The 49,428-nt window shown below is 68.3% G+C and carries 44 protein-coding genes and 1 pseudogene (1 of these 45 cut by a window edge); 15 read left to right on the plus strand and 30 right to left on the minus strand.

Annotation, left to right across the window (positions count from 1 at the left end; translation table 11 throughout):
• The 7 genes from ACFPN9_RS00770 to ACFPN9_RS00800 form a co-directional block, all read right to left on the minus strand.
• On the minus strand, window positions 1-577 hold the 5' portion of the coding sequence (locus tag ACFPN9_RS00770) for a methyl-accepting chemotaxis protein (protein WP_066722091.1). 1,346 nt of this gene lie to the left of the window's left edge; 577 of the gene's 1,923 nt are visible here — the first part of the coding sequence; it begins with the start codon at window positions 575-577; its stop codon lies beyond the left edge, outside the window.
• Window positions 578-648: 71 nt separating this feature from the next.
• Entirely contained in the window at window positions 649-1,167 is a 519-nt protein-coding gene (locus ACFPN9_RS00775) for a chemotaxis protein CheW (protein ID WP_066722089.1), read from the minus strand.
• Window positions 1,164-3,452: a chemotaxis protein CheA gene (locus ACFPN9_RS00780; protein WP_066735058.1), complete on the minus strand. Its 2,289-nt coding sequence runs from the start codon at window positions 3,450-3,452 to the stop codon at window positions 1,164-1,166. Before ACFPN9_RS00780 ends, ACFPN9_RS00775 begins: the two co-directional genes overlap by 4 nt.
• A 9-nt stretch (window positions 3,453-3,461) precedes the next feature.
• The gene (locus ACFPN9_RS00785) at window positions 3,462-3,821 is read right to left on the minus strand and encodes a response regulator (protein ID WP_066722085.1); all 360 of its coding nucleotides are present in this window, start codon (window positions 3,819-3,821) and stop codon (window positions 3,462-3,464) included.
• A 5-nt stretch (window positions 3,822-3,826) separates the two neighbouring features.
• Entirely contained in the window at window positions 3,827-4,108 is a 282-nt protein-coding gene (locus tag ACFPN9_RS00790) for an STAS domain-containing protein (protein WP_066722083.1), read from the minus strand.
• Between the two features lie 161 nt (window positions 4,109-4,269).
• Window positions 4,270-4,737, minus strand: a complete 468-nt coding sequence (locus ACFPN9_RS00795) for a response regulator (RefSeq protein WP_066722081.1) — start codon at window positions 4,735-4,737, stop codon at window positions 4,270-4,272.
• 68 nt (window positions 4,738-4,805) lie between these two features.
• Window positions 4,806-6,260, minus strand: coding sequence for a methyl-accepting chemotaxis protein (locus tag ACFPN9_RS00800; protein WP_066722079.1), 1,455 nt, complete (start codon window positions 6,258-6,260; stop codon window positions 4,806-4,808).
• A gap of 242 nt (window positions 6,261-6,502) precedes the next feature.
• Between ACFPN9_RS00800 and ACFPN9_RS00805 the strand changes: the two genes are divergently transcribed.
• Together ACFPN9_RS00805 and mbfA are read left to right on the plus strand one after the other, a co-directional pair.
• A complete protein-coding gene (locus tag ACFPN9_RS00805) occupies window positions 6,503-7,249 on the plus strand; it encodes a superoxide dismutase (RefSeq protein WP_066722077.1) in 747 nt (248 codons plus the stop codon).
• A 144-nt stretch (window positions 7,250-7,393) separates the two neighbouring features.
• Window positions 7,394-8,386 (plus strand): iron exporter MbfA, encoded by a 993-nt coding sequence (gene mbfA / locus ACFPN9_RS00810; RefSeq protein WP_066722075.1) that lies wholly within the window; start codon window positions 7,394-7,396, stop codon window positions 8,384-8,386.
• Between the two features lie 105 nt (window positions 8,387-8,491).
• Here the strand turns inward: mbfA and ACFPN9_RS00815 are convergent, their stop codons facing one another.
• From ACFPN9_RS00815 to ACFPN9_RS00830, 4 genes are read right to left on the minus strand one after another with little or no spacing between them, the layout of a single operon-like run.
• Complete coding sequence (locus ACFPN9_RS00815) at window positions 8,492-9,886, minus strand: AtzE family amidohydrolase (RefSeq protein WP_066722073.1); 1,395 nt, start codon at window positions 9,884-9,886, stop codon at window positions 8,492-8,494.
• Window positions 9,883-10,107, minus strand: a complete 225-nt coding sequence (locus ACFPN9_RS00820) for a DUF4089 domain-containing protein (protein WP_066722071.1) — start codon at window positions 10,105-10,107, stop codon at window positions 9,883-9,885. Before ACFPN9_RS00820 ends, ACFPN9_RS00815 begins: the two co-directional genes overlap by 4 nt.
• On the minus strand, window positions 10,104-11,720 hold the full coding sequence (locus ACFPN9_RS00825) for a regulator (protein ID WP_066722069.1): 1,617 nt from the start codon (window positions 11,718-11,720) through the stop codon (window positions 10,104-10,106). The genes ACFPN9_RS00820 and ACFPN9_RS00825 overlap by 4 nt, the downstream gene beginning before the upstream one ends.
• Before the next feature lie 33 nt (window positions 11,721-11,753).
• Complete coding sequence (locus ACFPN9_RS00830) at window positions 11,754-12,392, minus strand: cysteine hydrolase family protein (protein WP_066722255.1); 639 nt, start codon at window positions 12,390-12,392, stop codon at window positions 11,754-11,756.
• A gap of 318 nt (window positions 12,393-12,710) precedes the next feature.
• Here ACFPN9_RS00830 and atzF point away from each other — a divergent pair, with 318 nt between their 5' ends.
• From atzF to ACFPN9_RS00845, 3 genes are all read left to right on the plus strand, one after another.
• Window positions 12,711-14,507 (plus strand): allophanate hydrolase, encoded by a 1,797-nt coding sequence (atzF, locus tag ACFPN9_RS00835; RefSeq protein WP_066722067.1) that lies wholly within the window; start codon window positions 12,711-12,713, stop codon window positions 14,505-14,507.
• Between the two features lie 70 nt (window positions 14,508-14,577).
• Window positions 14,578-14,820 carry a type II toxin-antitoxin system Phd/YefM family antitoxin gene (locus ACFPN9_RS00840; protein ID WP_066722065.1) on the plus strand — a complete coding sequence of 81 codons (243 nt, stop codon included), beginning with the start codon at window positions 14,578-14,580 and terminating at the stop codon, window positions 14,818-14,820.
• Window positions 14,820-15,254: a PIN domain-containing protein gene (locus tag ACFPN9_RS00845; protein ID WP_066722063.1), complete on the plus strand. Its 435-nt coding sequence runs from the start codon at window positions 14,820-14,822 to the stop codon at window positions 15,252-15,254. The genes ACFPN9_RS00840 and ACFPN9_RS00845 overlap by 1 nt, the downstream gene beginning before the upstream one ends.
• A gap of 9 nt (window positions 15,255-15,263) precedes the next feature.
• Here ACFPN9_RS00845 and ACFPN9_RS00850 read toward each other — a convergent pair whose 3' ends face one another.
• From ACFPN9_RS00850 to ACFPN9_RS00875, 6 genes are all read right to left on the minus strand, one after another.
• Entirely contained in the window at window positions 15,264-15,950 is a 687-nt protein-coding gene (locus tag ACFPN9_RS00850) for a GntR family transcriptional regulator (protein WP_066722061.1), read from the minus strand.
• A 70-nt stretch (window positions 15,951-16,020) separates the two neighbouring features.
• On the minus strand, window positions 16,021-16,401 hold the full coding sequence (gene hpxZ / locus ACFPN9_RS00855) for an oxalurate catabolism protein HpxZ (protein WP_066722059.1): 381 nt from the start codon (window positions 16,399-16,401) through the stop codon (window positions 16,021-16,023).
• Between the two features lie 112 nt (window positions 16,402-16,513).
• Window positions 16,514-18,217 (minus strand): dipeptide ABC transporter ATP-binding protein, encoded by a 1,704-nt coding sequence (locus tag ACFPN9_RS00860; protein ID WP_066722057.1) that lies wholly within the window; start codon window positions 18,215-18,217, stop codon window positions 16,514-16,516.
• Between the two features lie 112 nt (window positions 18,218-18,329).
• Window positions 18,330-19,229: an ABC transporter permease gene (locus tag ACFPN9_RS00865; RefSeq protein ID WP_066722253.1), complete on the minus strand. Its 900-nt coding sequence runs from the start codon at window positions 19,227-19,229 to the stop codon at window positions 18,330-18,332.
• A 13-nt stretch (window positions 19,230-19,242) separates the two neighbouring features.
• Entirely contained in the window at window positions 19,243-20,256 is a 1,014-nt protein-coding gene (locus ACFPN9_RS00870; RefSeq protein ID WP_066722055.1) for an ABC transporter permease, read from the minus strand.
• Window positions 20,257-20,384: 128 nt separating this feature from the next.
• On the minus strand, window positions 20,385-21,977 hold the full coding sequence (locus ACFPN9_RS00875; protein ID WP_377814955.1) for an ABC transporter substrate-binding protein: 1,593 nt from the start codon (window positions 21,975-21,977) through the stop codon (window positions 20,385-20,387).
• 321 nt (window positions 21,978-22,298) lie between these two features.
• Here ACFPN9_RS00875 and ACFPN9_RS00880 point away from each other — a divergent pair, with 321 nt between their 5' ends.
• From ACFPN9_RS00880 to ACFPN9_RS00890, 3 genes are all read left to right on the plus strand, one after another.
• On the plus strand, window positions 22,299-23,222 hold the full coding sequence (locus ACFPN9_RS00880; RefSeq protein ID WP_066722051.1) for a LysR family transcriptional regulator: 924 nt from the start codon (window positions 22,299-22,301) through the stop codon (window positions 23,220-23,222).
• 76 nt (window positions 23,223-23,298) lie between these two features.
• Window positions 23,299-25,350 (plus strand): hydantoinase/oxoprolinase family protein, encoded by a 2,052-nt coding sequence (locus ACFPN9_RS00885; protein WP_377814958.1) that lies wholly within the window; start codon window positions 23,299-23,301, stop codon window positions 25,348-25,350.
• A gap of 2 nt (window positions 25,351-25,352) precedes the next feature.
• Window positions 25,353-27,335: a hydantoinase B/oxoprolinase family protein gene (locus tag ACFPN9_RS00890; RefSeq protein ID WP_066722046.1), complete on the plus strand. Its 1,983-nt coding sequence runs from the start codon at window positions 25,353-25,355 to the stop codon at window positions 27,333-27,335.
• 135 nt (window positions 27,336-27,470) lie between these two features.
• Here the strand turns inward: ACFPN9_RS00890 and ACFPN9_RS00895 are convergent, their stop codons facing one another.
• The 4 genes from ACFPN9_RS00895 to ACFPN9_RS00910 all read right to left on the minus strand — a co-directional run bounded on the left by ACFPN9_RS00895 (window position 27,471) and on the right by ACFPN9_RS00910 (window position 31,773).
• Window positions 27,471-28,190: an MOSC domain-containing protein gene (locus tag ACFPN9_RS00895; protein WP_066722044.1), complete on the minus strand. Its 720-nt coding sequence runs from the start codon at window positions 28,188-28,190 to the stop codon at window positions 27,471-27,473.
• Window positions 28,191-28,195: 5 nt separating this feature from the next.
• Window positions 28,196-29,020, minus strand: coding sequence for an ABC transporter permease (locus ACFPN9_RS00900; RefSeq protein ID WP_066722251.1), 825 nt, complete (start codon window positions 29,018-29,020; stop codon window positions 28,196-28,198).
• 62 nt (window positions 29,021-29,082) lie between these two features.
• The gene (locus tag ACFPN9_RS00905) at window positions 29,083-30,039 is read right to left on the minus strand and encodes an ABC transporter permease (protein ID WP_066722043.1); all 957 of its coding nucleotides are present in this window, start codon (window positions 30,037-30,039) and stop codon (window positions 29,083-29,085) included.
• Window positions 30,040-30,090: 51 nt separating this feature from the next.
• On the minus strand, window positions 30,091-31,773 hold the full coding sequence (locus ACFPN9_RS00910; protein WP_066722040.1) for a peptide ABC transporter substrate-binding protein: 1,683 nt from the start codon (window positions 31,771-31,773) through the stop codon (window positions 30,091-30,093).
• A gap of 231 nt (window positions 31,774-32,004) precedes the next feature.
• Here ACFPN9_RS00910 and ACFPN9_RS00915 point away from each other — a divergent pair, with 231 nt between their 5' ends.
• The 5 genes from ACFPN9_RS00915 to ACFPN9_RS00935 all read left to right on the plus strand — a co-directional run bounded on the left by ACFPN9_RS00915 (window position 32,005) and on the right by ACFPN9_RS00935 (window position 38,581).
• Window positions 32,005-33,339 (plus strand): NAD(P)/FAD-dependent oxidoreductase, encoded by a 1,335-nt coding sequence (locus tag ACFPN9_RS00915; protein ID WP_066722038.1) that lies wholly within the window; start codon window positions 32,005-32,007, stop codon window positions 33,337-33,339.
• A 248-nt stretch (window positions 33,340-33,587) separates the two neighbouring features.
• Window positions 33,588-34,931, plus strand: a complete 1,344-nt coding sequence (locus tag ACFPN9_RS00920) for an amidase (RefSeq protein ID WP_066722036.1) — start codon at window positions 33,588-33,590, stop codon at window positions 34,929-34,931.
• Between the two features lie 71 nt (window positions 34,932-35,002).
• A complete protein-coding gene (locus ACFPN9_RS00925; protein ID WP_066722034.1) occupies window positions 35,003-36,325 on the plus strand; it encodes an NAD(P)/FAD-dependent oxidoreductase in 1,323 nt (440 codons plus the stop codon).
• A 158-nt stretch (window positions 36,326-36,483) separates the two neighbouring features.
• Window positions 36,484-37,152, plus strand: coding sequence for a haloacid dehalogenase type II (locus ACFPN9_RS00930; RefSeq protein ID WP_066722032.1), 669 nt, complete (start codon window positions 36,484-36,486; stop codon window positions 37,150-37,152).
• 4 nt (window positions 37,153-37,156) lie between these two features.
• Complete coding sequence (locus ACFPN9_RS00935; RefSeq protein ID WP_066722030.1) at window positions 37,157-38,581, plus strand: aldehyde dehydrogenase family protein; 1,425 nt, start codon at window positions 37,157-37,159, stop codon at window positions 38,579-38,581.
• Window positions 38,582-38,784: 203 nt separating this feature from the next.
• Here the strand turns inward: ACFPN9_RS00935 and ACFPN9_RS00940 are convergent, their stop codons facing one another.
• A complete protein-coding gene (locus ACFPN9_RS00940) occupies window positions 38,785-40,062 on the minus strand; it encodes an NAD(P)/FAD-dependent oxidoreductase (protein ID WP_066722028.1) in 1,278 nt (425 codons plus the stop codon).
• Window positions 40,063-40,300: 238 nt separating this feature from the next.
• Here ACFPN9_RS00940 and ACFPN9_RS00945 point away from each other — a divergent pair, with 238 nt between their 5' ends.
• Window positions 40,301-41,122, plus strand: a complete 822-nt coding sequence (locus ACFPN9_RS00945; RefSeq protein ID WP_066722027.1) for a GNAT family N-acetyltransferase — start codon at window positions 40,301-40,303, stop codon at window positions 41,120-41,122.
• 18 nt (window positions 41,123-41,140) lie between these two features.
• On the opposite strand, the gene ACFPN9_RS00950 is transcribed toward ACFPN9_RS00945, so the two are convergent.
• From ACFPN9_RS00950 to ACFPN9_RS00985, 8 genes are all read right to left on the minus strand, one after another.
• Window positions 41,141-41,617: an Lrp/AsnC family transcriptional regulator gene (locus ACFPN9_RS00950; RefSeq protein ID WP_197426652.1), complete on the minus strand. Its 477-nt coding sequence runs from the start codon at window positions 41,615-41,617 to the stop codon at window positions 41,141-41,143.
• A 118-nt stretch (window positions 41,618-41,735) separates the two neighbouring features.
• Window positions 41,736-43,130: an aminotransferase class III-fold pyridoxal phosphate-dependent enzyme gene (locus ACFPN9_RS00955; protein WP_066722025.1), complete on the minus strand. Its 1,395-nt coding sequence runs from the start codon at window positions 43,128-43,130 to the stop codon at window positions 41,736-41,738.
• 38 nt (window positions 43,131-43,168) lie between these two features.
• Window positions 43,169-43,603: a helix-turn-helix transcriptional regulator gene (locus tag ACFPN9_RS00960; RefSeq protein WP_082735188.1), complete on the minus strand. Its 435-nt coding sequence runs from the start codon at window positions 43,601-43,603 to the stop codon at window positions 43,169-43,171.
• 159 nt (window positions 43,604-43,762) lie between these two features.
• Window positions 43,763-44,689: a 2-hydroxyacid dehydrogenase gene (locus tag ACFPN9_RS00965; RefSeq protein ID WP_066722023.1), complete on the minus strand. Its 927-nt coding sequence runs from the start codon at window positions 44,687-44,689 to the stop codon at window positions 43,763-43,765.
• Window positions 44,690-44,699: 10 nt separating this feature from the next.
• On the minus strand, window positions 44,700-45,560 hold the full coding sequence (locus ACFPN9_RS00970) for a GNAT family N-acetyltransferase (protein WP_377814966.1): 861 nt from the start codon (window positions 45,558-45,560) through the stop codon (window positions 44,700-44,702).
• Window positions 45,560-46,279: a cupin domain-containing protein gene (locus ACFPN9_RS00975; protein WP_066722019.1), complete on the minus strand. Its 720-nt coding sequence runs from the start codon at window positions 46,277-46,279 to the stop codon at window positions 45,560-45,562. Before ACFPN9_RS00975 ends, ACFPN9_RS00970 begins: the two co-directional genes overlap by 1 nt.
• Window positions 46,280-46,370: 91 nt before the next feature.
• Window positions 46,371-47,720 carry an oxygen-independent coproporphyrinogen III oxidase gene (hemN, locus tag ACFPN9_RS00980; RefSeq protein WP_377814968.1) on the minus strand — a complete coding sequence of 450 codons (1,350 nt, stop codon included), beginning with the start codon at window positions 47,718-47,720 and terminating at the stop codon, window positions 46,371-46,373.
• A gap of 103 nt (window positions 47,721-47,823) precedes the next feature.
• Entirely contained in the window at window positions 47,824-48,579 is a 756-nt protein-coding gene (locus ACFPN9_RS00985; RefSeq protein ID WP_066722012.1) for an SDR family NAD(P)-dependent oxidoreductase, read from the minus strand.
• A 253-nt stretch (window positions 48,580-48,832) separates the two neighbouring features.
• Between ACFPN9_RS00985 and ACFPN9_RS00990 the strand changes: the two are divergent.
• Window positions 48,833-49,128 (plus strand): annotated as a pseudogene (locus ACFPN9_RS00990) (transposase); the annotation flags it as partial.
• Window positions 49,129-49,428 lie beyond the last annotated feature (300 nt).

Genomic DNA, 49,428 nt, shown 5'->3' on the forward strand with positions numbered 1-49,428 from the left:
GGATCGGCGGCTGCGTCCCGGTCTGGAATCCCGCGCGCGCCTGCACGCTCTCCATCACGCGGCCGAGCATGTCCTTCGCCGAACAGCCCGGAAAGGCGAGGCGGAAATCCTCCTGCGCCTCGCCGAAGAAGCGCAACAGCGCGGCGTTAACGTAGACGACGCGGCCTTCGCCATCGCAAACCATCATGCTGGTGCGGCAGCCGTCGAGCGCGGCGCGCAGACGGGCGGATTCATCTCCCGCATCCTGAAGCGCCTGCAGCTGGCGGGCGAGATCGCCGATGGCGTCGGCTCGGTCGAGATAGGGAGCTGGAACGTTTTCACCGGCGGCGCTGCGCAGAACGGCCTCGCGCAAGCTCCGGATCGGATGGTGTATACGACGGGAAACGGCCCAGCTGGACGCAACGATAGCGCCGAGCCCAGCAACGCCGAGCCCGATCAGCGAAACGGCGTCGAGATGGCCGAGGGCAGCCTGATAACCGAGACCCCCGGCCGCGCCGCCGGCCAGGAGCGCGGCGGCGGCGACGAGGAGCGGGGTCTCGAAACCCGTTCGCGTGGATGGACCGAGGGCGCTGCCCATTGATTCTGTCGTTTCTTGTTCGGCCCGCGCTTCCTGCAACGCCACTCCTCGGGCCCGTCTTTGCTTGAGGTTCAGCTTGCGCGGGCGACCTTCGCCACCTGCTGACCCTCGGCGCCACCGTCGCGGATCACCGCCGCGAGGTCGAGCAGCGCGACGATGTCGGTGTCGAGCAGCACGAGCCCTTCGATCAGGCCGTGCTCGTCACGCTCCAGATCCGGCGCCGGGCGAACCGCGCTGACCGGCACGTCGACGATATCCGACACCGAGTCGACCAGCAGGCCGGCGACCTTGTCCTCGACATCGACGACGACGATCACATGGGTCGCGGTGGCGTTGGTGGTGCCGAGGCCGATCGAGGTACGCAGGTCGTAGACCGCCAGGATCACGCCGCGCAGGTTCAGCACGCCGCGGACATGCGGAGCCGCATGCGGCAGCGGGGTCGTGGCCTGCCAGCCCTTGATCTCGCGGACCATTCCGACATCGATCCCGAAGGTGCGATCGCCGACCTTGAAGGTCACGATCCGGCGCGCCGCGGATTCCGGCTGCGCCGACGAGAAGTGCTTTTCGCCGAGTTGCAGGGTCATGGTCATCCAGCCAGTTTCAGTTCGGTTGCGGGGTTGCGCTCGCCGGAGGCGGCGAGGCGGAGCATGGAGTCGACGTCGAGGATGAGGGCGACGAGGCCGTCACCCAGGATGGTCGCGGCGGAAGCGCCGTGGACCGTGCCGTAATTGCCTTCGAGGCTCTTCACGACGACCTGCTGCTGGCCGACGATCTCGTCGACCGCGATGCCGACATTGTCGCCGCGTTCGGTCTCGGCGATGATGATGATGTTCTCGTTGCGCGTGCCGGACGAGCCCATCACGGCGCCGAGGCGGTGCAGCGGAGTGATCTCGCCGCGCCAGCGCAGCACCTCCTGGCCGAAGGTGAGATGCTCGATCGGCGTCGAGGCCAGGTGCTGCGTCTCGATCACGCTTGCGATCGGGATGACGTAGCGGTCCGAGCCGCAGCGGATGACCATGCCCTCGAGCACGGCCAGCGTCAGCGGCAGGGCGAGGGTGAACTTGCAGCCCCGACCCGGCTCGGAATCGACGCTGATGCGGCCACCGAGCGATTCCACGTTCCGGCGCACCACGTCCATGCCGACGCCGCGGCCCGAGACGTCGCTGATGACCTCGGCGGTGGAGAGGCCGGCGGCGAAGATCAGCTGGTCGATCTCCTCCGGCGCGAGCTTCTCGTCGGCACCGACCAGGCCACGCGAGCGGGCCTTGGCGAGCAGCTTGTCGCGGCCGATGCCGCGCCCGTCGTCGGTAACCGAGATGACGATGCGCCCGGCGCGATGCTCGGCGATCAGCTTGATCGTGCCTTCCGGGCTCTTGCCGGCGGCGATGCGGTCTTCCGGCGTCTCCAGCCCGTGATCCATCGAGTTGCGGATCATATGGGTCAGCGGATCAGCCAATTCCTCGATGATCGTCTTGTCGACCTCGGTGTTCTCGCCCTCGAGCACGAGGCGCACTTCCTTGCCGAGCGTCTGGGCCAGTTCGCGGACGAGGCGCGGCATGCGCTGGAACACGGCCTTAACCGGCTGCGCGCGCACCGCCATGACGTGGTCCTGCAGCTCGCGGGTCTGGCGCGAGAGCGTCAGGATGCCTTCGGCGGTCTTGGCGTAGACGTCGTAGGGCAGCGAACGGACGCATTCGACGAGCATGGACTGAGTGATGACGATCTCACCCACCAGGTTCATCAGCTTGTCGATGCGGTCGAGATCGACGCGGACGCTGACGGCCTGACGCTGGCGCGCGGCTGCGGCGTCGTTGGCAGGCGCGCGGGCCGCAGGCTTGGGCGCGGCCGGTGCTTCGGCGGCGGGCTTCGCAGCCGGCGCGGGCGCAGCCGGCTGGATGTCGGGCTGCGCGGCCGCGGCCGTGGCCGGGCCGAGCTTGGCAAGGATGGCCGAGAGATCGGCCGCAACCGAGCCGGGAACCTCGCCGCTGGGTGCGGCGGGGGCGGCCTCGGCGGCCGGGGCCGGAGCGGCGGCTGCGGCGGAGGCCTCCGACAGAATCTCGATCTGGAATTCTTCGGTCGCCAGCGTGAAGTCGAAGCGGCTCGCGATCTCCTCGACCGAGAGCTCCGTCCTCATCGTCACGACGAAGCGCATGAAGCAGTCTGAGACGTCGATCGTCTCCAGGGCCGGGACATGGCTCAGATCGCAGGCGATCGAAACGATGTCATCGGCGGGCAGGGAGGCGAAGACGACGCGGGGCTCGATGACGCGGCGGAACAGGTCCGCCTCCGGCGAGATGCGCAGCACGACATCGCGGCCGGGCTTCTGCGAAGCGGCGGGAGCGTCGTCCCAGCCGGAGTCGGCAGGGGCCGCGGTCTTGGCCTCGACCATGGCGAGCAAATTGCCGAGCGCCGCGACGCCGGGCGGATCATCGCTCGCCGCGGTCGGGGCCGCGGGCGCGGCGGGCGCCGGAGCGGCGGCCTTCGGCGCCTCGCCGGGAGCCTTGCCGACCTGCTCGAGCGCTTCCAGCAGATCGGGGCGCGGCCGGGCCGGCTCGTCGTTGCGGGCGGCGGAGACGAGGTCCGCGACGGCATCGGAGCAGCGCAGGAACAGCGTGAAGGGCGCGTCCTCGATGGCGACGCGGCCCGACCTCAGATGGTCGAGCGAGGCCTCGAAGACATGCGCGAAGGAGACCAGTTCGGTGCAGCCGAAGGCGCCCGCGCCGCCCTTGATCGAGTGAATGGCGCGGAAGGCGGCATTGACATCCTCAGGGTCCGTCGAGCCTTCGTCCAGCGCCTGCAGGCGCGATTCGAGCGCCCCCAGGAGCTCTTCGCACTCCTGGAAGAAAGTCTGCTTGAGTTCGGCCAACGGATCCATGGACAGGCCTCAGTTCTGGTAGCGGGCGACGAGGCCGAGCAGGGTGTTGGGCTCGAACGGCTTGACCATCCAGGCGCTGGCGCCGGCGCGACGACCCTCCGCCTTGATCTCGGCGCCGTTTTCCGTGGTCAGCACGATGATCGGCGTGTTCTGGCCGGCCGGGCGGGCGCGGCAGGCACGGGTGAACTCGATGCCGTCCATGAGCGGCATGTTGAGATCGGTGATCACCAGGTCGGGCTTGAACTGGTCGAACTTCACCAAGCCTTCCTCACCGTTCTCCGCCTCGGCCACCTCGTGGCCGGCATTGCGCAGAGTCAGGCTGAGCAGACTGAGCAGGGTCTTGGTGTCGTCGATGGCGAGGATGCGCATTCAAATCACTCCAGAACGAGAGCGCTGTGAGCGGGATCGAAACCGATCGCCCGCAGGGATTCGCGGCACTCCGCGGAAGCTGCCCTCAGCGAGACGGACAGCCCCCGCGCCTTCGCGCTGGTCGCGGCGGAATGCAGCAGCTGGATCCACAGGCTGGGCAGCGGCCCGGCCTCGGCACATTCCACGGCGATGCTTTCCTTCTGCTCCAGCGCGACGAGCAACTGGTTGCGGAAGGTGGCCGCTTCGGAGCGGCCGAGGAAGGCGGGGAGCGATACGGTGATGACCATGTGACACGACCCAGGATTGCGCCAATCAGCATCGCGGCAGACTGGTAAAAATTTCCCTAACCACACGACGTAGCGTCAACTTTTTGGGCAGGGGGGTGTCCGGAGTGCCACAGCAGGGCGTTTGACGCTGCGTCAAGGGCAAGGGAATACTGCCGAATTTGTCAGAAGATGGCGTTGCTGATGGCGCGCGGGACGAGCGTGATGCTGCCATTCGCCTCGCGGTACTTGCGCGGGATGTTGATGATGCCCGAGAGATGGAGCCAGAGGTTGTTGGGCGAGATCGGCTTGGTGATGATCTCGTGCGCGCCGAGCTTTGCCGCCTGCACGACGGAGCGACGGTCCGGCTTCTCCATCATCACCAGCACCGGAGCCTTGGCGAAGGGCGAGGTCTTGAAGGAGCGAATCGCAGCCAGACATTTGGTGCTGCCATTATCCGGCAGGTCCCAGTCCAGGATCACGATGTTCGGCTGCTTCTGGATGAACATCGTCGCGGCGGAGGGGAGGTCCGATGCCTCGAAGATGCGATGCAGCTGCGCCTGGTAGAGCATCGTTCGCACGATGCGCCGGTAATGCGGGCTCGGATCGATCAGGAGCACCGACAGATTGGGAAAGGACGGCGCGATATGCATGACGCGGGGCCCGACAACTCACTCTACAACGACTGACGCAACAAAACCGGTCGGCTGGAAGGGCCTCGCTACACGTTCAGGCCGAAGCGGAACCCGCCCCAGTGCCGGCCCTTGACCATGATCGGCGCCGAGAGATCCTCCATCACCAGGAACTGGCCGCCACCCATGTCGCGGCGATAGGTCTGGAGCAGGAAGGGCTTGCGGTTGCGGGCCGCCGCCAGGCCGGTGCGGTCGTTGAAGATGCGCCGGTTGCGGCAATTGGCGTTGTTCCAGACCGGGTCCTGGCTCTGCGGATGCGCGTATTTCAGATTGTGCGTCGGCAGGAAGCCGTTGCGGTCCACCGCCGCGCAGAACACGATGCGCCGATTGGAGGCCAGCAGCGGCTCCTGGATCGGCGGCAAAATCCGGTCGCAGAGCTTCACGAACCGCGTCATGTGCTGCACCGGGTCGGTTCCCGGGATCGGCTGGTAGGCCTCGTCGAAGAGGTCCGCGGGCGTGACCTCGCCGCGGTCGAGGGCCTGCTCGAACAGCAGGCCGATCTGCGTGGCCGTCTCCATCGCCGTCGCGATCAGCTCCGATTGGGCGGTGCGAACGCCGGAGGCGGCGATCGCGCCGAGGATGCCCTCGCTGATCGACACCAGCGCCTCGGCCCGTTGCGAGGCCTTCTCGAGGTTCTCGCTGGAATGGTCGACGCCCTCCACGAGCGCCTTGAGATCCTCGCTCACCTTCGCAAAGGCGACGGCGTTATCGCGGGTCGGGTTCGAGATCGCGTCGATCTCGCCGATCAGTTCGACCACCGAGCGGCTGAAACTGTCCAACTCGCCGATCTGCAGGGAGATCGAGCGGCTTTCATGGCTCGCGCGCTGCGCCGTCTGGGCGTTCTCCTCGCTCTTGCTCGCGAGTGTATCGACCGACTTGACCAGCGCATCGAGCTGCTTGGCGCTGAGAGCGGTGGCGTCGCGCGTCTGCTCGGCAAGGTGCTTCACCGCAGCGGCGATGACCGCGAAGCCGCGTCCGGCGGCGCCGCTGCGAGCCGCCTCCACGCCGGCATTGATCGAGAGCAGCTGGATTTCGCGGGTAATGGCCTGGATGGCGTCGCTAGACGCCCGCACCTTGTGCGCGTCGGTTACGGCCTGCGACAGCGCCTCGGAGATCGACTGGGCGCCCTGCGACAGCGCCTCGATGTCCGACTGGGCCGAGTTCAAGCCCTGGCGCACCGCGCCGGTGACGCGCTCGAGCCCGTGACGCACGGCCGAAGCGGTGGTCTGGGCACCCTCTGCCGCCTGCTCGATCGCGCGGTTGGCGCGCGAAACCTGATCGACCGCCGTCACAACGCGGTGAAGGCCATGGGTCTGCCCGTCGAGCTGGCGCGTCACGTCGCTGATGCGGCCCGAGATATCGGTGATCTCGACGCCGAGCTTGGCGAAGCGCTCGGCGATGTCGCGGACGGCCCGCTCCGCCGCCGCCTCGGTCGGCATGTCCTCATTGGCCGGCTCAGGGGCGGTTCGCGCAAGCGCATGCATGGTAGGCGGGTCCTTTTCGGGCCTCGGCATTCCTACCGAACCCTAGCGAAACGCGGTAAACCGAGGGTTAACTCAACTTTTGGGCGTAGCTTCATGAGAGCGTCCCGCCCGACCCGCCCTGCAGCGACCGCGACCGGAGGAACCGCGCGGCCCGAGAATCCGTATATGCTCTGCATCCGCGCACGCGGCTCCGGCATAACGTTGGGGCAATCCGATACCGCGACCGCTCATGGAGGATCCCGATGAAGACCACCGCATCCCTGTCCCGCCGCTCGCTCCTCGGGATCGGCGCCGCCGCCCTCGCCGTGAGCGCCGCTCCCCGCGTCTGGGCACAGGCCGCCGCCCCGGCCGCGCCGGCTGGCCCCTTCTCCCTGCCCAAGCGCGCCTATGAGGCCGCGGCGCTCGAGCCGCATATCGACGCGATGACCATGGACATCCATTACACCCGCCACCACGCGGCCTTCGTCACAGCCCTCAACAACGCCGCCAAGGACCATGGCGTCCTCGCATCGAAGCCGATCAACGAACTTCTCGGCGACATCGGCTCGTTGCCGGAGGCGGTCCGCGTGCCGATCCGCAACGCCGGCGGCGGCCACGCCAATCACAGCATGTTCTGGGAGATCATGGGGCCTGGCGCCGGTGGCGCACCCACCGGCGACGTCGCCGCCGCAATCACCAAGGATCTCGGCGGATTCGACAAGTTCAAGGCCGATTTCGAGGCGGCGGGCCTGCGCGTCTTCGGCTCGGGCTGGGTCTTCGTCACGGTCGACAAGGCCGGCAAGCTGACGCTGGCGAGCAAGCCCAACCAGGACAGCCCGCTCATGGACAAGCAGATGGTCCTGCTCGGCAACGACGTCTGGGAACACGCCTATTACCTGAAGTACCAGAACCGCCGCGCCGACTACCTCAAGGGGTGGTGGAACGTCGTCAACTGGGCGAAGGTCAACGAGCGCTACGCCGCTGCCAAGGCCGGCAAGCTGACCGTCTGAGCGACCCAGTCTCGCGAACAGGATCGATACCCGGCCCATCGGCCGGGTATCGTCATTTTGGGCATGCCTGACGCCTGCCCTGCGCGCTTGCATCGACAGGCCAGCCGCCCTAATTTAGAACTATTCTAAATTATGAGGCGCTCGATGCTCTCTCGTTTTTCCCTTCCGGGTTTTGGCGGCAAGCGTCGCTTCGACGAACTCTCCGAGAAGGAGGTCCTCGCCCTGGCGATCGCCTCGGAGGAGGAGGATGGCCGCATCTACGCGATCTACGCCCAGAAGCTGCGGACGGCCTATCCGGCCTCGGCCGCGGTGTTCGACGGCATGGCGAGCGAGGAGGACGGCCACCGTCAGCGCCTGCTCGCGCTCTATCAGCAGCGCTTCGGCGACGTCGTCCTGCCGATCCGGCGCGAACATGTCGCGGATTTCTACACACGCAAGCCGGTCTGGCTGGTCGAGAACCTCGGCCTCGACCAGATCCGGGCCGAGGCCGAGGATATGGAGCGGCAGGCGCGCGACTTCTATGTCGCGGCTGCCGGCCGCTCGACCGATGTCGAAACGCGCAAGCTCCTCGGTACGCTGGCGGCGGCCGAAGCCGGGCATCAGGCCAAAGCCCAAGGCCTCACCGCCGAGCATCTCGGCGGGGATGTCCGCACCGACGAGGACCTCGCGGCCAAGCGCCAGTTCGTGCTGACCTGGGTCCAGCCGGGCCTGGCCGGGCTGATGGACGGCTCGGTCTCGACGCTGGCCCCGATCTTCGCCACCGCCTTCGCGACGCAGGACCCGCATACCACCTTCCTGATCGGCCTCTCGGCCTCGGTCGGTGCCGGCATCTCGATGGGCTTCACCGAGGCCGCCCATGACGATGGCAAGCTCTCGGGCCGCGGCGCGCCCTGGAAGCGGGGCCTCGCCTCGGGCGTGATGACCACGCTGGGCGGGCTCGGCCATGCCCTGCCCTATCTGATCCCGCATTTCTGGACGGCGACCACGGTGGCTCTGATCGTCGTCTTCATCGAGCTCTGGGCGATCGTCTGGATCCAGAACCGATACATGGAGACGCCCTTCCTGCGCGCCGCCTTCCAGATCGTGCTCGGCGGCGGGCTGGTGCTCGCGGCGGGCATCCTGATCGGCGGGTCCTAGTCGCCCGTCATGCTCGGGCTTGCCCCGAGCATCTCTTGCAAAAAGAGACACCTCTGTCGGGAAGGGCTTCTTGGGTCCGCGCAAGCGCGGCCCGAGCATGACGAACTAGCCGAGCACCGGCGCCCTCGCCTCGCACACCCCCTCCCGCTGGAGCGCGAACGCCGCCCGCAGGCAGAGATCCTCGCGCCAGGGCGCGGCGATGATCTGCACGCCGATCGGCAGCCCGTCGCCGAACACCGGCACCGCCGCGACGGGCAGGCCGATCGCCGAGATCGGCTGGGTGAAGAGTCCGAGATTGGGCCGCAGCGGCACGGTCTCGCCGCGCAGTTCGAGCGTTTTCTGACCGACCAGCGGCGCCGGACAGGGCGTGGCCGGCGCGATGATCAGATCGACATCGGCGAAGACCCGCATCATCTCGTCTTGAAACCAGCGCCGCGCCCGCTGCGCCTGGACGTACCAGGCCGCCGGCAGCATCGCCCCGGCGAGGAAGCGGTCGCGGGTCTCGGGGTCGAAATCATCCGCCCGCGCCCGCAGACGGTCGAGATGGAAGGTCGCGCTCTCGCTGTTGGTGATGAGGAAAGCGGCGGCGCGAGCGATCGCCGCGCCCTCCAGCGCGACCGTTCCCGTCGCGCCCAGCGCCTTCGCAACAAGCGCCACGGCCGCAGCTGCCTCCGGCATGCCGTCGGTCGCGAAATGCCCGCCCGCCACCGCGATCCGCAAGCCACCGAGACCCGCATGCAGCGACGGCAGCGCCGGTTCGACCGGCCGCTGCGCGCAGGCCGGATCTTGGGCATCCGGTCCCTGCAGCGCGTCATAGGCGGTCGCCAGGTCGGTAACGTCGCGCGCGAAGGGGCCGAGATGGTCGAGCGAGTCGCAGAAGGGGAAGCTGCGCGTGCGCGGCAGCCGCCCATAAGTCGGCTTCAGGCCGAAGACGCCGCAGAGCGAACTCGGCACGCGGATCGAGCCGTTGGTATCGGAACCCAGCGAGAGCGGGCTCAGGCCGGCCGCCGTTGCCGCCCCCGAGCCGGAGGAGGAACCGCCGGCCATGCGGGCCGGGTCGTGCGGGTTGCGGCAGGGCCCGTCATGGGCGTTCTCGCCGGTGAAGTCATAGGCGTATTCGCCCATGTTCAGCCCGCCGAGCAGCACGGCGCCCGCCGCCGTCAGCCGCTCGACCAGCACCGCGTCGCGCGCGGCCGGCTTTCGCTCGCGATTGATCTTCGAGCCCGCCCGCGTCGGCAGGCCTTCGATATCGAACAGATTCTTGGCCGCGAAGGGCACGCCCGCCAGCGGCCCGAGCGGCGCGCCGGCAGCGCGAGCGGCATCGACAGCACGCGCCTGCGCCAGCGCCCGCTCGGCGGTGACATCGGTGAAGGCGTTGATGGCGGAATCGAGCGAAGCGATGCGGGCGAGGAAGGCTTCGGTGACCGCCAGAGCCGTCACCTCCCCCTCCCGGACCTGCGCCGCAATGCGGTAGGCCGGCGCGAAGACATCAAGGCTCACGCGCTCGCCTCCGGCGCGCCCGGCCGGAACACCGGGGCGAGTTCGAGCGAGGCTTCGTCGATCGGCGCGGCGCGGACGATCTCAGCCATGCCATGGGCGATGGTGAGGAACTGCAGCACCACCGGCCGCTGCGCATCCGTGATGGTCAGCCCCAGCACCGGCGCCATCGCGTCGCAATGGCGCGCGGCGTCGAAGGCCGTCTTCGGATCGGCTCCGCTCATTCCGCCGGCTCCAGCTGGGCGCGAGGCTCGGTCGTCATCGTCTTGGCTCCGCTTTCCGCCGCGAGGCTCTTGCCGCAATACCAGAGGAACCCCGCGACCATCGCATAGGCGAGGCTGATCGAGGGCGTGACGCCCAGCCCCTTGCCGATGCCGATCGCCTCGCCATGCATCAGCCCGAAATAGGTGAGGATGGCGCCAGCGGCCGCAAAACCGGCGGCCTGCACGAACTGCTTCTCGATGACGAAGACGGCGATGGCACCGAGGACGAGCCCCGACAGGATCGCCCCGCCGCCCATCAGTTCGAGCCCGTGATAGAGCACGCCCATATTGGCCATCTTGTCGATGCCGACAGCCGCCGCGTTCGTGCCCGCGGCGCCCAGCGCCCCGTCGATCTGCACCTTGGCCCAGGCCGCCAGATGCGGCGTTACCGCCAGGACAATCGCAGGGGCATGGCTGGTCGGCGTGGTCTGGAAGGCCTGCGCGCCGATCAACATGCCGATATAGAGCAGGATCGGCGAGATCGCGACGATCGGGATCAGCGCCAGCAGCAGCGCGACGATGCCGAACCAGCAGAGCACGATCACGATCAGCCCGGTGGCGGCCGAATAGCCGATGCGCCCGCCCATCGCCTTCCAACCGGGATGGCCGATATAGACGGCGTTGATGAACGGGTTGCCCATCAGGCAGCCGATCAGCGAGACGACGCCGTCGGCGGTCAGCACCCGCGTGGTCGGGTAGTGGTCGCCGGCAGCTTCCGCGCTCTCGACATTGTCCATCGCCTCGACGAGATCGTAGATGCCGAAGGGGATGGCCGTGACCAGGATGATCCCGAGATAGGTGAAGCCCGAGAAGACGTGGTCGAAGGCCGGCACCGGCAGCGAGAAGCCGAAATTCGAGAAGGCCGCGCCGAGCTTGGCCAGCGAGAGCCCGCCGACATCGAGCCCGATGAGCGAGGATCCCCAGGCGATCACGAGGCCGAAGGCGATCGCGACGAGCCCGGCCGGGATGCCGCGCGGATAGCGGATGCCGCCGAACCAGCTCACCAGGATGATCGCCAGGCACACCAGGCCGATCGCCGGCGTCAGGAAGATCTCCAGCGCCGGCCGCATCGAGATGAAGGCGATCGAGACGCCCGCCAGCGTGCCGAGCAGCGCCGCGCGCGGCGTGATCTTGCGGATGTAGGGCGCGATGAAGCCGCCGATCATCAGGATGAAGCTCTGGAAGAACACCCAGACGAGGCCCGCCTCCCAGCCCTTGACGGGATCGCCGGTCATCGTCGCGATCGGCAGCATGATCACGAAGGTGACGACGAACATGTGCGGCACGCTGATGCCCGAGGGCAGCGCGCAGACATCGTCCCGACCGGTCTCCTTGGCGAGCTTCCAGGCCAGCCAGGCATAGTAGCCGGTCGAGAGCGCCATCATCAGCCCCAGCGCCGGCAGGATGCGCCCGTAGATCAGCTCCGTCGGCATCTTCAGGACGAATTGCAGGAGCCCGGTCAGCACCAGCAGGTTGACCAGGATGTTGGTCCCGAAGCCGAACAGGGCGTTCCAGTCGCCCGGTGCCCAGAGCTTCGGTGAGGTCGTCGTCGCGCTCGCCGTCGTCGTCGCCATGTCCCCCTCCTGTCCCGGCCTCTCAGCCCCTCATCAGGCCGCCTTCTCCCGCCCGGAGAGCGCGGCCAGCACCTCCGTCGTCGTCGAAACCCAGCCGAAGATTCCGCCCTGGGCCGCGATCATCTGCAGACCCACCTCGTGGAATTCGGGGAAATAGGAGGCGCAGGCATCGCCCAACACGAGGCAGCGATAGCCCCGGTCATTCGCCTCGCGCACCGTGGTGTGGACGCAGACCTCGGTGGTGACGCCCGTCACCATCAGCGTCTCGATGCCGCGGTTGCGCAGCATCAGCTCGAGATCGGTCTGGTAGAAGGCGCCCTTGCCGGGCTTGTCGATCACCGGCTCGCCGGGCAGCGGCGCCAGCGCGGGGATGATCTCGTGCCCCGCCTCGCCGCGGATCAGGATGCGCCCCATCGGCCCGCAGGCACCGATGCGCTTGTCGGCCGGGCCGCGCAGGACCTTGGCCGGCGGCGCGTCGGCGAGATCGGGCCGGTGCCCCTCGCGGGTGTGGATGACGAGCAGCCCCGCCGCCCGCGCTGCCGCCAGGATCGCCCGGCAGGGCTCGACCGCCGCCACCAGCCGCGAGACGTCGTTGCCGAGCGCGGCGCCGAAGCCGCCGGGCTCGAGGAAGTCGCGCTGCATGTCGATGATGATCAGCGCCGTGCGCGCCATGTCGACGCCGAGCGGGAAGGGCCGGGCAGGAATGTCGATGCGGCTCACGGTGCGGCGCCCCCGATCGCGGATCAGCGGAACGGGCTTTGCAAGGCCCGTGCCTGAGCGCGAGTCAGCGCCGGAAGCGGAATCGGATCATGAGAAGCACAGCCGAACCCATTGCCGGAACGAGACAATTCCGGCGATTCGAAATCTGAGCCGAAACGACCTCGGCCCGCCGCATTCGACAAAGCGGCGGACGAGCGCATTCGTTGCATAATCCTTGCATGCAACTCCTTGAGTTTTGCCTAATCGATAGGCGCTGCGAAAGAGAGCCCCGTGACGACCCTGACCAGCCTGCTCGACGCCCATCTCGATGGCAGCGCCACCATCCCCCAGACCATCGCCGCCTGCTATGCCCGCCACCGCGCCCATGGCGACGCGGCGATCTTCATCACGCTGCGGCCCGAAGCCGAAGTGCTGGCGGAGGCTGAGGCCCTGCAGGCGGAGGGACCGCGCGGCCGTGCGTTGTGGGGCATCCCCGTCGCGGTGAAGGACAATATCGACGTCGCCGGCCTGCCCACCACCGCGGCCTGCCCCGCCTTCGCCTTCACGCCCGCACAGGACGCGACCGTCGTCGCCCGGCTGCGTACGGCTGGCGCCATCGTCATCGGCAAGACCAATCTCGACCAGTTCGCCACCGGCCTGAACGGCTCCCGCTCGCCCTATGGCGTACCGCGCAATGCGCTCCGCGCCGATCTCGTCCCCGGCGGCTCCAGCTCCGGCTCGGCAAGCGCCGTCGCAGCCGGCATCGTGCCCGCGGCGCTGGGCACCGATACGGCGGGCTCGGGCCGCGTACCGGCGGGACTGCAGAACCTCGTCGGCCTCAAGCCCAGCCTCGGTCTCGTCTCGACGGCGGGCGTCGTGCCGGCCTGCCGCACGCTGGACTGCGTCTCCGTCTTTGCCCTGACCGTCGAGGATGCATGGGCGGTGCTGTCGGTCGCAGCTGGCCCCGATGCCGGCGATCCTTGGTCCCACGCCCTGCCGCTGGGCCGGCGAGGCGCGGTGCCGCCAAAGCTCAGAATCGCCGTGCCCCGCCCGGAGGATCTCGACGTCGCGGGCGATGCCGCAGCCGCCGCGAGCTTCGCCGCCGCGGTCGAGCGCGCCAAGGCCCTCGGCGCCGAGATCGTCCCGCTCGACATGGCGCCGTTCTACGAGACCGCGCGCCTGCTCTATGAGGGACCCTGGGTCGCCGAGCGCTATCTGACGATCCGCGATCTGCTCGCGAAGGACCCAGAGGCGATCCTGCCCGTGATCCGCCAGGTCATCGCCGGCCGGCCTTTGCCCGATGCGGCCGAGACCTTCGCCGCGCGCTACCGCGTCGCCGAACTCGCGCTGGTGGCGAAGGCGGCGATGAAGGGCATCGACGCACTGATGGTGCCGACAGCGCCGCGCCCGGTGACGCTGGCCGAGATGGCGGCCGACCCTGTCGGCGCCAATTCGCTGCTCGGGCGCTACACCAATTTCGTCAATCTGCTCGATCTTTGCGCGCTGGCCATCCCCGCCAGCCTGTCGGCCGACGGCACGGCGGCGGGCGTGACCCTGATCGCTCCGGCCGGGCATGATGCCGTGCTCGCGGGCATCGGGCAGGCGCTCCACGCCGCTGCGGGGCTGCCGCTGGGCGCGATCGGCCTGCCTCATCCCGCCGCGACACCCGCGCCGGTTCGGGCCGCGCCCGACGCCATCGAGATCGCCGTCGTCGGCGCGCATCTCTCCGGCATGCCGCTGAACCGGGAGCTGACCGACCGGGGGGGCAGCTTCCTGCGGGCGACCACGACCACTGCGGACTACCGACTCTTCGCCCTGCCGGGGGGACCGCCGGCGCGGCCAGGCCTGATCCGTGTCGGGGCCGGCGGCGCCGCGATCGCGCTCGAGGTCTGGTCGCTGCCGCCGGAGGGCTTCGGCCGCTTCGTCGCCGGCATCCCCTCCCCGCTCAGCATCGGCACGCTGGCGCTGGCCGACGGCACGAGCGTCAAGGGCTTCCTCTGCGAAACCATCGCGACCGAAGGCGCGCGCGACGTGACGACATTCGGCGGCTGGCGCGCCTTCGTGGCGGCGCAGGCGAAGGTGGGGTGACGGCAAAGCCGGACTTCGCCGAACAGCGTGCACGTGATAAGGTCACCTGTAGTCACCGTGGGAGATCGCGATGAAGGAAGTCCAGTTGCGGGAGGCGAAGGCGTCCCTCTCCGCTCTCGTCGACCGTGCCGTCGCCGGCGAGCCTGCGCTCATCACCCGGCATGGGCGCAAGGAGGCGGTCGTGCTGTCTTTCGCCGAGTATCAGCGCCTCGCCAACGTGCCGAGTTTCGAGGAGCTGCTGGCCGCCTTTCCCGGCGAGCCTGGCGATATTCCCGATCGGGATCGGTCTTCGCCGCGCGAACTCGAGTTCTGATGTACCTGCTCGACACCGACATGCTTTCGGCGTCGGCTCCGACCAAGGCCCAGCAACACGGCCCGTGGCTGGATTGGCAGGCTCGGGCCAAGGGACGGCTTTTTCTGTCCGCGATCACCATCGCTGAGGTGGAGAGCGGCATCTGCGCGTGCTTGCGTCGTGGCGCGACCACCAAAGCACTCCGCCTGCGGCAGTGGATCGATGCGATGGCCCATCTCTACGCCGGACGTATCCTGCCGTTCGATCTTAATGTCGCCTATGCCGCGGGGCCGTTGCTCGATCGGGCTCGCGCTCACGGGACGGGGTTCGCCGACATTGCAATCGCCGCCACTGCAGCCGCACACGGTCTGATCGTCTTGACCGGCAACGAGAGGCACTTCCGCCCCCTCGAGGTCGCCTGCATCAATCCCTTAAGGGAACTGCCGCCGCTGTGAGCCGCCCCCTCACCGCGTCTCCGCATAGCTCCTGAACGCATCCCTGACGATACCGATATGGGCGCGCATCGCCTCCTGCGCACCCGGCTGGTCGCCACGCAGGATCGCCTGCACGATCAGCTCATGCTCCCGATAGGAACCGCCGAGGCGGCCCGTGGCGCGGAACTGCGCCCGCCGGAACGGCGCGACGCGGGTGCGCGTCATCAGCGTCAGCTCGGCGAGATAGCCATTATGCGAGCCGGCATAGATCGCGGCGTGAAAGGCCTCGTTCTTCGCGTGATAGCTGGCCGGGTCGCCCTCATGGACGAGCAGCCTTAAAGCCTCGTGCAGGGCTTCCAATGCCCGCCGCTCGGGCACGGTCATGTTGCGGGCGGCGAGCCCGGCGCAGAGCGCCTCCAGCTCCGCCATCGCCTCGAACATGTCGTTCAACTGGCGGGGCGTCGGAAGCGCCACCACCGCGCCGCGATGCGGCCGGACGCTGACCAGCCCCGAGGCCGACAATTGGCGGATCGCCTCTCGCACCGGCGTGCGCGACACGCCGAAGCGGGTGGCGAGTTCCTGTTCGTCCAGCGGCGTCCCCGGCTCGAGCTGGCCGGAGACGATCGCATCGGACAGCTGCAGCCGCAGCGCCTCGGTGCGCGTCACCGGCGCGGTGGCGGCCCTTGCGGTTCGGACGGGGGCGGAACCTGGCTGCATGACCCTGTCGCCGTCGGGGAAAGGTGGGGCGGGAGGAGCAAGGGCATGCGCGGTCGCCCGCAGCGGCCGCTCACTCGGCGATGGCGCTGACATGGGCGGCGACGACGCGCCAGCCCTCGGGGAACTTGACCCAGGTCTGGCTCTGGCGGCCGATCTTGCCCGCCATGCTCTCGCGCCGGAACAGCGTATTGGCCGTGGCGAAGGCGTCGCCATAGGTGGTGATGACGGTGCGCTCGATCGTGCGCTTCAGCCCGGCGGACGGGCGCGCCGCGCGGAAGGCCGCGATCTCGCCGAAGCCGTAGAGATTTTCGCCGATGCCGTAGCGGATCGTCTCGGGCGCATCCTTGAAGCAGGCGTCCAGCACCGCGACGTCGTTCTCGTTCAGCGCCTTCTCATAGACCATGAAGGCGGCCTCGACTTCGGCGACGACGGCGGGATCGTTGAGGATCATGGGTTTCTCCGGTCGGCTATCGTCATTGCGAGCGCAGCGAAGCAATCCAGGGGACGTCGAGCACTGCCGTTCTGGATTGCTTCGCTGCGCTCGCAATGACGGCAGAATGTCATCACGCCGGCGGATGGGGAATCGCCGTCAGCAGTTCCTTGGTATAGTCCGCCTTCGGGTCGCCGAGCACCTCCTCGGCCGTGCCCTGCTCGACGATGGCGCCCGTCTTCATCACGATCACTCGGTCGCAGAGCAGCCGCACCACATTGAGATCATGCGAGACGAAGAGATAGCTCATCCCGAGCCGCTCCTTCAGCTCCTGCAGCAGGTTCAGCACGACCGCCTGGACGGAGACGTCGAGCGCCGCCGTCGGTTCGTCGAGGATGACGAGATCGGGGTCGAGCGCGATCGCCCGTGCGATGCCGACCCGCGCCTTCTGCCCGCCCGAGAGCTGGTGCGGGAAGCGGTCGATCAGCTCGACCGGCAGCCCGACCAGCCGCGCCAGCTCCTCGCAGCGCGCCCGCAGCGCGTCGCGCCCCGAAATCCCGCCCATCCGCAGGATCGGATCGGCGATCGCGCGTTCCGCCGTGAAGCGCGGATTGAGGCTGTCGGTCGGGTCCTGGAAGACCATCTGGATGCGCCGGCGATGCGCGGACGCCGCGAACTGCTTGGCGGGAATCGCCCCGATATCCGTGCCGTCGAACAGGATCGAGCCGCTGGTCTTGTCGATCAGCCGCGTGATCATCATCGAGGTCGTCGATTTGCCGCAGCCGGACTCGCCGACGAGCCCGAGCGTCTCGCCCTTGGCCACGCTGAAGCTGATGCCGTCGACGGCGCGGAACGGAGCTTTCGGCTCCTCCGCCTTGCCCATCAGCTTTGCGAAGAGCGAGCCGCTCTGTGGCCGCGGATACTCCTTCACGAGGTTTTCGACCCGCATCAGCGGCGCGGCATCCGACTTCGGCACAGCCTTCGCAGCCACCGGCTGTGCGGCCGGTCCCTTCTGCGCCTCCGGCAGCAGGTCGCGCAGGCTCATGCCGATGCGCGGCGTCGCCTGCATCAGCTTGCGGGTATAGGGGTGCTGGGGATTGCGGAAGATCTCGCTGGCCTGCGCCGTCTCGACGACGTTGCCCTTCTCCATCACCACGACCTTGTCGCAATAGGCGGCCGCCAGACCGAGGTCATGGGTGATCAGGATCGTCGACATGCCGCGCTCGCGCGTGAGCTCGACGATCAGGTCCATCACCGCCTTCTGGGTGGTGACGTCGAGGCCCGTCGTCGGCTCGTCGGCGATCAGGAGTTGGGGCTGGCAGGCGAGCGCCAGCGCGATCACGACGCGCTGGCACATGCCGCCGGACAGCTCGAACGGATAGGCGTCGTAGCGTTCCTCGGGTCGCGCGATCCTGACCTTGGCCAGTGCTTCGATCGCCTTCTCCCGCGCCGTCGCCCGCGTCGCCTGAACATGTTCGAGCAGCACGTCCTCGATCTGCTTGCCGACCTTGCGGATCGGGTTCAGCGCCGCGCGCGGGTTCTGGAAGATCATCGAGATCTCGCGCCCGCGGATGTCGCGCATCTGCGCTTCGCTGGCCGCCACGAGGTCCACGCCTGAAAACGAGATCGCGCCCTCGGCGACCTTGCCGGCCCGGTCGAGGATCCGCACCACGGCATAGGAGGTCACCGACTTGCCGGAGCCGGATTCGCCGACGATTGCCACCGTCTCGCCCTTGGCGACGCTGACGTCGATCGCCTTGACCGCCTGCACCGTGCCGCGCCGCGTGGCGAATTCAACGGTGAGGTTCTGGATGTCGAGGAGCGGGGGCGCGGTCATGGACGGACAACTCCGTCATGCTCGGGCTTGACCCGAGCATCTCTCGCCGGAGGTTCCCGGCTCTCCGCTTCGCTCCGGCCGGGAATGCCGGCTTGGTGGACCTGAGCCATCCTCAATTCCTCCGCTGCGGGTCGACGAGGTCACGCACACCGTCGCCGAGCAGGTTGAAGCAGAACACCGCCGTCATCAGCGCCAGCCCCGGGAAGAAGGCGATCCACCATTCGCCCGAGACGATGAAGCTAGCCCCCTCCGCGACCATGATCCCCCATTCCGGGGTGGGCGGGCGCACGCCGAGCCCGATGAAGGAGAGCCCCGCCGCGTTGAGGATGGCATAGCCCATGGTCAGCGACATCTGCACCGCCATGATCGGCATGATGTTGGGCACGATCTGCGTCAGCAGCAGGCGCCAATCGGAGTTGCCCGAAAGCCGCGCCGCCTGGACGAAGCCCGCCTCGCGCCGGACATTCGCCTCGGCCCGTGCGACGCGGGCATAGAGCGGGAAATTGATGATCGCGGTGGCGATGACGATGTTGGTCACGCTGTTGCCGAGCGCCGCGACGATGCCCATCGCCAGCACGAAGAGCGGAAACGCCATGATCGTATCGGCGATGCGCCCGACCACCTTGTCGACCCAGCCGCCATAGAAGCCGGCCATGACGCCGGCGAGCCCGCCCATCGCGAAGACGAGCGCGACCGAGCAGACCGCGATGGCGAAATCGAGCCGCGTCGCCACGATCACCCGGCTGAAGATGTCGCGGCCGAGCTGGTCGGTGCCGAACCAGTGCCGCGCGCTCGGCGCTTGAAGGGCCGAGTTGGTGTTGCTGGCGAGCGGATCATAGGGAACCAGCGAGGGGCCGAAGATCGCCGCGAACAGGATCAACGCGAAGAGCCCAAAGGCGAGCCCGGTCACCGGGTTCTCGGAGACGATGTGGCGGGCATGCGCCAGCAGGCTGGTCGAGGGCGGTGCTTCGAAGCGCAGGGCGGGCGCGGGGGCGGGATCGATCTTGGTCATGTCGTTCATGCCCTCAGCCCTCCAGCCGGACGCGCGGGTCGATGACGCCGTAGAGCAGATCGATCATCAGGTTCAGCGCGACGTAGAGGATCGCCATCGTCAGCACGAAGCCCTGGATCGGGGCATAGTCGGAGGCAATCAGCGCCTCGACCGCATAGGAACCCACGCCCGGCCAGGCGAAGACCTTCTCCACCAGAACGTTCGCTCCGAGCAGGAAGGAGAACACCATGCCGAGCGTGGTCACGACCGGCAGCATCGCATTGCGGAAGGCGTAGGTGCCGATGACCTTGCGGCTGGAGAGCCCGCTGGCGCGCGCTGTCCGCACGAAATCCGCCCCGAGCACGGCGAGCATCGAGGCGCGCGTCATCCGCGTGATCGGAGCGAGCGAGAAGATCGCCAATGTGATCGCCGGCAGCGCGATCTGCGCCAGCGCGGCCCGGAAGGTCTCGCCATCCCGCGCCAGCAGCGAGTCGACCAGATAGAGCCCGGTGACGCGTGCGGGCTCCGAGGCGAAGACGTCGAGCCGCCCGAGCGGCGCCGGCGCCCAGCCGAGGATGAAGTAGAAGACATAGACGAGCAGCAGCCCGGTGAAGAACACCGGCAGCGAGACGCCTGCCGTCGCCACGATGCGACAGAGATGGTCGATCCAGGAGCCCTGGCGAACGGCCGCGAGCACGCCGAGCGGCAGCGCCACCGACATCGCCAGCAGGAGCCCCGCCAGCGTCAGTTCGGCCGAGGCCGGAAGGCGCTGCGCGAGATCGGCCGTCACCGCTTGGCCGGTCGTCAGCGAGACGCCGAGATCGCCCTTCACCAGGGCGGTGACATAAGAGACGAACTGGACCGGCAGCGGCCGATCCAGCCCGAGCTTGTTGCGGATCTCGATGATCGCCTCCGGCGAGGCGGCCGGGCCGGCGAAATAGGCCGCCGTGTCGCCCGGCAGCACCCGCGTCAGCAGGAAGGTGACGATGATGACGCCGATCACCGAGGGGATCGTCGTCATCATGCGCTGGCCGATCAGGCGAAGCATGGCGTTCCCTTTTGCTCGTTTGGCGAGTCGTCATTGCGAGCGTAGCGAAGCAATCCAGGGGGACGTGGAGCGCGGCCGCTACTGGATTGCTTCGCTACGCTCGCAATGACGACGAGCGGCCATCAGCGTCACACGCCCTTGGTCAGGTAGCGGAAGTCCGGCTCACGGCAGGGCTGGAACTGGTAGCCGCCGATGTTCTTCTGCAGCGCGACGTCATGTGTCGGCTGGTTGATCGGCACCATCGGCACCTCGGCATTGATCAGCTTGATGAAGTCGATGACGTTGGCGTCGTAGGAGGCCTTGTCGGGGGCGAAGCGGGCGGCATCGACGAGCTTGTCCAGCGCCGGGTTCTGGTAGGCGGCGATGTTGAAGATCGAATTGTTGCCGTGCATCGTCCAGAACAGGTAGTAATCCGGATAGTCGAGCCAGCCCGCGAAGCGGTTGAGCACCATCGGATTGGTCTTCTTGGCGATCTCGGTGCGGAAATTGGCGCCCGGAACCTTGTTGATCTCGACCGTGATGCCGATCTGCGAGAGCGCCTCCTTGATCAGCACCGCCATCGGCTCGGCCACGGTCGCGTTGCCGGCGTCGAAATACAGCGTCGTCGAGAACGGCCCGCCGGCCGCATCCACCAGCACCTTCGCCTTGGCGACGTCGGTCGTGTAGGGGAAGGGCTGCGGCCAGGCGACCTTCGGGCTCGTGCCGCCGGCCATCGAGACGCCGCGGCCGAACAGCGCCGCCTGCATGATCTTCTCGTAAGGCATCACCCAGGCGACGGCTTGGCGCAGGCGCACATCCTTGAACGGGCCGACCTGCGTGTTGAGGTAGCAACCCCAGACGCCGTTGGGGATCGGCACGCCGACGACATTGATCTTGCCGCCGTCAGCCAAGTCCTTGAAATCCTTCGGCGGAAGCCCGTAGGACACGTCCGCATCCCCGCGCTCGATCAGCGCGCGGCGGGTCGAGGGCGAGGCGATGTCGCGGGCGATGATGCGGCGCAGCTGCGGCAGCTTTCCGCAGGCCCAGGCGTCGTTGCGGACATAGATCGTCTCAACGCCCGGCTTCCAGCTTTCGACCTTGTAGGCGCCGGAGCCGGCGATGTTGTTCTTCAGATACTCCTTCGCCCATGGATCGCCGCCGCTGTTGGCGATGGCGAGCTCGGAGTCGAAGACGAATGGAATGGTGACCGCCAGATTGGGCAGGGTCATCTTGTCCTTGCGGACGAAATCGATGCGGAAAGTCTTGTCGTCGACGGCGACGAACTGCTCGGGCTTCTCCAGCGAGCCGGCGTTCATCTGCGTGGTGGCGAAGCCGCCGATCGAGACGGCGCGGTCCATCGACCACTTCACATCCTTGGCGGTGACCGCGCGACCCGAATGGAACTTGGCATCGCGCAGCTTGAAGGTCGCGCTCATGCCGTCGGAAGCGACCTGGTAGCTCTCGGCCAGCTCGCCCTCGAGCTCGCCCATCGCCACCTGGTGACCGCCTCCGCCCGGGATCGGGACGGGCTTGAAGCGCAGCAGGCGATCATAGCAGTTGAGCGAGACGCCGTTGACCGGCTGCGACGAGCCGATGCCCTGCATGTCGAGGCTGTTGGGCCCGTATTCCTGCACGAGCAGCAAGGTTTCGTTGCGGCTCGGCGCCTGGGCCTGGGCACCCCCTCCCTTGGCCACGAAGGGAGCGGCGAGGCCTGCGGCGATGGCTGTGCGGCGCGTGATCATCGGGGTCTGTCCTCGGTTGGCAGGCGGGCGGAAGAGCGAAACGCGTCTTCCGCTAGCAGGGAGCGTGCCAATCGCGGACGGCTGCGATTCCAAGGACTTGGCAACCTCGCCACGCGTCATCTTGCGCGGCCCTCGTGCAATTGTATGCAAGATGCCCGAAGCTGCCGATTTAATGAGCAGATCGGAGACCGCCCTCCCAACGCGCTTAACGGATCGTTGAGAATCGCGCCCCGCGCCTCCGGCCGACAGCCGCGCCCTCTTGCGCCATGACGAATCCCCCTGTGGAGTTGCCTCGCCCGCGGCTCGGGCTGGAGTGAATCAATGCGCGCCCGCCAGATCGAAGTGTTCCGGATGGTGATGCGCTGCGGCACGCTCACCAGCGCCGCCGAAGCCTTGAACGTCTCGCAGCCGGCGCTCAGCCAGATCCTGCTGCACACCGAGGACGAACTCGGCTTCAAGCTGTTCCAGCGGGTCAAGGGCCGGCTGATCCCGACCCCGGAGGCCGAGGATCTTTACCCCGAGGTCGAGCGCCTGTTCGGCGATCTGGAGGCGCTGCGCGGCCGCGCCCGAGACCTGCGCCACGGCAAGGCCGGCATCGTGCGCCTCGCCGCCTCGGCACCGCCCTCCCTTTCGGTCGTGCCCGAGGCGCTACGCCATTTCCGCAGCACCCATCCCGGGTTGCGCCTGCTCTCCTATGTCGTTCCGGCCGAGATCATCATGCGCATGCTGGACGACGGCCAGGCCGGGCTCGGCGTCGCCATGACCGACGAGCCGATGGCGGGGATCGACACCGAGATCATCGGCCGGACGCGGATGGTCTGCGTCCTGCCCGCGGGCCATGAGCTGGCGCAGAAGCCCTCGATCGCAACCGCCGACCTGCGCGAGGAAACGCTGATCTCATACCGCGCCACCTCCCTGCAGGGGCGGTTGCTGCGCGAGGCCTTCGGCCGCGAAGGGCTGGTTTTCCAGCCGGAAATGGAGATCGACGTCTCGATCATCGGCCTCGCCTTCGTCCAGCAGGGGCTCGGGGTCGCGGTCGTCGACGGCCTACTGCCTTGGCACAGCTTTCCCGGCCTCGTGACCAGGCCTTTCCTGCCCGAGGTCTCGCTGCCGCTCTGCCTGCTGACCAGCGCGCGCCGCCCGCTCTCGCGCAGCCACGATCTCCTGCGCGCCCATCTGCGCACCGCCTGCCGCGATCTCGGGCTGCTGGCGGCACCGGGGCCAGACCATAAGCCAGTCTTATAGAGCTGGGTGGGCTTGGTCTTTGACGACGAGGCACGCCCGCCCCGAGATGGCGACGCACTTCACGGACAGGCACATCATGAGCTGGCGTATCGGCGTCGACATCGGCGGCACTTTCATCGACTTCTGCGCCCTCGAGACCGGCACCGACCGCGTCGAAACCATTAAGGTCCTGACCACGCCGGACGAACCGGGCAAGGAACTGCTCGACGGGCTGCGCCTGCTGCAGGAGCGCCATGGCATCGCGCCCGGGGAGGTCGTCTCCTTCGTCCACGGCACCACGGTCGGCATCAACACCATCATCCAGCGCAAGGGCAGCCGGCTGGCGCTGATCACGACGGCGGGCTTCGAGGACGTGATCGAGCTCGCCCGGCTGCGTATGCCGGAGATGTACTCGCTGTTCTGCGCCAGGCCCGAGCAGTTGATCCCGCGCGACCGCATCCACGGCGTTCGCCAGCGCCAGCTCGCCAGCGGCGAGATCGCCGAGCCGCTCGACACCGACGGCCTCGCCGCTGCCGTGGCCGCCATCCGCGCCAAGGGCATCGATGGCGTCATCGTCTCCTTCCTCCATGCCTATCGCAACGGCGCCCACGAGGCGCAGGCGAAGGCGCTGATCGCGGAGCTCGCGCCCGAACTCTTCGTCTTCACCACCAGCGAGGTCTGGCCGGTGATCCGCGAATATGAGCGCACGACGACGGCGATCCTGAACGGGTACGTCCACCCTCGCGTGGCGGGCTATCTCACGGCGCTGGAAGACGCGCTCGCCTCGCGCGGCGTGCCGGCCGCCCCGATGCTGACCAAGTCGAACGGCGGCATCATGAACGCCCCGACGGGCAAGCGCGCTTGCGTCAACATGCTGCTCTCGGGCACGGCCTCGGGCGTCATCGGCGCCGCCTGGCTGGCCGAGCAGGCCGGTGTCGGCAACGTGTTGACGCTCGACATCGGCGGCACCAGCGCCGACCTCGCGCTCATCATCGACGGTCAGCCGCAATTCGGCACCGGCGAGGTCGTCGGCGACTTCCCGCTTTTCCTGCCATCCGTCTCCGTGACCTCGATCGGCAGCGGCGGCGGCTCGATCGCCTGGGCGGATGATTTCGGCGTGCTCAAGGTCGGCCCCGAAAGCGCCGGCTCGACGCCGGGGCCCGCCTGCTATGGGCGCGGCGGCACGCGCGCCACCGTCACCGACGCGATGGCGGCGAGCGGCTTCCTCGGCCACACGCCCCTCGCCTACAACCAGATCGGCATGGACCGCGCCCGGGCCGACGCGGTGATCGGAGAGGTGGCGGGACGCCTCGACCAGACGCCTCAGGCCACCGCCGAGGCGATCATCGCGGTCGCGGTCTCCGAGATGTTCGTCGAGGTCAACAAGCTGGTGGCGCGCTACGGCGTCGATCTGCGCGACTTCACGCTGATGCCCTTCGGCGGCGCGGGGCCGATGCTCGGCTGCTTCCTGGCACGCGAACTCGGCATCCCCCGCGTATTGGTGCCGCACCGGCCGGGCGTGGTCAGCGCGCTCGGCGGGCTGATCGCCGATGTGAAGGGCGACTTCATCCAGACCGTCTTCGCCGCGGCCGTGCCGGATGCGCTGCCGCTGCTGCGCGAGGCGCTGGCCAAACTCAAGGCGGATGGGCTGGCCTGGATCCGGCCGGACCAGGGCTTCGACGGCCCCGTGGTCGAAACCTTGAGCGCCGACATGCGCTATCACGGCCAGTCCTTCGAGATCGAGGTGTCGCTGGATGAAGCCTGGCTGCGCGACGGCGACCTCGCCGCCATGACGGCCGCCTTCCACCGCCAGCATCTCGCCATCTACGATTTCAACGACGTCGGTGCCGAGGTGCAGATCGTCAATCTGCGTCTGGTCGTCAGCGGCGCGACGCCGCGCCCCCGGCCCGCAGCGACGGCGGACCAGCGGGCGGCGATGGCGACGCCCGCGCGCCGGATCGAGGTCTGGCTCGACGGCGCCACCCGCGAGGTCGATCTCCACCACCGCGATGCCCTGCGCAACGGCCACCGCTTTTCAGGGCCGGCCGTCGTCGCTCAGCAGGACACGACGATCTGCATCCCCGAAGGCTTCGACGCCGAGGTCGATGCCCATCTCAATCTCCACCTTATTCTGCGCAGCGAGGCCTGATCATGGTCGACAAGATCACCTTGCAGGTTCTGGCGAACCATTGCCGGGCGGCGGCCGAGAACATGGCCTACACGCTCTACCGCACGGCCCACTCGACCTTCGTCAAGGAGACCGAGGACTTCACCGTGATGGTGATGGACAAGACCGGCCGCGTCGTCGCGGTGCCGATGGATCTCGGCGCGACCTGGTATCCGGGCATGAACTACAACCGTGCGATCGAGCTCGTCGACGAATACCGGCCCGGCGACATCGCCTTCACCAACGATCCCTATAGCGGCTATCTCGCCACCCACGCGCCTGACACGCATCTGTGGAAGCCGATCTTCCACGAGGGCGAGATCGTCTGCTTCGTCGGCGGCCACGTCCACAACACCGACATGGGCGGCGCGGTGCCGGCCTCGCTCTCCCGCTCGCTGACGGAAATCCATCAGGAGGGCATCCGCTTCCCGCCGATGACCTTGATGCGCGACGGCGCCTTCGACGAGACGATCCTGCGGATCATGACGATGAACGTCCGCAAGCCCGCCCTCAACATGGGCGACCTGAAGGCGCTCGCCGGGGCGCTCAACACCGGCGAGCGCAAGATCCTGGCCATGGTCCGGAAGTTCGGCGCCAAGGGCTTCATGGACGGCCTCGACGGGCTGATGGACTATGCCGAACATCAGGCCCGCGACATCCTGCGCGGGATGCCGGACGGCGAATACATCTTCGCCGACTATGCCGACGAGGACGGCGTCGACGGCAACCCCTGCCGCCTCAAGCTGACGCTGACGATCAAGGGCGACGAGGCGATCCTCGATTTCACCGGCTCGGACCCGCAGCTCGGCTCCTCGCTCAACGTGCCCACGGGTTCAGACCCGCGCCACACCCTGCTGCTGGTCGGCGTCTACTACGTCCTCTACACGCTCAACCCGCAGATCCTGCTCAACTCCGGCCTGACCCGGCCCTTCACCTGCATCGCGCCCGAGGGCACGGTGCTGAATCCAACCTTCCCGGCCGCCGTCGGCATGCGCAGCCTGACTTGTGCCAGACTGCGCAGCCTGGTTTTCGGCGCCTTCAGCCTCGCCGTGCCCGAGCGCATGCCCGCCGCGCCGGCGGGCTCGAGCTCCATCGTCAACGTCATGACCACCGACGAGCGCACCCATCGCAGCGTCATCGCCGCGATCAACCCGGTCGTCGGCGGCGGCGGCGGCATGCCCCATCGCGACGGCACCAACGGCTCGGGCGCCGACGCCGCCTATCTCAAGAACACGCCGATCGAGATCACCGAGACCGAGGTGCCGATCCAGTTCACCCGCTATGGCCTGCTGCCGGATTCGGGCGGCCCCGGCCGCTGGCGCGGCGGCCTCGCCACCGTGATGGAGTTCAAGGTCTTCGCGCCGAACTCGCGCATCACCGTGCGCAACCGCGACCGCTCGATCTTCCGCCCCTGGGGCACGCTGGGTGGCCTGTCGGCCGAAACCTCGAACTTCATCATCAAACCCGGCGCGGCCGGCGAACGCATCCTCGGGAACACCGACATCGCGATCGCCGAACCCGGCGACGTCATCCACATCCATTCCCCGGGCGGGGGCGGGCGCGGCTGCCCGCTGGATCGCGAGCCGGAGCGGGTGCGGCTCGATGTCGAGCGCGGCTATGTCGGGCTCGCGGCGGCGAAGGCGCGCTACGGCGTGGTGATCACCGACGGCGTCGTCGATGCCGAGGCGACCGCGGCCCTCCGGGCAGAGATGCGCAAGGACGTTAACACCACCCATTTCCATTACGGTCCGGAGCGCGAGGCCTTCGAGCGCCTCTGGACGGACCGCAACTACGACGCACTGACCAGCCTGCTCGCGGCCCTGCCGGTCCACTGGCGCTTCTTCGTCAAGACCAAGCTCTTCGCCGCGATGCGCGAGGCGGGCATTGGCGGCGACGTGGAGGCGGCCTTCACCGCCGTGCGGCGCGACTATCCGCAGGTGCCGGAGGTCCTGCAGGCAGCAGACTGAGGGACGTGCCGCCTGAGCGGTACGGTCATCCCGGCCGAAGCGTAGCGAAGAGCCGGGATCCAGGCCGGAGCGCGGCCGGAGAGGTTCCGGAATGGGTCCCGGGTCTCCCTCCGGTCGCCCGGGACGACGCGATGGCTAGGAAATCTCGACAAAGTCTCCCACGCGAATCTCTCCCGGCACGACCACGTCGCAATAGATGCCGAAATTGCGCCCGTAGCGCTTCACGATGGTTCGCAGCAGCTCGACATCGAGCGGCAACCCCTCCTGTTCGAGAGTGATGAAGCCACAGCGCCCGCAGGGTTCGCGGCCCGTTAGCACGACATCGCCGACGCGGATCTCCCGCCCGATCCAGCCCTGTTCCGGCATCGCCTCGGCCTCATCCGCCCAGTCGACGACGAGACTGGGGCGGAAGCGCCGTTCGTCGATGACGCTCTCGGGATGGTCGCGCCCAAGGCTGCGCATGGCGGCCGTGGTCACGATGTGCAGCGGCGCATGCTCGTAGCGCGGCCGGAAGCCCTCCCCGGGAACGGGGTCGAAGGGCTTCAGCAGCGGGCGGAATCCGAAGACCGCCGCGAGCGCCTCGAGGGTTACGGGATCGTCGGGGCCGGCCCAGCTCTCACCATCGACGGAAAGCGCGACGCCCGCGCCGGCGAAGCGCGCATGGCCGCGGGGAACCTCGATGAAATGCCGCTCGCGGCCCGGCGAGGCGATCCTCCCCGTCTGTGCATCGAGCAGCCCCCAGATGCGATCGCCCTCGATCCCCGACGGGCCGACCGGCGCCTGCTCCAGCCGCTCCCCGCCCATCGAACTGACCGGATAGCGCCAGATCGACGCGACCGATCCCGTCACGGCCATCCCCGTCACGGCAGGTCCATGCGCGGGTCGAGCGCGTCGCGCAGGCCGTCGCCGACGAAGTTGAAGCTCGTCACCGCCAGCGTGATCGCTGCGCCGGGAATGATCGCAAGCCAGGGCGCGCTCGTAAGGTAGCTCTGCGCGTTCTCCAGCATGTTGCCCCAGCTCGGCGTCGGCGGCTGGATGCCGTAGCCGAGGAAGGAGATGTAGCTCTCGGCCAGGATCGCATGAGCGACGTTCAGCGTCGCGGCGACCACGATCGGCGCGATCGCATTGGGCAGGAGCTCGCGCACCATGATGCGCATGTTGCTCGAACCCATGGCGACGGCGGCCTGCGCGAATTCCCGCGTCCGCAGGGAGCGGATCTGGGCTTCCACCACGCGCGCGACCTCCATCCAGGAGGTCATCGCGATCAGGATGACGATCGAGGGCACGGACGGCGAGATCAGCGCCGAGATCGCCAGCAGCAGGAAGATCGAGGGGAAGCAGAGCATCGCATCGACGAAGCGCATCAGCGCCGCCCCGATCACGCCCTCGTAGAAGCCGGCAGCGACGCCCACCGCGATGCCGATCCCCATCGCCAGCACCATCGCGCAGAACCCGACGGCGAGCGAGATCCGGCCCGCCATCAGCAGCCTCGCGAGAATGTCGCGGCCGAGCGGATCGGTGCCGAGAATGTGCGGCCCCGAGAAGGGCGGCGCGAAACGCTGCCGGATGTCGATGAAGGTATCGCTATAGGGCAGCAGCATCGGCCCGAAGACGCAGGCGAGCGTCATCAGGATGATCGTCACGGCGCCGAACACAGCGAGCTTGTGGCGCCGGAAGCGGCGCATGCCGCGGCTGTTCCAGAAGCCCTCCGCGCGGGCGGGCAGAGCGTCGAGCGTGGGATCGAGGCTCATCGGCCGCTCCTGGCGATACGGGGATCGGCGACACCGTAGAGGAGGTCCGCGAGCAGGCTGCCGAGCAGCACCATCACCGCCGTGAACATCAGGATGCCCATCACCACCGGATAGTCGCGGTAGCTGATCGAATCGAGGAAGAGCCGCCCCATGCCGGGCCAGGTGAACACCGTCTCGGTGACGAGCGCCCCCGAAAGCAGCGAGGGCACATGCAGCCCGGTGATCGTGATCATCGGCAGCAGCGCGTTGCGCAGCACATGCTGCAGCAGGATGCGCCGCTCCGGCACGCCCTTGGCCCGCGCCGTGCGGACGAAATCCTGGTTGATCACGTCCAGCATCGAGGAGCGCATGTAGCGGCTCCAGACCGCCGTCGAGACCAGCGCCAGCACGACACAGGGGCCGACCAGATGGTGCAGCCGGTTCAGGAAGGAGCCGTCGCCGATGGTGAAGCGGTTGCCGGAGGGCAACCAGCCGAGGCCGACCGAGAAGACGTAAATCACCACCAGGCCGAACCAGAAGGTCGGGATCGACAGCGCGATCATCGTGCCGATCGTGGCGACGCTGTCGAACAGCGAGTAGCGCTTCACGGCTCCGATGATGCCGATCCAGGCGCCGATCATCATCGCGAGCAGCGTCGAGGTCAGCATCAGCTCCAGCGTCGGCCCGAGATGGCCGGCGATGATGTGCAGCACCGGCTGCTGGTCGCGATAGGACAGGCCCCAGTCGCCGCGCAGCATGCGCCAGAGCCACTCGGCATACTGAACCGGCAGAGGCCGGTTCAGCCCGAGTTGCTCGATGATCCGGTCGAGATCCTCCTGGTTCATCTCGCCGCCGGCCGCGAATTGCGACAGCGGCCCGCCCGGAGCCAGATGCAGGATCGCGAAGCCGATCATCGAGACGATGAGCAGCAACAGGATCGCCTGCATCAGTCTTTGCAGAAGAAAGCCGCTCATGGCGCGCTCGGCTTCGCGGTAAAGGGATCCGGGCGGAGGCGCGTCATGGTCTCAGCGCGCCCAGTACCAGCTGCCCATGTTCCAGGTGTTCTGGCGGGCATTGACGTTGGGCTCGTAGCCGATCAGGCCTTCCTTGTAGCCCTCGACCGGGGCGTACTGGTAGATCGGCAGGATCGGCAGCTCCTCGCGGACGAGTTCCTGCAGCTTCCAGTAGATCGCCTTGCGCTTCTCCTGATCGAAGGTGGTCTGCCCCTCCTTCATCAGCGCATCGGCCTCGGCGTTCTGCCACTGCATCTGGTTGGCGCCGTTGCCGGACTTGGCCGGGATCGCATCCGAGCCGAAGCGATGCGCCGGATCGGGATCGATCACCGTCCGGAACGCGGTTCCGACGATCAGCGAGTCGAATTTGGATCGGGTGTAGAACTCGCCCCAGATCACCGCCGCCGGCATGTTGTTGATCGTCATCTTCACGCCGATCTGGGCCCAGTCCTGCATCATCAGCTGCTGGGTCTGCTCGCGCAGCGCCGCGCCCGTCGTGGTCGAGACGGCGAAGCTGAGCGGCACGCCGTCCTTCATGCGCGTACCGGAGCCGGACCGCTTCCAGCCGGCGTCGTCGAGGATCTTGTTGGCGAGCGCGAGATCGTAAGTCTGCTTGGGCAGGTTGGGGTTGTAGGCCCAGGAATCCTGCGGCGCGAAGGATTCGGTCGGAGTGTGCAGGCCGTAATAGATGATGTCGATGATCGCCTGCTTGTTGATCGAGGCGTAGAGCGCCTTGCGCACCGCCTTGTCCTTGAGCACCGGGTGTTCGAGGTTCGGCATCAGGATCTCGAGCGAGGCGCTCGGGATCTTGACGACTTTGCGGCCCGGCAGCTTCACCGCCTCGGCATAGAAATTGGCCGGAATGCCGGTGCCGATGATGAGATCGACCTGCCCGGTGCGGAACTGCGCGTAGAGCGCGGTCTGGTCAGGCACGTATTTGAGGACGGCGCGCTCCAGATAGGGGCCCTTGCCGTGGAATTTCTCGTTGGCGACGAGCTGGATGTTGTCGCCGGGCGTCCGCGTACCCCATTTGAACGGGCCGGTGCCGACGGGGGCGGCATTGTAGGGCGCCGTGTTGGGGTCGGCCGCCTTCTCGAGCAGGTGCTTGGGCACGATATAGGTGTTAGAGAGCAGCGCCAGATAGGGCGCATAGGCCTTCTCCATCCGCCAGGAGATCTCCAGCGGCCCGTTGACCTTGATGTCCTTGACGAAGGCGTGGCCGACGCGGGTGCGGCTCTTGAAGCCCGGCGCCACGATCAATTCGAGCGTGTATTTGACGTCCTCGGCGGTGAAGGGCGTGCCGTCATGCCAGGTCACGCCCTCGCGCAGCTTCACCTTCCAGGCCAGGCCGCCCTCAGAAATGCCGCCATTGGCCTCGCTGGGGATCTCGACGGCGAGGTCGGGGATCAGATTGCCCTTGGGATCGGCGACCCAGAGCGTGTTGAAGATCTGCATCCAGACCGTCTCGTCGACCTCGATGCCCGGCATCAGCGGGTTGAAGGCGGTCGGCTCCTGCAAGAGACCGACGACAACCTGGCCGGTGGGCTTGGACGGCGGCGGCGGTGCGGCCTTGGTCTGGGCGCGGGCGCTGCCCAGGCCGGAAGCCGCGAGCAGGCCGCCGGCACCGAGCGCGAGCACATCGCGCCGGTGGATAGCGGGCATGGGCAGGGAGTGGCCGTCGGCGATCTTGGTCATGGTGAACCCCTCGTTGTGAGTGACGCGCCTGCTTCTGCGGCAGGTCATCGCGGCGGCGGCTTGCCCGCCCTGCTCTGAGGCTAAAGGGACGGCCGCGACATCCAACGCCGATCGTCCGCGGCAGGTGCACAGAATCTGCCGTTTGCCGGCATGCCTTTGGCATAGGCTTCTGTCGGGATGCGGTGCTATCGAGGCCCCGTTTCCGGTTTCTGCCGAAGGATCGCCGCAGCCATGTCGCCCCCGGTCACCCGCATCCACAGCGACGAGACGCTGCCCGCCCAAGCCGACGTCGTGGTCATCGGCGGCGGCGTCGCCGGCATCACCACCGCCTATCATCTCGCGAAGAAGGGCCACTCCGTCGCCGTGGTCGAGAAGGGCTATGTCGCCGGCGAGCAGTCGAGCCGGAACTGGGGCTGGTGCCGCCAGCAGAACCGCGACCTGCGCGAACTCCCCCTCGCCCAGCGCGCGCTCGAAATGTGGAAGGGCATGAACGAGGAGCTCGGCGCCGAGACCGGCTTCCGCCACACCGGCCTCGTCTATGTCACGACCAAGCCGTCCGACCTCGCCGCCTGGTCCGGCTGGATCGACAAGGCCCGCGAGATGCAGATGCACAGCCGCGTCCTCTCTGCCGCCGAGGCGAAGGAGATGTCGCCGGGCTCGACCGAGAACTGGATCGGCGGCGTCCATTCGCCGAGCGACGGCAAGGCCGAGCCTGCGCTCGCCGTGCCCGCCTTCGCCGAAGCCGCACGCCGGCTCGGCGTCACCATCCATCAGGACTGCGCGGCGCGCGGCCTCGAAACCTCGGCCGGCCGTGTCTCCGCCGTCGTGACGGAAAAGGGCACGATCAGGACGAGCAGCGTGCTCGTCGCCGGCGGCGTCTGGACCTCGATGTTCTGCCGGCATCACGGCATCGACATGCCGCTCGCGGGCGTCCAGTCGACGTCGATGTTCACCGCGCCGATTTCCGGCCCGCCGATCACCGAGGGAGGCATCTCGACGCCGGACGTCACCTTCCGCCGCCGACTCGACGGCGGCTACACCATCGGCATCAGCGGCCGCGGTCTGCTGAGGCTCAGCCCGCAGGGCATGATGTACGCCAGGCCGTTCTGGCGGACCTTCAAGAAGCGCCACAAGCTCCTGACCATCACCGCGGACAAGACCTTCTTCGCCGGTCCCGAGGCGCTGATGCGCTGGAGCAATGACAGCGTCTCCCCCTTCGAGCGGATGCGGACCTTCGATCCGCCGCCGCAGGAGAAGCTGATCAGCTTCGCGCTGAAGCGCATCGCCGAGATCTATCCGCAACTCGCCGATGTGAAGATCGCACATAAATATGGCGGCTTGATCGACTTCACGCCCGACTGGGTGCCGGTGATCTCCCCGATCGACAAGCTGCCCGGCCTCTATGTCTCGGCCGGCTTCAGCGGCCACGGCTTCGGCGTCGGGCCGGCGGCGGGCAAGCTCGCGGCCGACCTCATCACCGGCGACGCTCCCATCGTCGATCCCCACCCCTACCGCTACAGCCGCCTCGTCGACGGCACCGATCTGGGCGAACCCGGGCTGATGTGAGCGGGTGGTTGACTCTTCGCCTCAATCGCCTCCCGTTTCACCCGACGTCATCCCGGACAAGCCGCGACAGCGGCGCCGATCCGGGATCCATGCCGGAGCGCTTCCGAGGAAGGTTCAGGCATGGATCCCGGGTCTCCGCTTCGCTGCGCCCGGGATGACGGCGAGGGTGTGAGGACCGCCGGCGCGACATGGATTTCGCCGGCGCGCGGCGGTAAGCCGGACGCCTGACTGCATCGGGAGAGACGATCATGCTGCGGACCGTGCAAGGCTGCGCCGAAGCGCTGGCGAGCGGCGCCACCACGGCGCGCGCCCTGGTCGAGAACTGCCTGGCGGCGATCGCCGATCCGGCAGGCGAAGGTGCCCGCACCTTCATCTCCATTTCAGCCGAAGCCGCTCGTACCGCAGCCGATGCCCATGACGCCCTGCGCCGCGCCGGGCGCGCGCCCTCGCCCTATGCCGGCATCCCCTTCGCGGTGAAGGACCTGTTCGACATCGCGGGCGAGGTCACGATGGCGGGCTCGCGCGCGCTCGCCGACGCCGCACCCGCCAGGGCCCACGCCCCGACGATCGCGCGCATGCTGGCGGCCGGCTTCATTCCCGTCGGCCGCACCAACATGACCGAATTTGCCTATTCCGGCATCGGCGCCAACCCGCATTACGGCACGCCGCTCAGCCCCTGGGACCGCGCCGCTGCCCGCATCCCCGGCGGCTCCTCCTCCGGCTCGGCGGTGGCGGTCGCGGACGGCATGTCGGTGGTCGCGCTCGGCAGCGACACCGGCGGCTCCTGCCGCATCCCCGCCGCGCTCTGCGGCATCGTCGGCTACAAGCCGACCGCGCGGCGCGTGCCGCTCGACGGCGTCGTGCCGCTCTCGGGCAGCCTCGATTCGCTCGGGCCGCTCGGCGCCAGCGTCGCCTGCTGTGCCATCGTCGATGCGGTCCTCGCCGGAGAGACCCCTGCGCTGCCGAAGGCGCGCCCGCTTGCGGGCCTGCGCCTCGCCATTCCCCGCGAGATCATGCGCGACGGCATGGACGCAACCGTCGCTGCCGCCTTCGAGCGCGCGGTCGCGTCGCTGACGGCGCAGGGCGCCCGGATCACGGAGGTCTCGTTCTCGCCGTTGCTCGACATCGCTCCCGCGATGAGCCGCGGCGGCTTCACCGGGCCAGAATCCTATGACTGGCATCGCGATCTGCTCGCCGCCAAGGGCGATCTCTACGATCCGCGCGTCCGCAGCCGCATCGAGGCCGGCGCCGCGATGACCGCCGCCGACTATGTCGCCCTGACCGCGGCACGCCGTCGCATCATTGCGGCGATGGACGCGCTGACCGCCCCCTTTGACGCCCTGCTGATGCCGACCTGCCCGATCGTGGCGCCGCGTATCGCGGAACTGGCCGAGGACGCGGAGTATTACCGCCTCAACGCGCTCCTGCTGCGCAATCCGAGCCTCGGCAACTTCCTCGACCGCTGCGCCATCAGCCTGCCCTGCAACCGCCCTGGCGAGGCCCCGGTCGGGCTGATGCTGATGGGAGAAACTGGCGGCGACGCGTCGCTCTTTGCGGTCGCGGCCGCCGTCGAGGCAGCATTGGCCGCCTGACGCGAAAATGATCCAAGGCAGCGGCGCCAAACGCCGCTAGTGGTCCGGCCTGGATCCGCCGGAGACCTGCCATGAGCCCCACGATCAAGCCCATCGCCAGCGACGCCGCCCTGCCCGCTCAGGCCGATGTCGTCGTCATCGGCGGCGGCATTGTCGGTGCGGCAGCCGCCTATTTCCTGGCGAAGCGCGGCCGCTCGGTGGCCCTCGTCGAGAAGGGCGTCGTCGGCGGCGAGCAGTCCAGCCGCAACTGGGGCTGGTGCCGCCAGCAGAACCGCGACGCCCGCGAACTCCCGCTTGCGATCCGCTCCATGGAGTTGTGGGACGATTTCGCCACCGAGATCGGCGAGGATCCGGGCTTCCGCCGCTGCGGGCTCGTCTACACCAGCAACGACGCCGCGCAGATCGCGCAATGGGAGCGCTGGCGCGAGACGGCCCGGCAGTTCGGCGTCGAGACGCGCATGCTGACCGGGTCGGAGGCTTCCGCCATGACGGCAGGCACCGGCCGCACCTGGCTCGGCGGCGTGCATTCGGTGACCGACGGCAAGGCCGAACCGGCGCTCGCCGCGCCGGTTCTGGCGCTCGGCGCCCGCCAGCATGGCGCGACCATCCATCAGGGCTGCGCCGCGCGCGGGCTCGACGTGACCAATGGCGCCGTCACCGGCGTCGTCACCGAAAAGGGCACGATCCGCACCCAGTCGGTCATCCTCTCCGGCGGCGCCTGGGCCTCGGGCTTCTGCCGCCATCACGGCGTCGTCTTCCCGCAGGCGAGCGTGCGCGTCACCAGCCTGCGCACGGAAGTGGCGCCGGCCTGGCTCGAGGCCTTCTACACGCCCGAAATCGCCCTCACGCGCCGCCTCGACGGCAGCTACACCATCGCCATCAGCGGCAAGGGCACGCTCGAGCTAACGCCGCAGGGCATCCGCTTCGCCCGCCAGTTCATGCCCATGTTCGTCAAGCGGCTGAAGGCGGTCGAGTTCGGGATCGGCTCCTCCTTCTTCAACGGGCCCGAGGCGCTGAACCGCTGGTCGCTCGACCAGGAGACGCCCTTCGAGCGCATCCGCGTGCTCGACCCCGCGCCCAGCCAGAAAGCCATCGCCACGCTGCTGGAACGCGCCCATGCGCTGGTCCCGGCACTGCGCGCCGTCCCCGTTCGGGAGAGCTGGGGCAGCTACATCGATTCCACGCCCGATGCCGTCCCGGTGATCTCGCCGACCGTGAGGCTGAAGGGCCTCGTCCTGGCCGCCGGCCTCAGCGGCCATGGCTTCGGGCTCGGCCCCGGCGCCGGCCATCTCGCCGCCGATCTCGCCACCGGCGATACCCCGATTGTCGACCCCCGCCCCTTCCGCCATGCCCGCCTGCTCGACGGCTCGCAGGGCGAGGTCGGCGAGTTCTGAGGCGCCGGCTGTCAGCGTGGCAATCCATGCTGCCGCGGCCGAACTGATCGGCAGAATCTTGGGCCGCCGGCCCGCAAATCCACGCCCGCCCCCGCTCCCCGACGCTAGTCTCGGCTCATCGGCGGCGATGTCCGCCTTTTCCAGAGAGCGAGCGGACCATGACCACCTGGCGGCCGAAATTCATCACCTTCGACTGCTACGGCACCCTGATCTATTTCGAGATGGGTCCCGCGGCGCGGCGGGTCTACGGCTCGCGCCTGTCCCCGGCGCAGATGGACGCCTTCGTCGAGGATTTCAGCAGCTATCGCCTCGACGAGGTGCTCGGCCCCTGGAAGCCCTATCAGGACGTCGTCCGCAACGCCGTCGCGCGCACCTGCAAGCTGCACGGCTTCGCTTATGATCCGGCCGACGCCCAGAAGATCATCGACGAGATCCCGACCTGGGGCCCCCATCCCGACGTACCGGCCGGCCTCGCCAAGGTCGCGACGGAAATCCCCCTCGTCATTCTCTCGAACTCGATGACGGACCTGATCCCGCATTCCGTCGCGAAGCTCGGCGCGCCCTTCCATGCCGCCTACACGGCGCAGGAGGCCCAGGCTTACAAACCCCGCATGCAGGCCTTCGAATACATGTTCGACCAGCTCGGCTGCGGCCCGCAGGACGTGATGCACTGCTCGTCCAGCTTCCGCTACGACCAGATGACCGCCTGTGACATGAAGATCGCTGCCCGCGTTTTCGTCAATCGCGGCCACGAGCCAGCGAACCCCTATTACAGCACGCATGAGATCAAGGACATCGGCGGCCTCCCCGGCCTCGTCGGGCTCTGACCCGATGAGCGATTTCGCGCCGGATTCGGTCGCCTTCGCGACCGGCCACTATATCGGCGGCGAGGTCGTCCAGGCGGGCGAGCGGATCGACGTCGCTCGCCCCTCGGACGGGGCGGCTTACGCCGATCTGCCGATCGCCGACGCCGACATCGTCGATCGCGCCGTCGCCAGTGCCACAAAGGCGGTCGCGGCGAGCGGCTGGGCGTCGCAGCCGCCGCGCGAGCGCGCCCGCGCCCTGCGCCGCTGGGCCGATCTGATCGAGGAGCGCGCGGTCGAACTTGGCCGGCTCGAGGCGCTGGGTTCGACCCGGCCGATCGCCCAGGCCGTCACTGGCGACGTCGCCAGCGTCGCGGAAGGCATCCGTTTCTTCTCTGAGTGGGCCGACAAGCTCGGCGGCGAGGTCGCGGCGACCCGTCATGACAACCTCGGGATGATCGTCTCGGAGCCTTACGGCGTCGTCGGCGCGATCACGCCCTGGAACTTCCCGCTCAGCATGGCGTCCTGGAAGGTCGGCCCGGCGCTCGCCGCCGGCAATGCCATCGTGCTGAAGCCCTCAGAGCTGACCCCGTTCTCGACCGTGCGGCTGGCGGAACTCGCCGTCGAGGCCGGCATCCCCGCCGGCATCTTCAACGTCGTGCAGGGCAATGGCGTCGTCACCGGCGATGCGCTTTCGCGCCATCCGGGTATCGCCAAGCTCTCCTTCACCGGCTCGACCCGCACCGGCATCGCCGTGATGAAGGCCGCCGCCGAAACCGGAATCAAGCCGGTGACGCTGGAGCTCGGCGGCAAGAGCCCGCAACTCGTCTTCGCCGATGCCGATCTCGACAGGGCCGCCGCCTGCATCGCCGGCTCCCTGCTTGCCAATGCCGGCCAGGCCTGCGTCGCCGGCTCGCGGCTGATCGTCCAGCGCCCGGTTATGGAAGAACTGGTTGCACGGCTGAAGGCGCGGCTCGCCACGGTCGCGCCGGGCCCGACCTGGAAGGCCGCGACGAGCTATGCGCCGATCATCTCGGAGACGCAGGCGAGGCGCATCGACGACATCCTCGAACGCAGCCGCCTGCAGGGCGCGGAATGCCTGCTCGGCGGGACGCGCATCGAGGGCCATGGCGGCGCTTTCTACCAGCCGACGCTGCTTGCAGGCGTGACGGCGCAGACGGCGGCGGTCCGCGAGGAGATATTCGGCCCGGTGCTGACGATCCAGGCCTTCGACGACGAGGCGGAGGGGCTGAGCCTCGCCGACCATCCCGAATACGGGCTCGCGGCCGGCGTCTACACCGCCGATCTCGGCCGCGGCCTGCGCGCCATGCGCGCTCTGAAGGCCGGCACAGTCTGGATCAACCGCTACAGCCGCACGCTCGACTTCATCCTGCCGACCGGCGGCTACAAGAGTTCCGGCATCGGCAAGGACCTCGGCCGCCAGGCGGTCTAGGCCAATCTGCGCCACAAGACGGTGCTGATCGACATCGGCGGCTGAGCCGGCGTCCACTCCTGTGCAGCCCTCATCCTGAGGAGCCGCGCAGCGGCGTCTCGAAGGATGGTCCAGAGGGTTCGCGAGCCTCCTGAATCATCCTTCGAGACGCGGGCTTTTCGCCCGCTCCTCAGGATGAGAGCTGAGGGCCGGCAGGATCCGCCTCAGTGCCGCCAGTCCTGATAGCGGTAATACATCCCGACGAAGGGCAGGAACCAGGGCGGGCCGAAATGGCCTGGCACCACCGGCCAGTCGAGCCCGGCGAGCGGGTTGGCCGCGGTTTCCCCGCCCATCACCCGGGCCATGATCTGCCCCATATGCACCGACATCTGCGTGCCGTGGCCGCTATAGCCGGTCGCGTAGAACACACCGTCGCGCTCGCCGGCGCGCGGCAGCCGGTCGGCGGTCATGTCGACCAATCCGCCCCAGCAATAGTCGATCCGCGTCTGCGCAAGCTGCGGGAACAGCTCGAGCATCCGCGCCTTCAGGATGGCACCGCTCTTGGCGTCCGAGGACGGGCTCGACAGGGCGAAGCGCGCCCGCCCGCCGAAGATCAGGCGGTTGTCGGGCGTCAGCCGGAAGTAGTTGCCGATGTTCATCGTCGTCGTCGCGGTCCGGCGCGTCGGCATGATCGACGCCGCGAGATTGTCCGAGAGCGGCTCGGTCGCGATGATGAAGCTGCCGACGGGCACGATCCGGCGGCGCAGCCAGGCGAAGGGCCCCTGCCGCGAGGCACCCGTCGCCAGAAGCACCTGTTTGGCTTCCAGCGTGCCGCGCGTCGTGACGACGCGGTGCGCCTGCCCGGCGATCCGCTGCAGCCCCGTCACCGCGGCGCCTTCATAAATCTGCGCCCCCGCCCGTGCGGCGGCCTCCGCGAGACCGACGCCGAAGCGGCCCATATGCATGTGCGCGCTGCGCGGGAAGACGAGCCCGCCATGGAAGCCCGAGGACCCAATCTCGCTCCGGACATCGCCCGGTGCGACGACCTCGAGATCGGGCTCGACGGTGGCCTTGAGCAGTTCGGCGCTCTTCTGCAGCTTGGCGAAATGCCCCGGCTTCGCCGCGAGCTTGATCTTGCCGGTGCGGGTGAAGTCGCAGTCGATCGCCTCCTCCTTCACCAACGCCTCGACCGTGTCGACGCCGTCGTCGAAGACGCGATAGAGCGCGCTCGCCCGCTCGATGCCGATCTGCGCCGCCAGCCCGCCGAGATCATGCGCGAGGCCATTGTTGCAGTGTCCGCCATTGCGGCCCGAGGCCTCGCCGACGACGCGCCCGGCCTCCAGCACGGCCACGCGCGCGCCGGTCTTCGCCAGGCTGCGCGCGGCCGAGAGGCCAGTGAAGCCACCCCCGATCACCGCGACATCGACTTGGCCCTCGACCGGCTCCGTCGAGCCTGAGGTGAAGCGCGGCGCGGAGGCCAGCCAATAGGGTTCGAGCTTCATCGCGGATCGGCCTCGATCGGGAACAGGGCCCAGCCGACACCCGCGCGCAGGCGCGACGGGCCGCCGCGGCGGGGCGGAGAACACACAGCTTGCACGAGCCTAACCTGCTGTATTGTATGAATTATGCTATTCCCGCGCGGTGCCGCAGGCCCTATGATCGGGGACTTCCCGTGAGGCACAGGCCTTGGCTTACAGAACGGCAAAACGCCGGCTTGGCTACGAGATCGCCATCCGGCCGATGGCGGAGTCCGATCTCGACCAGCTGCATCAGCTGTCGATCGGCGTCGGCTGGCCGCATCGCCCCGAGGACTGGCGCCTCGTCATCGGGCTCGGCCACGGCATCGTCGCCTGCGACGCGATCGGCCGGGTGCTGGGCTCGGCGATGTGGTGGCCCTTCGGCGAGCGCTTCGCAACCGTCGGCATGGTGATCACCTCACCGCGCCTGCAGGCGCAAGGCGCCGGTCGCGAGCTGATGGAGATGATCTTCGCGCAGACAGGCACGCGGGACCTCCGCCTCAACTCGACCAAGGCCGGTTACAGGCTCTACCGCTCGCTCGGCTTCGAGCCGATCGGCCGCATCTTCCAGCATCAGGGCAAGGCTCTGCCGCCGTCTGACCCGGTCGCCGCCCCACCCGGCCTGCGCCCGGTATTCCCCGGCGATCTCGACGCGCTCGTCGCGCTGGATTCGAGCGCCTATGGTGCCGACCGCCGCCCTGCGCTGACCGCGCTGCTCCCGGTCTCGGCCGGCACGCTGATGGAACGCGAGGGCGAGGTCGTCGGCTTCGCGCTCTGCCGTCCCTTCGGCCGCGGCCATGTCGTCGGCCCCATCGTGGCGGAGGATGACGCGATGGCGATCGCCCTGTTCAGCCAGCATGCGCAGGCTCACCAAGGGGATTTCCTGCGCGTCGACACCGCCCAGGAACAGGGCGCCTTCGGCGCCTTCCTGGAATCCTGCGGTCTGACGATCTTCGACACGGTCACCCCGATGATCCGCGGAAGGGCCCACGGACCGGACAGCGCCGCGCGCATCTATGGGCTGGTCAACCAGGCGCTGGGCTGAAAGCGAACGCCGAGAGGGTCAAACGTCGAAGAGCACCGGCAGCGGATAACCCGGTTTCTGGATCGGCGACTTGATCACGACATAGCTGAAATACTTCGAGATGCCGATGTTGCGGTCGAGCAGGGTCTCGATCAGCGACTGGTAATGCGTCAGCCCGCGGGTGACGAACTTGACGAGATAGTCGTATCCGCCACTGACCATGTGGCACTCCACCACTTCGTCGACGCGGCGCAGCGCGGTCTCGAAGCGGATGAAATACTCCTTGGTATGGTCGGCCAAGGTGACTTCGGTGAAGACGGTGATCGTTTCACCGAGCTTCGCCAGGTTGATCGTGGCGCCATAGCCGGAGATGAACCCCGCCTGCTCGAGCCGCTTCACCCGCAGCAGGCAAGGGCTCGGCGACAGGCCGACAGCATCGGCCAGATTGACGTTGGTGATCCGGCTGTTGTTCTGCAGCTCGATCAGGATCTTCATGTCGATGCGGTCGAGCCGCACGCCCGGTGTCACGACGAAACCTCACCCCATCCCCGGCGCGCAGGTCCTTTTGGAGCCGCCACCGTCGCGACAACCTAGACTGTCGGCGCCCCCCGGGCCAAGCAGGGATCGTGCCGCCTCAGGCCGCCTTCGCGGGCGCCATGGCGGCCTGGACCTCGGCCAACGCCAGCATGTCGTCCAGCGTCTGGCGCAGGCGCGAGACGATCAGGTCGATCTCGCTCTCGCTGCAGCAGAGCGGCGGGGCGAGCCCGATGATGTCGTCGGCAAAGGCACGGAAGATCACGCCGTTTGCATAGCCGCGAGCGAAGAGATGGTCGGCCAGCTTGACGCTGCGCGGCAGCTTTTCCTTGCTGACCTTGTCGGCCACGAGCTCGATGCCGGCGAGCAGCCCGCGCGCCCTGACTTCGCCGACCAGCGCATGGTCGGCCAAAGTGGCGAGCTTCCTTTCGAAATAGGCGCCGACGCGCTGGCCATTGGCCAGGATTCCGCCTTCGTCATAGAGCCGGAGCACTTCGAGCGCGACCGCGGCGGAAACCGGATGGCCGGAATAGGTCTGGCCATGGCCGACCGGGCCGCCCTCCGGGGCATTGTCCTTGATGCCGCGGTAGATCTTTTCGCCGATCGCCAGCGCGCCCAGCGGCGCGTAGCCCGAGGTCAGCCCCTTCGCCATCGTTATCAGATCGGGCACGACCCCTTCCGCCTCGCAGGCGAACATCGGCCCCGTCCGGCCGAAGCCGGTGATGACCTCGTCGGCGAGAAACAGGATGTCGAGCTCGGCGGCCGTGTCGCGCATGGCCTTGAGCCAGCCCTTCGGCGGCACGATCACGCCGCCTGAGCCGACCACCGGTTCGCAGAAGAAGGCGGCGACATTCTCCGCGCCCAGTTCCGCCACCTTGGCCCGCAGCGAGCCGACGCTGGCCGCGATCACCGAAGCGTCGTCGGAGCCGGTCGGATTGCGATAGGCGTAGGGCGCGGCGACATAGTGCCGGACATGCGCCGGGAAGTCGAAATTCGCATGGAAGGCCGGCAGCGCCGTGACGCCTGCACCCGTCGAGCTCGAGCCGTGATAGCCGCGCTCCAGCGAGAGGATCGCCTTCTTCGTCGGCCGGCCGGTGACGTTGTAGTAGAACTGGATCAGCCGCAGCGCGCCGTCGATCGCGTCCGAGCCGCCGAGCGAGAAATAGATGTGGTTGAGGTCGCCGGGCAGGAGCTCCGCGAGCTTGGCGGCGAGCCGGATCGCGGGCTCGCTGCCGAAGGAGAAATAGCCCGTCGCATAGGGCAGCTCGCGCATCTGCGCGGCGGCGGCCTCGACGATGCTCTCATGCCCGTAGCCGACATTCACGCACCACAGCCCCGCGAAGCCGTCGATCAGCTCATGCCCTTCCGAATCCGTGATGAAGGCGCCCTTGGCCGACTTCATGATGGTGACGCCGCGCTTCTCGTGGCCGGCCCAGTTGGCGACGGGGTGGACCCAGTGAAGGCGATCGAGCGCTTCGAGCGAGTTGACGGTCATGGCGGGCTCCTGCAACGGATCGGCGTGGGGTCGGTGGATCAGGCGGCGCTCTGCAGCGGCGGCCGGGCATCGGCCTCGCGCCGGGGCAGTCCGCCCATCTCGCGCAGATAGCGGCCCGGCGTCATCCCGCAGATATTCTTGAAATGGCGCGAGAAATGGCTCTGGTCGAAGAACCCGGCCTCCGAGGCTGCCAGCGCCATCGGCACCCCGTCACGCAGCAGCCGCTTGGCGTATCCGATCCGGCGATGGCAGATGAAGCGATGCGGCGTCAGCCCGACCTGGCGTCGGAACACCGTCACGAAGCGGCAGACGCTTAGGCCCGCCAGGGCGGCCAGATCCTCGAGATAGATCGCGTCGGTGAAGTGGCGCTCGATATGGCTCAGCGCCCGCCGGATGCCCTGGCTGGCAGGCAGGGATGACGGCGTCGTCCCGCTTTCCTGCAGGACGGGATTGACCGGAGCTGGCTCGTGCATGGACCTCTTCGACCTCCGCGCGGATGCTGTGTCCATCCTGGCAGAAGGTTAGGACAGGCCCGGGCGGCGTCGGCACGGCCTTGGGCACCCGTCATGATACGACCTGCCCAATTCGCAGCCCGCCGCGGCAGATCATGCTTTGCCTTGGGGCAGGCCCTGTCAGTAGCCGCGTTTGCGGTCGACGGCGCCCAGCAACGGCTCGCCCGCCTTGTGACGGCGCAGATTTTCGAGCACGAGGTCCACGGCCGTCTCCGGCTGGGTCATGCTGGCGACATGCGGCGTCAACAGCACGCGCGGATGGCTCCAGAGGGGGTGGCCCGGCGTCAGCGGCTCGGGTGTGCAGACGTCCAGCACCGCGGCCGAGATCTGCCCGCTCTCGAGCGCCGCCAGCAGCGCCTCCTGGTCGAGATGCCCACCGCGGCCGACATTGACCAGCCGCGCGCCGTTCGGCAACTGCGCGAAGAGTTCGGCGCCGAGCATGCCGCGCGTCTCCTCCGTCAGCGGCAGCAGGCAGACGAGGATGTCGGTCCGGCCCAGGAAATCCGGCAGGCTCTCCGTCCCGGCAAAACAGGTTACGCCCTCGATCTCGCGCCCGGAGCGGCTCCACCCCGCGACCTGGAAGCCGAGCGTCCGCAGCATCCGGCAGCAGGCCTCGCCGAGCATGCCGAGGCCGAGCACGCCGACCCGCCGGGTCGAAGCGGGACGCACGCGGATCTGCTGCCAGATCTCGGCGCGCTGCTGGCCGACGTAGTCGATCAGGTCGCGATGCAGTCCGAGCACGGCCATCGAGACATATTCGACCATGCCGTCGACGATGCCGGTCTCGATCATGCGCGCCACCGGCAGGTTCGGCGGCAGCTTCGACAAATCGAGATGATCGACGCCCGCCCCCGACGACATCAGCAATTCGAGATTGGGGAAGCGCTCGGCCAGATCGTCCGGCGGCATCCAGGCGACGAAGTAGCGGATCTCCGCCGGATCGCCGATATCGGGCCAGATCCGGAAGGACAGCTCCGGCGCCTTCTCGGCCAGGATCTTCGCCCATTCGGCGCCGCGGACCGGATCCGACTTGTAGAGGAGTGCCATCGTCGTCCCTTCAGCCCAGTGCCTGGCTGGCGAGTGTGTAGCGCTGGAACGGACCCGAGGCCCGAGGCAGCCTGCCGCGCACCATGCTGTTGACGCCGTCGACCGGCTTGAGGCCAGCCGCGGTCAACATCGCGCCGAGCGGGGAGCCGTCCTCGATATCGGCCCGCACGAACTGCCCCTGCCGCCCCTGCAAGCCGTGAGCCAGCAGCGTCTGCGCATCCGTCAGATCAGCCGCCACCACCGGCCCGATCACGAGCCCCCGGCCGAAGCGGCGCAGCAGCGCGAACCCGGCCGCCTCGCCGCCGCGCATCAGGACGGTGCCCTCGCCCGCCTCGAGCACCGCCCGCAGCAGCGGCCCGCGCGGCAGGCCCGTGGCCGCCTGATCCAGCTGCTCCAGAACCGGCAGATCGGCCAAACCAGCTGGGCGCACCGCCGCGCCACCAGCGAGAACGGGCACCGGAACCGTCGTGACCTCGCCGTGAAACTGTCGGATCGCCCCGCAGACGACGAAACCGAGCTTCTCGTAGAGCGGCTGGCCGGCGACGGTGGCGTTCAGCAGGAGCGAACGCCCCTCCGCCTGCGCGAACAGCGCCTGCATCAGCTGGCGGCCAATCCCGGCGCCCTGATGCTCCGGCGAGACGATGATCATGCCGAGCGTGGCGTGGTGTTCGCCATAGGGCCACCACAGCGCCGTCGCCACGACCTCCTCACCGAGCGTCGCTACGACGCCCCGCCCGAGCCCGATCGCCATCTCCCAATCCTCGGGCCGGTGCGGCCAACCGACGGCACGCGCGAGGCCCGCACAGATGGCGGCGTCGGCCGGCGCGATGTCGCGCAGGACGGCCGCGTCCCGGATCAGCGTGTCGCCCATCAGCCGACAGTCTCCTGCACGACATAAACCTTCGCCACATGAACGCGGCTGGTCCAGGCACAGGGCGCGCCCTGCGGCACGAAGACGGTCTCGCCTTTCGCCACGGTGACGACGGTGCCGTCCGCCATGGTGAGATCGACAGCCCCTTCCAGGATGTGCATCAGCTCGGCCAGACGGTGCGGACGCGAGATCCGGGCATAGGGCGTCGAGTCCCACAGGCCGGCGCGCAGCTGCACGGCCTCGTCGGTGAAGACATTGTGGCTGCGGCATTGCGGCGACGGGCCGAGCAGGACCTCCGGCGCCGGCGGCGTCGAGGGCGACAGCGGCAGATCCCGGGTGATCAGCGTGGCGCCCGGCATCGCGCTGGTGCCGGCCGTCTGCGCGTGGAAGGCGAAGAAAGTGCCCGGCGCCGCCTCGATCCGAAGCTTTGTGCCGCGCCCGATCACCACCGCCGCGTGAGCGCCGACGGTGAGCGCAGAGGCGCCCGCGACCGACAGCGTCAGTTCGCCCGCCAGCACCACCAGCGTCTCGGTATGCGGGAAGGCGGCGACATCGACGGTGCCCGAAAAAGCGCATCTGCCGGCAGCCGCAGCCTCCGACCGCCAAGCGATCTCGCGGCCCGCCGCGAAGGGATCGGCCGGACCGAGCCCCTGGCCCGGGGCGGAGGCGGGCGGCGCGGACGTCGCGCGGTGGAGCATCACGAGGGCGGGCGTCGTCATGGGCGGGGCGGTCCGTCGCTGTCGTTTCGGAGCGTCCAGCCGCTAAGGCAATCCGTCGCCGCGGGATTGCACTATCTTTTCGATCCCGGTCTCACACGGCGCGGCTGTAGCGTCGCGCCGGCTGGTCGATATGCGCGTCGAAGGCCGAGGCGACCTTGCGCACCAGAAGCCGCGCCCGCTCCGGCATGCGGATGACGGTACCGTCCTGATCCACCATCCCGTCCTGAACCAGCGGCGCGAGCCGGGCGAGCGACGGCGCCAACTGCTCCGGATCGGCGCCATGTCGCGCACAGACCGCCTCGACATCGACCGAAAGGTCGCACATCAGCCGCTCGATCAGATCCGCTCGCAGCCGGTCGTCGTCGCTGAGCCGGTAGCCGCGCACCGTCGCCAGCCCACCCTCACGGATGCGCTCGCCATAGCGGCCGGTCACGACCTCGTTCTGGACATAGCCCTGCGGCAGCCGCCCGATGGCGGAGGCGCCGAAGCCGATCAGCGCCTCGCAGCCATCGGTGGTGTAGCCCTGGAAATTGCGGCGCAGCTGCCCGCTGCCGAGAGCTTGCGCCATCTCGTCGTCCGGCTTCGCGAAATGGTCGAGCCCGATGCGGACATAGCCGGCATCGACGAGGCGCTGCGCCATTGCCTCCGCCTGCTCATGCCTGGCGCCGCCGTCGGGCAGGTCCGCCAGAACGATCCGTTGCTGATGCTTCTTGAAGTCCGGCACATGGGCGTAGCCGAAGATCGAAAAGCGGTCCGGCTCCATCGCAAGACACTGGTTCACCGTCTCGATGCAGGAGGCCGTGCTCTGCCGCGGCAGCCCGTAGATCAGGTCGAGATTGATCCCGCCGATGCCGGCCTCGCGCAACTGCGTGATCACGGCTGCGGTCTGACCGGCACCCTGGACGCGATTGATCGCGCGCTGGACCTCGGGATCGAAACTCTGCACGCCGAGGCTGGCGCGGTTGACCCCAGCCTCGCGCAGTGCCTCGATCATCGCCGGCGCGAGATGGCGCGGGTCAATCTCGACCGCGATCTCGGCGTCTCGGTGCAGCGCGAAACGGTCGCGCAGCAGCGCGACGAGGGCGACGAAATCCGCTGGCGCCAGGATGGTCGGCGTGCCGCCGCCGAAATGAACATGGCGGACGTCGAGCGGCGTGGTGAGACGCGCCGCGACCGCCTCGATCTCTTGCCGCAGGACCTCCAGATAGGCGCCGATCGGCGGGTCGCGCAGCGCCACCGTGGTGTGGCAGCCGCAATACCAGCACATCGACCGGCAAAAAGGGATGTGCAGATAGAGCGAGCCCTTGGTGTCGGGCGAAAGCCCACCGAGCCAGTCGCCGTAGCAAGCGCCGTCGACATCCGCGGCGAAATGCGGCGCCGTCGGATAGCTCGTGTAGCGCGGCAGGCGTTCGTCGAGATAGCTCGTCCCAGGCGCTTGCACGGCCGTTTCCCCCTGCGCCGGTCGACCGGCTTGACGGAAAATCATAGACGGGCGGCTGCGTCCGTCTTTGCGCTAGAGCAAGTCGCGCTCTCCCGCCCGAGGCTCAGACCAGACCGCCATCGACATGCAGCGTCTGCCCCGTGATGTAGGAGGCTTCCGTCGAGGCGAGGAAGGCGATTGCGGCGGCGACCTCTTCCGGCAATCCACGCCGCCCCATCGGGATGATCGCTTCCATCCGCGCGATCGCCTCGGCCGCGAGCTTGCTGCCCCGGCCCTCATCCTTGCGGATCAGCCCGGGCGCGACCGCATTCACCGTGATGGCGTCCGGCGCCAGCTCATGCGCCATCAGCCCCACGGTCGTCTCGAGCGCGGCGCGGCTGGCGGCGGTGGCGGCGAAGGGCTGCATATCGGTGCGCAGCGCATGGGCGGTGAAGGAGGAGGTCGCGACGATGCGCCCGCTGCCGCCGGTCTTCAGCAGAGGTCGCGCCAGCCGGGCCAGCCGCAGCAGCGCGACGACCGAATCCTCGACGGCTCCCCGCAGCTCCGCCTCGGCCAGATCCATGATGCCGCCCTTGCGGGCATGGCCCGCGACGGCCGCGATGGCATCCAGACGACCGAAGCGCTCATCGGCCAGCGCCACCGCGCGCTCGGCCGTGACAGCCTCGGCGATGTCGCCCAGCAGAGTGGCGACGACGGCGCCCGCCGCCCCCGCCGCGGCCGCGACCGCGGCCAGCCCGGCCGCGTTAGAGCCCGTATGCAGCACGAGCCCGACGCCGGGCCCAGCCAGCCGCAGCGCGGTCGCTCGCCCGATGCCGCTGGCGGCGCCGGTGACGAGATGGACGCGTTCGCAGGACATCATCGACGGAGAACCCTGCGCTGCGGTCGAAGCCCGGTGCGCCGTTGGGAGAGGCATGGTGGGGCAAGGAGGACAAATGTGCGAACACATATGTTATTGAAATCTTAGCATAAATTGAAACTGCCCCAAACACGTCGGGACGACGCTGCCATGGCAGCTCGCCAATCCATGAGGTTGATGCTCTGGCGTGACAGGCTGGCCTGCTGCCGGTTTCGTGGACGCCGAGATTGGGTGTTCATGAAGCCGGAGGTGGCAGATGCAGCGAAGACGATTTGGGCGTGAGTTCAAGATCGAGGCGGTTCGCCTGATCAAGGATCGCGGTGTGAGCGTCGCGCAGGCGTCTCGGGACTTGGATGTCCACGAGAACGTGCTGCGCAAATGGGTGAAGGAGTTTGCCGCCGATCCGGCGCAGGCCTTTCCCGGACCTGGTCAGTTGAAGCCCGAGCAGCTCGAGATCGAGCGGCTGCGGCGTGAGGTGACCAAGCTCAAGGCGGAGCGCGATATCCTAAAAAAGGCCGCAGCCTACTTCGCGAGGGAAGCGCTATGAGGTTCTACAATACGATCCGCAGACACTCGACCATCGGCTATCTCAGCCCGGCCGAGTTCGAAAAGAAGGTGGAATTAGCTTAACTAACCGTCCACAGAACCGGCAACAGGCCAAACAGGCTGTCGCGGATTACGACCAGGCCATTCGGCTTAACCTAAAGTCGATTCTCGCTTACCTGAATCGAGGGCTACTCTACTTAAGCAAAAAGGTCGTGTCCCATAGCGTGGTGTAGCTGACGGTGGTCACCGGCGATTGCCGGTTAGGTTTGGGTTGTGAACGCCAACCCTGAACCGAGAGATCCCCGA

It is taken from the genome of Allobosea massiliensis, assembly GCF_042655245.1.
Classification (GTDB): domain Bacteria; phylum Pseudomonadota; class Alphaproteobacteria; order Rhizobiales; family Beijerinckiaceae; genus Allobosea; species Allobosea massiliensis.

Excerpts from the sequence above, each read along its gene's own strand:
- ACFPN9_RS00795 (WP_066722081.1), bottom strand. The coding sequence starts at position 4,737 with ATGCATATCGCGCCGTCCTTTCCCAATCTGTCGGTGCTCCTGATCGAT.
- ACFPN9_RS00850 (WP_066722061.1), bottom strand. The coding sequence starts at position 15,950 with ATGCAGCCAGGTTCCGCCCCCGTCCGAACCGCAAGGGCCGCCACCGCG.
- ACFPN9_RS00955 (WP_066722025.1), bottom strand. The coding sequence starts at position 43,130 with ATGACCGTCAACTCGCTCGAAGCGCTCGATCGCCTTCACTGGGTCCAC.
- ACFPN9_RS00925 (WP_066722034.1), top strand. The coding sequence starts at position 35,003 with ATGAGCCCCACGATCAAGCCCATCGCCAGCGACGCCGCCCTGCCCGCT.
- ACFPN9_RS00790 (WP_066722083.1), bottom strand. The coding sequence starts at position 4,108 with ATGGTCATCACCGTATCGCTCCCCGCCTTCCTCGGCCGCTCCGAAGCG.
- ACFPN9_RS00965 (WP_066722023.1), bottom strand. The coding sequence starts at position 44,689 with ATGGCACTCCTCTACAAGTCGGATCCGGTCCGCGGCGCCGAATGGGCG.
- ACFPN9_RS00915 (WP_066722038.1), top strand. The coding sequence starts at position 32,005 with ATGTCGCCCCCGGTCACCCGCATCCACAGCGACGAGACGCTGCCCGCC.
- ACFPN9_RS00875 (WP_377814955.1), bottom strand. The coding sequence starts at position 21,977 with ATGATCACGCGCCGCACAGCCATCGCCGCAGGCCTCGCCGCTCCCTTC.
- ACFPN9_RS00935 (WP_066722030.1), top strand. The coding sequence starts at position 37,157 with ATGAGCGATTTCGCGCCGGATTCGGTCGCCTTCGCGACCGGCCACTAT.
- ACFPN9_RS00960 (WP_082735188.1), bottom strand. The coding sequence starts at position 43,603 with ATGCACGAGCCAGCTCCGGTCAATCCCGTCCTGCAGGAAAGCGGGACG.
- ACFPN9_RS00890 (WP_066722046.1), top strand. The coding sequence starts at position 25,353 with ATGGTCGACAAGATCACCTTGCAGGTTCTGGCGAACCATTGCCGGGCG.
- ACFPN9_RS00830 (WP_066722255.1), bottom strand. The coding sequence starts at position 12,392 with ATGGCGCGCACGGCGCTGATCATCATCGACATGCAGCGCGACTTCCTC.
- ACFPN9_RS00930 (WP_066722032.1), top strand. The coding sequence starts at position 36,484 with ATGACCACCTGGCGGCCGAAATTCATCACCTTCGACTGCTACGGCACC.
- ACFPN9_RS00825 (WP_066722069.1), bottom strand. The coding sequence starts at position 11,720 with ATGGCGACGACGACGGCGAGCGCGACGACGACCTCACCGAAGCTCTGG.
- ACFPN9_RS00845 (WP_066722063.1), top strand. The coding sequence starts at position 14,820 with ATGTACCTGCTCGACACCGACATGCTTTCGGCGTCGGCTCCGACCAAG.
- ACFPN9_RS00920 (WP_066722036.1), top strand. The coding sequence starts at position 33,588 with ATGCTGCGGACCGTGCAAGGCTGCGCCGAAGCGCTGGCGAGCGGCGCC.
- ACFPN9_RS00800 (WP_066722079.1), bottom strand. The coding sequence starts at position 6,260 with ATGCATGCGCTTGCGCGAACCGCCCCTGAGCCGGCCAATGAGGACATG.
- ACFPN9_RS00865 (WP_066722253.1), bottom strand. The coding sequence starts at position 19,229 with ATGACCAAGATCGATCCCGCCCCCGCGCCCGCCCTGCGCTTCGAAGCA.
- ACFPN9_RS00945 (WP_066722027.1), top strand. The coding sequence starts at position 40,301 with ATGGCGGAGTCCGATCTCGACCAGCTGCATCAGCTGTCGATCGGCGTC.
- hpxZ (WP_066722059.1), bottom strand. The coding sequence starts at position 16,401 with ATGATCCTCAACGATCCCGCCGTCGTCGCCGAAGTCGAGGCCGCCTTC.
- ACFPN9_RS00910 (WP_066722040.1), bottom strand. The coding sequence starts at position 31,773 with ATGACCAAGATCGCCGACGGCCACTCCCTGCCCATGCCCGCTATCCAC.
- ACFPN9_RS00975 (WP_066722019.1), bottom strand. The coding sequence starts at position 46,279 with ATGACGACGCCCGCCCTCGTGATGCTCCACCGCGCGACGTCCGCGCCG.
- ACFPN9_RS00895 (WP_066722044.1), bottom strand. The coding sequence starts at position 28,190 with ATGGCCGTGACGGGATCGGTCGCGTCGATCTGGCGCTATCCGGTCAGT.
- ACFPN9_RS00885 (WP_377814958.1), top strand. The coding sequence starts at position 23,299 with ATGAGCTGGCGTATCGGCGTCGACATCGGCGGCACTTTCATCGACTTC.
- ACFPN9_RS00905 (WP_066722043.1), bottom strand. The coding sequence starts at position 30,039 with ATGAGCGGCTTTCTTCTGCAAAGACTGATGCAGGCGATCCTGTTGCTG.
- ACFPN9_RS00840 (WP_066722065.1), top strand. The coding sequence starts at position 14,578 with ATGAAGGAAGTCCAGTTGCGGGAGGCGAAGGCGTCCCTCTCCGCTCTC.
- ACFPN9_RS00780 (WP_066735058.1), bottom strand. The coding sequence starts at position 3,452 with ATGGATCCGTTGGCCGAACTCAAGCAGACTTTCTTCCAGGAGTGCGAA.
- ACFPN9_RS00860 (WP_066722057.1), bottom strand. The coding sequence starts at position 18,217 with ATGACCGCGCCCCCGCTCCTCGACATCCAGAACCTCACCGTTGAATTC.
- ACFPN9_RS00820 (WP_066722071.1), bottom strand. The coding sequence starts at position 10,107 with ATGAGCGGAGCCGATCCGAAGACGGCCTTCGACGCCGCGCGCCATTGC.
- mbfA (WP_066722075.1), top strand. The coding sequence starts at position 7,394 with ATGCTCTCTCGTTTTTCCCTTCCGGGTTTTGGCGGCAAGCGTCGCTTC.
- ACFPN9_RS00970 (WP_377814966.1), bottom strand. The coding sequence starts at position 45,560 with ATGGGCGACACGCTGATCCGGGACGCGGCCGTCCTGCGCGACATCGCG.
- ACFPN9_RS00985 (WP_066722012.1), bottom strand. The coding sequence starts at position 48,579 with ATGATGTCCTGCGAACGCGTCCATCTCGTCACCGGCGCCGCCAGCGGC.
- ACFPN9_RS00940 (WP_066722028.1), bottom strand. The coding sequence starts at position 40,062 with ATGAAGCTCGAACCCTATTGGCTGGCCTCCGCGCCGCGCTTCACCTCA.
- ACFPN9_RS00870 (WP_066722055.1), bottom strand. The coding sequence starts at position 20,256 with ATGCTTCGCCTGATCGGCCAGCGCATGATGACGACGATCCCCTCGGTG.
- ACFPN9_RS00805 (WP_066722077.1), top strand. The coding sequence starts at position 6,503 with ATGAAGACCACCGCATCCCTGTCCCGCCGCTCGCTCCTCGGGATCGGC.
- ACFPN9_RS00775 (WP_066722089.1), bottom strand. The coding sequence starts at position 1,167 with ATGACCATGACCCTGCAACTCGGCGAAAAGCACTTCTCGTCGGCGCAG.
- ACFPN9_RS00880 (WP_066722051.1), top strand. The coding sequence starts at position 22,299 with ATGCGCGCCCGCCAGATCGAAGTGTTCCGGATGGTGATGCGCTGCGGC.
- ACFPN9_RS00900 (WP_066722251.1), bottom strand. The coding sequence starts at position 29,020 with ATGCGCCGCTTCCGGCGCCACAAGCTCGCTGTGTTCGGCGCCGTGACG.
- ACFPN9_RS00785 (WP_066722085.1), bottom strand. The coding sequence starts at position 3,821 with ATGCGCATCCTCGCCATCGACGACACCAAGACCCTGCTCAGTCTGCTC.